This is a genomic window from Aliiruegeria haliotis (assembly GCF_003003255.1).
Taxonomy (GTDB): Bacteria; Pseudomonadota; Alphaproteobacteria; order Rhodobacterales; family Rhodobacteraceae; genus Tropicimonas; species Tropicimonas haliotis.
This window is the reverse complement of sequence record NZ_PVTD01000001.1, coordinates 631685-687141: the sequence shown is the minus strand read 5'-3', so window position 1 is coordinate 687141 and position 55457 is coordinate 631685. Positions and strand designations below refer to the sequence as shown.

Below are 55457 nucleotides of genomic sequence, written 5' to 3'. Positions count from 1 at the left end.
GGCGTGCTCTGGCGGGCTGACGATCACCGCATGGACAGCCTGCCAGAAACGGAGATCATGCAGCGCTGGTGGGCGCATATGGCAGACATCATGGAAACCCAGGCCGACAACAAACCCGTCGTGGTCGAGCTTGAAACGGTATTTCACCTGCCATGAGCACGTATCGCCACGTCGCCGTCATCGACATCGGCAAGACCAACGCCAAGCTTGCCATGGTCGATATGGACACGCTCGCGGAGATCGATGTCCGGACCACGCCCAACACGGTCCTTGACGCCGCGCCCTACCCGCATTTCGACACCAATCACCTCTGGGCCTTCATCCTTGAGGGCCTCGCGGTGTTTCAGCAGGTACACGGGATAGACGCGATCAGCGTGACCACCCACGGCGCGTCGATCGTGTTGCTTGACAGGCACGGCGGACTGGCAGCGCCGGTACTGGATTACGAACACCCCGGACCGGACGCACTGGCGGGCGAGTACGATGCCATTCGGCCGGGGTTTGCCCAAACCGGCGCACCTCGATTGCCGATGGGATTGAACGTCGGTGCGCAATTGCACTGGCTGCTGGAAACACAACCCGGGTTGCGCCGGCGGGTGGCGAAGGTGGTCACCTACCCGCAGTTCTGGGTGGCGCGGCTCACCGGGGTCGCCTGCACCGAGGTGACGTCACTCGGCTGCCACACCGACCTGTGGCAGCCAGAGGCCGGGCGCTTCAGCGCGCTGCCCGACCGGCTCGGGATCGCCGACAGGATCGCGCCTGTCCGACGTGCTACCGACACCGTTGGCACCTTGCTGCCGATGCTGGCGCGAGCGACCGGCCTGCCTGACACGACACCCGTTTTCTGCGGCATCCACGATTCAAACGCCTCGCTCTATCCGCATCTGCTGGCGCTCTCGGCGCCCTTCTCCGTCCTGTCGACCGGCACATGGGTCATTGCCATGGCGCTCGGCGCCGAAGGGCAGGCGCTCGATCCCGAACGGGACACGCTGGTGAACGTCAATGCCCTCGGCAGCCCGGTACCATCGGCCCGGTTCATGGGTGGGCGAGAATACGCGCTGCTGATGGGCGAGGACCGCATCGACCCAACGCCGCAGGACGTCACTTTCGTGCTGGCTCGAAACGCCATGCTGCTGCCGGCAGTGGTTCCGGAATCCGGGCCGTTTCAGGGGCGCAGGCCGGAATGGACCATCGACGAGGCCGATCTGACACCCGGCCAACGGGCCGCCGTCGTCTCTCTCTACCTGGCGATGATGGCCGAGACCTGCCTGTCGATGATCAGTGCCCGCGGGCCGACGCTCACCGAAGGCCCCTTTGCCCGCAACCGGCTGTTCCTCGACATGCTGGCCGAAGCAACCGGACGGCCCGTGCTCCTCCCCGGCGGGTCGGCCACCGGAACAAGCATCGGCGCCGCGCTGCTGACACGGGGGGACGGCGCGACCCTCTCCGAAAAGCCGACACCCCATCCGCCGCTTGAAGCGGAGCTGGCGCAAGCCTTCCGAACCTATGCTGCCACCTGGCGCAACGCCTGCCTGCCACGGCACGCGGCAACTGCCTGAAGACAAGGATACTGACATGACCCGTCCCGACTACACCGCCGCTCAGGAAGCATTCGCGCAGTGGGGCGTCGATACCGAGGCCGCGCTTGATCGTCTGGCCACAATTCCGATCTCGGTACATTGCTGGCAGGGCGACGACGTCGTGGGCTTCGAGGGGGTGACCGCGGGCAGCGGCGGCGGCATCCAGGCCACGGGCAACCACCCCGGCCGGGCCCGCACGCCGGACGAGCTGCGCGCCGATCTGGAGTTTGCCTATGCCAATATCCCCGGCAATCATCGGCTGAACCTCCATGCGAGCTACCTCGACAGTGACGAAACCCCGGAGCGGGACGCGCTGGAATACAAGCATTTCGCACCCTGGGTGGACTGGGCGAAGGAAAACGGGCTCGGGCTCGACTTCAACCCGACCTTCTTTGCCCACCCGAAGGCCGACGACAACCTGACGCTCGCGCATCCCGACAAGGGCATTCGCGACTTCTGGATCCGCCACGGCCAGATCTGCCGCGAGATTGCCGTGCGGATCGGACAGGAACAGGGGTCAGCCTGCGTCAACAATATCTGGGTGCCGGATGGCTTCAAGGATATCCCGGTCGACCGCATGACGGCACGGGCGCGGCTGGAGGCGTCGCTGGACGAGATGCTGGCACAGCGGTTCGACAAGACGCAGCTTCTCGACGCGGTGGAGAGCAAGCTTTTCGGGCTGGGCGTGGAGGCCTGCACCGTCGGCAGCCACGAGTTCTACCTCGGCTACGCAATCCGCAAGGGAACCCTTCTGTGCCTCGACATGGGCCATTTCCACCCCACGGAGAACATCGCCGACAAGCTCTCCTCCGTTGCGTTGTCCGTCGACGAGATCCTGCTCCATGTCAGCCGCCCGATGCGCTGGGACAGCGACCACGTGATCCTGCTCAACGATGACATCCTCGCAATGGCACAGGAACTGGTCTTTGCCGACCTGCTCGGGCGCACCCACATCGGGCTCGACTTCTTCGACGCCACGATCAGCCGCACCGCCGCCTGGGTTGTCGGCACGCGCAACATGCAGAAGGCGCTGCTGCGCGCGCTGTTGCAACCCATGGAGATGCTGCAGTCCCGGGAAGCCGAATTGAACTTCACCGACAGGTTCATCCTGACCGAGGAGCTCAAGGACCTGCCCTATGGCGCGGTCTGGGATGCCTTCTGCGAGCGCCAGTCGGTGCCCACCGGCCTGACGCTGCTCAACACGCTCAACACCTATCAGGCCTCCGTGGCCGACCGTTCATAAGGAGGGCACCATGCCCGCATTCACCCACGCCATCTCTTTCGTCGAAGAGGCTGCCCCCTTTGTCCGGCTTTGCTGGGACATGGGCTGGAACGAGGCCAATGGCGGCAATTTCAGCTGGCGCCTGCCGACCGAGGAAATCGAGGCCATCCTGAGGCGCCGTTTCCCGAATGCCAAGCGCCACCCGAGCGTCCGGTTGCAGCAGCCCCAGCCGGAGCTGGACGGCGACTATTTCCTTGTCACCGGCTCCGGACAGTTCTTCCGCCATGCGCTGGAGCACCCGGACGAAGTGTTCGGGATCGTGCAGATCGTCGACAATGGAACCGCCTATCGTCGGGTGTGGGGCTATGCGATGGGCGGGCAACCCACGTCGGAGTTCGCCACCCACCTCGTCGGCCATGCCATCCGCAAGGAAATCTCCGGCGGACGCGAGCGGGTCATCCTGCATTGCCACGTGCCCGAGTTCATCGCGCTCAGCTTCCTGATGCCGCTCGACTCGCGAGAGCTGACGATGGCGCTCTGGCAGAAGATGCCCGAATGCATCGTGATCTTCCCCGACGGGGTGCGCGTGGTGCCGCCGCTGCTGCCCGGCACGGTCAAGATCGCGGAGGCCTCGGCAATCGAGCTGAAGAACAGCCGCGTGATTTCCTGGAGCCATCACGGGATCTTTGCGTCGGAAGAAAGCCCGGAGAAGGTCTTCGCGCTTGTCGAAACCGTCGAGAAGGCCAGCGCGATTCAGCGCCGCGTCCTGTCGGCGGGCGGCCCGCAGCGCGGCATCGAAGAGGGCCTCCTTCAGGAGCTCTGCGACAAGTTCGGCCATATCATGGTCTGCGAACCGGCGTTCCTTGACCCGGGCGACGGACAGGGCAATCCTTGACGCCTGACGACGAGGCGCATGCGCGCCAGAGGCAAGACAGGATCACCACATGACAGGCAGCAAACCCCGCGTGGGGGAACATATCGGCGATTTCAGTTTCGAGGTCGCCGACAGGCCGGACACCATCACGATCGGGCAGACAAAAGACCGCTGGACCATGCTGTTTGTCTATCGCGGCAGGCATTGCCCGCGGTGCAAGCAGTTCCTCAACAAGCTAAACGCGGTCCTGCCCGCATGGACCGAAACCATGGACGTTGTGGTCATATCGGCGGACAGTCGGGAGAAGGCACTCGCGGACAAGGAGGAATTCGGATGGGATTTCGACCTCTGCTACGGGCTGACCGAAGCCCAGATGCGGGCGCTCGGCCTCTACGTTTCCGCCCCGCTGGATGATGCGGAAACGACGGATCTGTTCGCCGAACCCGGCGCGTTCGCCTTCCGCCCGAATGGCGAGTTAATGCTGGTTGATATCTCCAACGGACCCGCCGCACGCCCGGATCTGGACGAGTTGCTGGACGGGATGAAGTTCAACATCGCGAAGGACCGTCCGGTCAGGGGAACTGCCTGACCTCCTCGCTCGCGCAAGTCTGAAGCGAATGGCCCCGTGCAGCGTGCTGCACGGGGCCATTTCATTCGGGACAGGTCAGCGCGCGAGCCAGCCACCGTCCACGTTGAACACTGCTCCGGTGATGTAGTCCGCCGCGGGCGACGCGAGGAACACCGCCGTGCCGGCGATATCGTCGGGCTCGCCCCAGCGGCCTGCGGGAATGCGATCGAGGATCGCCTTGTTCCGCTCGGGATCGTTGCGCAGGGCCTCGGTGTTGTTGGTGGCGATGTAGCCCGGTGCGATGGCATTCACCGTGATGCCCTTCCCCGCCCACTCGTTGGCAAGGATCTTTGTCAGCCCCGCAACCCCGTGCTTGGATGCGGTGTAGGAGGGCACGCGAATGCCACCCTGGAAGCTGAGCAGCGAGGCAATGCTGACGATCTTGCCCGGAGTTTCCCGCGCCAGCGCCGCACGTGCGAACGCCTGGCTGGTGAAGAACAGTGCCTTCAGGTTGACGTCCATGACGTCATCCCAGTCTTCCTCCGAGAAATCCACGGAATCGGCCCGGCGGATGATGCCTGCGTTGTTGATCAGGATGTCGATCTGCCGATCCGCGAAAACCTCTTTGGCGGCCATCGGATCGGAGAAGTCCAGCGCCATGGTTTCGGCGCTGTCGATCATGCCTGCAGTCTCCGAGCAATCCGACCGGCCAGCGCAGATGACATGTGCCCCTGCGCCGCCCATCGCCACGGCAATGGCCTGGCCGATCCCCGTGTTGCTCCCCGTGACAAGCGCGGTTTTGCCCTCAAGCGAGAAAGAGATCATTTGAGGTCCTCGATTGCGACCATGTCCATGTCGGTAAAGCTCATGTTGTCGCCGGCCATCACCCAGCAGAAGGTGTAGGACCCGGTGCCGGCGCCGGAGTGGATCGACCACGGCGGCGAGACGGCGATCTGCTCGTTGGCAACCACGAGGTGACGGGTTTCATCCGGCTTCCCCATGAAGTGGAAGACGCGCTGTCCCTCGGCGACATCGAAATAGAGGTAGGCCTCCATGCGGCGGTCATGCAGGTGCGCAGGCATGGTGTTCCAGACCGACCCGCCGTGCAGTTGGGTATAGCCCATCATCAGCTGGCAGGATTTCACGCCATCGGGGTGGATCGACTTGCAGATGGAGCGGTGGTTGGAGGTTTCCTGCGCGCCGAGGGTCACCTGCTCTGCGTCTTCGGGGCGGATCAGCGTCGCCGGGTAAGTCGTGTGCGCGGGGGCGGAGGCAATATAGAAGCGGCCCTCACCTGCAAAGGTGATCGGGCCCATTCCCATCCCGAGATAGAGCATGTCACCCTTGTTCAGCGACCAGCTTTCGCCGCCTGCCGAGACCGTGCCGGTGCCACCGATGTTCAGGATGCCGACTTCGCGGCGATCCAGGAAGCCGTCGGTTCCGGTTTCGTCCACGTGATCGAGAACGAGGTCCGTTCCGGCCGGGACGGCTCCACCGACGATCAGACGGTCGTAATGGGTATAGGTCAGGCGAATCTCGCCTTCGACAAAGGCGCTTTCGACAAGGAAGTTCTCGCGCAGCGCGGCGGTGTCGAACGACTTTGCGGTTGTGGGATCAACGGCATAGATGGATTTGACGGTCAGCATGTGGGGTCCTTTCAGAGAAAATCGTCGCGGCGCGGCGTGAAGCAGTCGACCAGCAGGCCGGCTTCGACACAGACGCAGCCATGTTCGGTGTTGGAGGGGATGACGAAGCAGTCGCCGGCCGAAATCCGGCGGGTGTTTCCGTCCATGGTGAAGTCGAACACACCGGAGGCGACATAGGTCGACTGGGTGTGTGGATGGCTGTGCAACGCGCCGACCCCGCCCGCGGCAAAGCGGAACTCGACGACCATCAGCTCCGGGGTCTCGGCACGCACCCTGCGTTCCGCACCATCGCCGCAGTCGATCCAGACACCGACCTTCGAACTGACGTCGTTCATTCTTTCTTCCTCACGGGAGGTACCAAGGGTGGGTCGGAACTTCCGCGTTGACCCGGACAGTGCAACTGCCATACTAATTTAGGAACTGACGTGTCAATTGGAAGTCCAGGATGACCCAAAAAGAATCCGATCCGCGGACCGCCGTGCCGATGCGGCAGCGAGTCCATGACACGATCCGCGATCACATCATCTCGCTCGACTGGGAACCGGGGCTGCGCGTTTCCGAAAAAGACGTCGCCGAGCAACTGGGCGTGTCGCGATCCCCGGTCCGGGAGGCCTTCATCCGGCTGTCGGAAGAAGGGCTGATGGAGATCCGGCCGCAAAGCGGCAGCTACGTCTCCGAGATCAGCTTCGACAAGGTCTACGAGAGCCTGATGCTTCGCCGCGCGCTTGAAATGGCGGTTGCGGCGGAAGCGGCCGAAAAACGCACGGCATTCGACCTTGTACGGCTGAATGACCTTGTCGCGGACCAGGTTGCCGCATCGGAAGCGGGCGATCGCGCACGGTTTTTTGAGCTCGACCAGCAATTCCACCGCGCACTCACGGAGATTGCGCGGATGCCCTCTGCGGTTCGGTTGATCCGGATGATCCGAGGCGCGGTGGACCGGGTTCAACGGATGAGGATTTCCCGTGGCGAAAGCCGCCACGTACAGGTCATCGAAGCGCACCGCGCCATCGTCGACGCAATCGAGGCTCGCGATGCGGCGGCGGCCTCTGCGGCGATGGATGCCCACCTGAACTGCGTCGAACTCTTTGCACAGATCATCCGTAGCCCGGAGGTGCGGGAATACGTGACGCCCCGGGCATCCTGAAACGGAGCCACACGGGCGGCGCGCCGGTTGTCTGCACTTCGACCGAAGTGACCCCCCCCCGCCCGCTGATCGCTGTCCTCGCGCTCGCGGGCCACGCAGACGATCGAGCCCCCAAATGCCGCGCCACCGGGCAACTGCGAGCCTGCTGGTGCGCAGCGCGGGATACTGACTGGGCGGCTGGCTGTTTCGGAAGTGGCCACGGGATAGCGCAGATGCACAACGCGACATCGGCACCACCTGCCAGATGGAAAAAAATGGCGATCCCGGAAGGATTCGAACCCTCGGCCTACTGATTAGAAGTCAGTTGCTCTATCCAGCTGAGCTACGGGACCGCACGGCGCCTGCCTAGCGCATCGGGAAATCCGGTTCAATCGGAGCGTCGGCCCGGCGCCCGAAAAACGGGCGCGGGTCACCGGGACGCAACGGGTCCGGCCCCCGCCTCAGTACAAGCCGCCGGAACTCAGCGAGCCGAAACTGGCCTTGGGCGCGATCTTCACCTTCTTGCCTGTCGAGGTTGTCACCGTCTTGGATTCAGCGCCATCGTCGGACTCGCCGCGTCCGAACATCGGCACGTTCGCTCCCATCACGAAGCCGCCATCGATCACCGCAGCGACACCGAAGATCGGGTCCTCGCCCTCGCGGAAATACTCGGCAACAACGTGATCGCCGCTGGCATCATTGGCAAGGCGCGAGCCGCTGTAGCGGTCGATCTTCACGAAGTAGCCCCCCGGCGGAACCGCGAATTGCCCGCCACCGTACTTGGCAACCGCTTCCTTCATGAAACGGCTGAAGACAGGGCCGCACATGCCGCCGCCCGAGGCGCCGCGCCCGAGGGCACGAGGCTGGTCGTAGCCGATGTAGCAACCGGCAGCGATGTTCGAAGTGAAACCGATGAACCAGACGTCCTTGGCATCGTTGGTGGTGCCGGTCTTGCCCGCAACCGGCACGCCGAGGCCGGCACCGCCGACGGTCCGCGCCGCGGTGCCGCGCTCCACCACGCCCCGCATCATCGAGGTCAACTGGTAGGCGGTGATCGCATCGATGGCCTGCTGCCGTTTGGAGACGATCCGTGGCCCCTGCCCCGGGTCCAGCGAGACGACGCGGCAGTCCGGGCAGGTCCGGTCTTCGTGGCGATAGATGGTGCTGCCCCAGCGGTCCTGCACCCTGTCGACCATCGACGGCTCCACCCGTTCGCCGCCATTGGCGAACATCGAATAGGCCGCGACCATCTTGTAGAGCGTCGTCTCCTGCGAGCCGAGCGCGTTGGCAAGGTAGTGCCCAAGATGGTCATAGACACCGAAATCCTCCGCATAGCGCGCGACCGTGTCCATGCCGACCTCCTGCGCCAGGCGGATCGTCATCAGGTTCCGCGACCGTTCGATCCCGGTGCGCAACGGCGTCGGCCCGTAGAACTTGTTGGAGGCGTTCTTGGGCCGCCAGACCCCGCCCGGGGTGTTGATCTCGATGGGCGCGTCTACAACGATCGTCGCCGGTGTATAGCCGGAATCCAGCGCTGCGGCGTAGACGAAGGGCTTGAAGGCCGACCCCGGCTGTCGTTTCGCCTGCGTGGCCCGGTTCAGCTCCGAATCCTGGTAGGAAAAGCCGCCCTGCATGGCCAGCACACGCCCCGTGTGCACGTCCATTGCCACGAAAGCGCCCTGAACCTTGGGGATCTGGCGCAGCGTCCAGCGGATGAAGCTACCATCGCTGTCGGCGGTCATCCGGCGCACATGCACCACGTCACCGCGTTCGAAGTTGGCGGCGAAATCGCCCCGCATCCAACTGATATCCTCGCGCGGGACAGACACCTCTCCTTCGATATCCTCGACGCCGAGCCGCATCGACTGATCGCCCACAGCCAACACCACGGCCGGGAACCACTGGCCATCCAGATCGACGTCACGGGCCACGGAGACGTTCGCGAGCGCCTCCCGCCAACCGGCCTCGTCTTCCAGCGTCTCCGGTGGCAGTGTCTTGCCGGTGCCGTTCCAGCGACCGAGGCCGCGGTCGTAGTCCTCCAGCGCCTTGCGCAAGGAGTTGGCGGCCTTGGGCTGCAATTCCGGATCGACGGATGCACGGATCGCCAGACCACCGCCGAAGAACTCTTCCTCGCCGAAATCGTCCGACAATTGGCGGCGGATCTCGTCGGTGAAGTAGTCGCGGGGCGGCAGATCCCGACGGAAGGACGGCAAGTCACCGTTCTGCACGGTCAGGAGCGGCTTCTCGCGCTCCTCCTCGTAGGTCACGCTGTTGATGTAGCCGTTCTGGTACATCTCCCGCAGCACATAGTTCCGACGGCCGATGGCCTCGTCGTATTCGCGCACCGGGTGGTAGTTCGACGGCGCCTTGGGCAGCGCGGCAAGATAGGCGGCCTCGCCCGTCTCCAACTCATTCAGGGTCTTGTTGAAGTAGGTCTGCGCGGCAGCGGCCACGCCATAGGAATTCTGCCCAAGGAAGATCTCGTTCAGGTAGAGCTCCAGGATCTTTTCCTTGTCGAGCGCCTGTTCGACCCGCGCGGCCAGCAGGATCTCTTTCATTTTCCGCTCGATGGAGCGGTCGGAGGACAGAAGGAAGTTTTTCATCACCTGCTGGGTGATGGTCGAGGCCCCCCGGAGCCGCCCGCCCTGTGCGGCGTCGACCACCGCCGAGGCGATGCCCATCGGGTCATAGCCCTTGTGGGTATAGAAATGCTTGTCCTCGGCAGAGATGAAGGCCTCCTTGACGAGGTCCGGAATGTCTTCGGCCGGGATGAACAACCGCCGCTCGGCGGCGAACTCGTCGATGATGTTGCCCTCGGTCGAATAGACCCGGCTGATCGTCTTGGGCGTGTACCGGGCGAGTTCCTCGTGGTCGGGCAGATCACGGGAATACATCCAGATCACGCCGCCGGCGATCAACGCGACGAGCAGCGCGCCCGTGACGATCAGGGTAAAGATGCCGCCCAGAAAGCGGAGGATAGCACGGATCATGAGGAGTCCTGTCTCGACAGTTGTCTGCGCTTATACGCAAGCCGGATGGGGCGGTCAAAACGAACCGGCGGTCATTCGGCGGCGGCTTGCCGTCATTGGGTGCCGGAGGTGGTCACGTCTGCGTGTACAGCGCCCCGTGACCACTTTCAGCAGAGACCGCACCCCGGAACGCCGCCCTGTTTCCATTGCCCTCCTGCCAACGCCAGCAGCGCTTCCAACCCTGGCCGCAAACCCGCTTCCCATCCCGGTCGAAATCCCCCAGTTTGCCCGCATGACCGACCGACCCGGCCCCGAGGGCATCCTTCCCACCTACCACCGCGTTGCCCGGGAATGGGCACGGGACCGCAACAGGTCGCTGTTCGAGCAGATCTGGTTGCGCCGGTTGCTGGACGCGGCGTCCGGGCCGAGTGTGCTCGACCTCGGCTGCGGCTCGGGCGAGCCGATCGCTTCCTGGCTGGTGGAACAGGGGGCGGTGGTCACCGGTGTCGACGGCGCCGAAGGGATGTGTGCGGAGTTCCGGGCCCGGCTGCCCGGGGTGAGCTGCATCCATGCCGACATGCGGACACTCGCCCTTGGTCGGCGCTTCAACGCGATTGTCGCCTGGAACAGCTTCTTTCACCTGTCCCCGGACAGCCAGCGCGCCATGTTCCCGATTTTTGCAGAACATGCCGCCCCCGGAGCATCGCTGATGTTCACCTCAGGGCCCTCAGCCAGCGAAGCCTATGGCACCGTGGCCGACGAGCCGGTGTACCACGCCAGCCTCGACCCTTCGGAATACCGGGACCTGCTGCGCGCCAACGGTTTCGAGGAGATCGCCTTTGCACCCGAGGATCCTGAGTGCCACCGCCACACGATCTGGCTGGCGCGCCGGGTCACTTCCGCTTGAGTTCATCCCTCGCCCGGTCCTCCGCCGCCCAGGCGGCAAGCCCGGTCGAGAGCGCTTCGGCCGTGCTCTTGCGCCAATCTGGATTTTGCAGCTTTTCCAGCTCCTTGGGGTTGGACATGAACCCAAGCTCCACGAGGACGGACGGCACGTCAGGGGTCTTCAGAACCGAGAACCCGGCGGATTCCTTGGGGCGTTTGTGCAGTCGAACGCCGGCCGCGCGCAGCCCTTGAACAAGCGCACCGGCAAGGGCCTCGGTGCGCGGGGTGGTCTCGTTGCGGGCAATCGACATGAGGACGCGGGCCACCTCGTCGTCCTGATCCGACAGGTCCACACCGGCCAGCAGATCGCCGCGGTCATGCCGCTCCGCCAGCTTCCGCGTCGCAGCCGAAGTGGCCCGGTCCGACAACGTGTACACCTGCGCCCCGCGCGCAATGCCCTCGCTGACAGCATCCGCATGCAGTGAGATAAAAACCTCGGCCCCGGCACGGCGGGCAATGGCAATCCGTGCCTCCAGCGAAACGAAACTGTCGTCGGTGCGGGTCAACACCACGTCGAAGCCCTCGTTGCGCAGGAGGGTTTCGCGCAGCTCCTGCGCGAATGTCAGGACAAGGTCGGCTTCGTGCACACCATCGTAGATCGCCCCGGGATCGATGCCCCCGTGACCGGGATCGAGCACGACCTTGAGCACCTCGTCACTTTGCGGAACCGGATGGGAGGTCGCGGCCTCCTCGCTCTCTGATCCGTCGCTTCCCCCGGCCTGCGCCCCGGACCGCGCGTTGAACGTCGCCTCGTCCGTCTCCCGCATTGCCACCTCGATCCGGGCCGAGCCATCTTCCATTCCCGTCTGCATCACGGCCGTCTCCACGGCGAACGGACCTTTCAGATCGACCACCAGCCGCGACCACCCCGCGGTGATCGCGCCATGTCTCATGCCGGAAATTGCCGGAACATACCCGAGCCCACCCGGCCCCATGCGGCTGAAATCCACCTCCCGGAAATCGAGCACGAGCCGCGGCGGATTGGTGAGCGTCGCGACGCGATATGGTACCGGTTGGCTGATCTTGAGCACCAGGTCGAAACCGTCGGCATGTTCCACCAGGCCCGACGCCTCCAGGTCGAGCTGGGCCAATGCGAACAGCTCCTCCTCTGCCCTGCCGGGGAGCGGGACCGCCGAGACGACGAGAAGGGCCAGAAGGCCCAGTATGCGAAGGATCATGGTGAACTGCCCGGACTGACGCCGTTTGCCCGGAATGTACCCCATGGGATCGCCGACCGAAACCCGCGAACGGTCCTGATGCGACGGGAAGTTTCGGGAATCCCACCGCAGGTTGCCTTGCCCGAACTACCGGACGTTCATGAAATCTCGCAGCCGTACCAGACCCTCTGCGATATCGGCCGTTGCCCGGGCATAGGAGAAACGCAGCGTGCCATGCCCGCGCCGCGGGTCGAAATCGAGCCCCGGTGTCACCGCGACCCCGGCCCGGTCGAGGATTTCCCGGCTGAAAGCGAGGCTGTCGGAGGTGAATTCCGAGACATCGGCATAGATGTAGAACGCCCCGTCTGGCGGCGCGATGCGGGTGAACCCGGCTTCCGGCAACCCCTCCAGCATCAGGCGCCGGTTCTCGGCATAGACGGCCATGTTGGCCTGCAACTCCGCCTCGCATTCCATGGCCCCAAGGGCTGCGACCTGGCTTGCGTGTGGCGCACAGATGAACATGTTCTGCGCCAATCGCTCGTAGCGGCGCACATCGCTCCCGGGCACGACCATCCAGCCGACGCGCCAGCCCGTCATCGAGAAATACTTGGAGAACGAGTTGATCACGCAAACCTCGTCGCTGATTTCCAGCGCGGAAATCGCCCGGCCTTCGTACTGGATCCCGTGATAGATCTCGTCGGAGACGAAGGCGGCGCCGATCTCCTCTGCCCGTGCGATCAGGGCAGCCAGTGCCTCGCGGCTCAACATGGTGCCCGACGGGTTGGCAGGCGAGGCAACGATCAGCCCGGACAGCCCTTCCGGCACATCCTCGGGGACCGGCTGGAGGCGGTTCTCCAACGCCGTTGGCAAGCCCACCGGCTCAAGGCTCAACGCCTTCAGGATCTGCCGGTACGACGGGTAGCCCGGCTCGCCCAACCCAACTTTTTCCCCGGCATCGAACAGGGCGCTGAAGGCAAGCAGGAAGGCGCCCGACGAGCCGGGCGTCACGATCACGCGGTCGGGGTTCAGATCGAGCCCGTACCAGTCGCGATAGAGCCGCGCGATCCGCTGACGCAAGGCCGGCACGCCGAGTGCGACCGTGTAGCCGAGCGCGTCCGTCGCCATCTCCCGCGCCAGTGCCTCCCGCGCGCCGACCGGTGCCGGCGTGCCGGGCTGGCCCACCTCCATGTGAATGATGTGCCGTCCGGCAGCCTCCGCCCGACGGGCCGCCTCCATCACATCCATCACGATGAAGGGATCGACGTCGCTTCGCCTTGATGCCCGCATGACTTCCTCCATAGACTGCGCCTCCAGGGGCGTATCTCAATCACGGCGCGGGGCGTCAACGGGGACCGGCGATGGCAGCATTTCGGACATTGCGGACGGCCGGGCTTGCGCTTGGGGTGGTCCTCGTCATGGCCGGGGCCACGCGCGCACAGACCATCCTGCGCGATGCGGAGGTGGAAAGGGCGCTGTCGGAGCTCGCCCGTCCCCTGCTGAATGCCGCCGGCCTCTCGCCGCGGTCGGTCAGGATCCTCGTGGTCAAGGACAGCAGCCTGAACGCCTTCGTGCTGAACCAGCAGACGATCATGATTCACTCCGGCCTGATGCTGAAGATGAACCGGCCGGAAATGCTGCAAGGGGTGATCGCCCACGAGATCGCGCATATCGCCAACGGTCACCTCACCCGGCGGATGCAGAACATGCAGAACGCCCAGACCGCGGCGATGATCGGACTTGCGCTCTCCGCGGCCGTTGCCTCGAAATACCCCGGTGCCGCGGCCGGACTTGCCATGGGTACGCAGGGATCCGCCCAGCGGGTCTTTCTCGGCCACACACGGGCGGAGGAAGCCTCCGCCGACCGTGCCGGAATGCGCTACATGGCGCGCGCGGGCATCGATCCCGGCGGCATGGTCGGCGTGATGGAGAAGTTCGAGGGACAGGAGGTGCTGAACGTCGGGCGCCAGGATCCCTACGTGCGCTCCCACCCCCTCACCCGCGACCGGCTCCGCGCGGCGCGCAACCTGGCGGCCACCTTCAAACAGATCAAGGGAACGGACCCGAACTCGGCCTATTGGTACGACCGCTCCCGCGCCAAGCTTGCAGCCTACTTGCAAAACCCAAGCCAGACGCTGCGCCGACTGAACGCGTCGGATAAGTCCGATGCCGCGCTGGTGGCCCGGGCGACGGCCTATTCACAATCCCACCAGATCGCACCTGCACTGGCCGCCGCCGAACAGCTGATCGCCAGACGCCCCGAAGATGCCTATGCCCATGAACTCAAGGCGTGGATCCACATGGAAGCGCGGCAGTTCAACGCCTCCGTGGCGGCCTATGCCCGCGCCGTGGACCTGGCGCCGAACCAACCCCTGCTCCTTGCCGGGTACGGGCGAGCATTGCTGGCACAAAATACATCGACTTCGAACGTCAAGGCGCTGGAAGTGCTTGAGAAATCAAGGATTCGGGACAAGATCAACCCGGGCATGCTCCGGGATCTCGGCCTCGCCTATGCGCGCGCCGGAAACGACGGCATGGCCTCGCTGTCGGCGGCGGAACGCTACGCATTGTCGGGCCGGTTGAAGGACGCCTCCATTCATGCCAAACGCGCATCGGGGCTGCTGCCCCGCGGTTCCACCGGGTGGCGCCGGGCACAGGACATCGTGCATGCCGCAGACGCCCAGAAGAAAAGGAAGAAACGCTGATGAAAGCCCTTACACTCGCCGCCACCCTCGCCGCAGGACTGGCGCTGCCGGCCCATGCGCTGGACCTCGGCGCGATGACCGACGCCGAACGGGAGGCATTCCGGGACGAAGTGCGCGCCTACCTTCTGGAAAACCCGGAGGTGCTGATGGAAGCCTTCGGCGTGCTCGAAGCGCGACAGGCCGACGAGCAGGCCGGAAGTGACCTCGCCATGGTCGAAGCCAATGCCGCCGACCTCTTCGAGAGCGAGACGAGCTGGGTTGGGGGCAACCCCGATGGCGACATCACCATCGTCGAGTTCGTCGACTACCGCTGCGGATACTGCCGCAAGGCCTTCCCAGAAGTCAGCCAGCTGGTCGCCGACGACGGCAATATCAAGCTGATCCTGAAGGAGTTCCCGATCCTTGGCGAGCAATCGACAGCCTCCTCTCGGATGGCACTGGCCACAAAACTCGCTCTGGGGGACGAGGCATACAAGAAGGTGCACGATTCGCTGATCGCCTTTCGCGGAGAGGTGAACGCGGATTCGGTGAAGGCACTGGCCTCCGACCTCGACCTCGACGGGGCGGCGATCCTGGAGAAGATGAACTCGAACGAGGTGGACGCGATCATCGCGGAGAACCGGGCGCTCGCGCAGCGGTTGCAGATTTCGGGCACGCCGACCTTCGTCGTCGGTGGCACGATGCTGCGCGGCTACCTGCCCTATGACGGGATGAAGAACGTTGTGGAGCAGGAACGCGAGGGCGGCTGACTCCGCCCGAGGCTGGCCCGGGACAAAGGATCCGGGTCGCCAGCATGACAAGGCTGGCGTTTGCCGTCGTCGCGCCCTGTCGGACGGCAGGCGGAGGCCCTACTCCGCCGCTTCCGCCGCAGCGGCCGCATCGATCTCTGCGGCTTTCCGCTCGACCTGTTCCACGATGTGATCGACCATCTGATCGTTCGACATCTTGTGGCTCTGCTTACCCGCGAGATAGACCATCCCGCTGCCCGCACCGCCGCCGGTAAAACCGACATCGGTCATCAGCGCCTCGCCGGGGCCGTTCACGACACAGCCGATGATGGACAGGCTCATTGGTGTCTTGATGTGCTCCAGCCGCTTCTCCAGCATCTCGACCGTCTTGATCACGTCAAAGCCCTGCCTGGCGCAGGACGGACAGGATATGATGTTCACGCCACGGTGGCGCAGGCCGAGCGACTTCAGGATCTCGAAGCCCATCTTGACCTCTTCCACCGGATCAGCCGACAGGCTGACACGCAGCGTGTCCCCAATGCCCATCCAGAGCAGGTTGCCAAGGCCAATGGCGGACTTCACCGTGCCCGACATCAGCCCACCGGCTTCGGTGATCCCGAGGTGAATCGGCGCATCGGTCTGTTCGGCCAGTTGCTGATAAGCGGCCGCAGCCATGAAGACGTCGGAGGCCTTCACGGAGATCTTGAACTCGTGGAAATCATGGTCCTGAAGGATCCGGATGTGATCCATGCCACTTTCGACCATCGCGTCGGGGCACGGCTCACCGTATTTCTCCAGCAGGTGTTTCTCCAGCGATCCGGCATTCACGCCGATCCTGATCGAACAGCCATGGTCACGCGCGGCGTTGATGACCTCCTTCACCCGGGTCTCGTCGCCGATGTTCCCGGGATTGATACGCAGGCAGGCCGCACCGCTCTCGGCGGCCTCGATGGCGCGTTTGTAGTGGAAATGGATGTCGGCAACGATGGGAACGGGGCTCACCGCCACGATTTCCTTCAGGGCCAGCGCACTGTCACGATCCGGCGCCGAGACCCGAACGATATCGGCCCCCGCATCCGCGGCCGCCTGAACCTGCGCGATGGTGGCCTTCACATCCGTCGTGATGGTGTTGGTCATTGTCTGGACGGAAATCGGTGCGCCACCGCCGACCTTTACCGATCCGACCGAAATCTGCCGGCTGTCCCGGCGGTATATGTTCCGCCACGGGCGAACATGGTTGATCGACATCGCTGGCCTCCGGTCGTGCTCCACGCGCCCTATCTAGTCCGCCCCGCTGGGCGGAGCAACGGCGCAAGTCCCATGAATGTGGTGGTGTCAGTCGAGCGGCGGTTCGACAATCGGCGCAGGTTCCGGGAACAGCACCGCCTCGGCGTATTCCACGGCCTTGCGCGCATCGCCATTCACCGCCGGATCGACGAGGGCGTAGCTCTCCGTCAATCCGCCGGGGTTGAGCGCAATGCCGTCCACGACCGCACCATTGCTGCCCGCAGGGCCGTAGGTTTTCCCGTTCACGGCGAAGAACAGGGCACCGGCCGCGCCGGTTCTGAGCGTCGCCGGTTCGTCGGTCTGGGGAACCTCGTAAGTATCGCCGGCGTTCAGTGTCTTTTCGAACAGGACCGACCCATCGCCGGCACGCACCCGGATCCAGGCCGGTCGTACCGCGACAAGAACCACCTCGGGCGTGTCCTCGGTCACACGTGGGGTCAACGCCTCTTCGCTGGCGGCGAGATCGACGGCAGCGGCGATCGCCGGGCTCTCGTCGAAACGCTCCAGACCGTAGGTCGAGGGCGAGACGCCGGCAAAGCGACCGGACCCGCTCGCGTCCAGCCCCTCGTTGCCCGACGGCGATGTCGGCGCAAGCCGGGCAAGCGCACCCACGGAGCCGGGATCAAGTGCTGCGATCGGCCCGTCCCGGGCGATCATAACGGGCGTGTCCAGCGCCTGCGGCCGATACAGGCGATCCAGCGAATCTGACGGGACATCTCCGGTCCCGGCAACATCCAGCGGCGCGTCTTCTTCCGGGCGGACAACGGTCGACAACGGATCCACGGCGGCAATGGCGGCCGGAGCGCGTTCGACCGGGGTGACCTGAACGCGCTGAATCTCCTGAAGGACGGACCATCCACCGTATCCCACCGCTCCGATCAGGGCCAACAAGACGAATGTCGACCCAATGGCACGCGGTTCAAGCGCGCTGAGGGGACTTGCCCCTTTCGGCGCAAACGTGACACGCGGGTCGGCAAAGGGATCATACCCCTCCGGCTTGGCGGTGGGCTGCTTTCGGAACACCGGCTTGTTGGAACTCGGCGCCGATCCCAGCTTGTCGGAGGTCGACGCGGAGACGAACTCTGCCTCCCGGCAGAAAGTCTCGAACGCCCATTCCGGATCCAGTCCAAGATATCGGGAATAGGATCGCACGTAGCCGGCAACGAATCCCGGCGTTTCGAATGCCGAGGCATCCGCGTTTTCGATCGCTGCAATAAAGGAGGCCTTGATCTTCAGTTCGCGCTGTACGTCGAGAAGCGACTTGCCCATGGTCGCCCGCTCACCGCGCATTACATCGCCAAGGCGAAGGTCAAAGTCGTCAAAGCCCTTTGGAGGAGCGTCCTGCTCCACTTCCGCCTTGGGCGGCTCACGACGCCCAATCATCTGCCCACCTCGTTCGCGTCAAATTTTTGTCCCCAAGATGTGGCGATTCGACGACTCACCACTCCTTGAAGTCAGCGTAACACAGGCTTGTTAACGTTGCACTTGCAGAAAAGTCAGGCGGTCAATTCTGCGCGGATGAGCGCGCAATGCGACCACAGGCTGTCCATCGCCCGAACCAGCCCGTCAAGCATTTCCGGCTCGTGGACCGGAGACGGGGTGAAGCGCAGCCGCTCCGTGCCGCGCGGGACGGTGGGGAAATTGATCGGCTGGACATAGATGCCGAAGTCCTCCAGCAACATGTCTGAAAGCTGCTTGCAGTGCACGGGATCGCCCACGATCACTGGCACGATATGGGACCCGTGGTCGATGATCGGCAACCCCATCCCTTTCAGGCGCATCTTCAGGATCTTCGCGTGCAACTGCTGCTTGTCGCGCCGCGCCTGGTCGGTCTTGAGGTGGCGAACCGACGCAGCGGCGCCGGCGGCCACCGCCGGTGGAAGCGACGTCGTGAAGATGAAGCCCGGTGCATAAGAGCGGATCGCATCACACATTTTTGCGCTGGCGGCGATATAACCACCCATCACGCCATAGGCCTTCGCCAACGTACCGTTGATGATGTCGAGACGGCCCATCAGGCCATCGCGCTCCGCGACACCTGCGCCACGCGGACCATACATGCCGACCGCGTGTACCTCGTCGATGTAGGTCAGCGCGTCGAATTCGTCCGCGAGATCGCAAATCGCTTCGATCGGACCGAAATCGCCATCCATCGAGTAGATCGACTCGAAGGCGATGAGCTTCGGCGCATCCGGATCGTCCGCCGCCAGCAACTCCCTGAGGTGCTCGACGTCGTTGTGCCGGAAGATCCGCTTTGCCCCGCCATTGCGGCGCACCCCTTCGATCATTGAGGCGTGGTTCAACTCGTCGGAATAGATGATCAGCCCGGGCAGCAGTTTCGGAAGCGTCGAAAGCGTCGCATCATTGGCAATATAGGCGGAGGTGAACACCAGGGCCGCTTCTTTCTGGTGAAGGTCCGCCAGTTCGGCTTCCAGCCGCTTGTGATAAACCGTCGTCCCCGAAATGTTGCGTGTCCCGCCCGATCCCGCGCCGGTCGCTTCGAGCGCCTCATGCATCGCCGCCAGTACGACGGGGTGTTGCCCCATGCCGAGGTAGTCGTTGCCGCACCAGACAGTAATGTCCTTCCGCGTCCCGTCGGGCTTGCGCCAGACGGCATGGGGGAAGTTGCCCTGTTCCCGCTCGATGTCGATGAAGGTCCGATAGCGGCCTTCCTCGTGCAGCTTGTCGATCGCGGTCTCGACGGCAACGGCATAGCGGGTCTTGTTTGTCACCTGGGATGTCCTCGGTCTTGTTCTTGGCGCGTTCACGATTGGTTGGATCACATTAACGAGGCATATCTACTTTGATATGGCGCAAATTGACGCTCACTTTCCAAAACATGAATGTGATTTCACACTCACTGATCGGAAATGACAAGCCTGCAATCCTGCGCGCCCTTGGCGGCGGCGGCGGCATTGCATCGGGACACGGCCCGGCCGCCATCCCCCCGATCATAACCGAAAACGCCGGTGCTGGGCGAGATCGCCATACCTTTCGGAGACTTGAGCCTCCTGTAGTCCTTGCCAAATGCCTTGGTGGCTTCCACGGACATGGTCAGTCCCCTGGGTTTGAATCTCTTCGGGGTGATCGTGGCGATCACCACGCAGGGTTTTCCGACGGTACGCCGTGAATTGCAGTTCGCAAGCGCCGCTTGCTGCGCGGCCTCGGCGGAATGGTAGTTCGCCATGGTCGACATGAGATTGGACGACACAGGCTCTCCGGGCGACACAGCGATCGCACCATAGTAGGGAATCTGGGAGGCGGCTTTCTTGATTGCCTTGGCCACGGCATCATCAACGAAACCAGCCTGCCCCATCTGCGCGCTGGAGCCGCTTGTGCCGAACAGCATTTTCTTGGCCGACCGGCTGTCCACGGTCTGGGCCGTGGCCATCGGGGCTGTCAGGGCCAGGGCTACGGCCAGGGCGATGATGCGCATAGTGGGATCTCCGGTCGTTTCGCGGCGCAACCTAGCTTGATGCGCGGGCGGCTGCTACCCCATGCCCCCGCGAGCCGCCAGTGAAATCGCCCCCTGCGCGCGCCTGTCTGCCACAAAGGTTTCCGATACTGTGCGCCGGCAGCCGGCACCTTCCAGTTGCGGCATGCTTCACCGCCCCGCCGCGATCCACTAGGGTCGCCCCGACTCAAGATCAGGAGCCCTCCATGACCGACGCCCGCCTCTCCCCGGTGCTCGACAAGATCGATGCCGACCTTCCCGACGCCCTCGACCGGTTGATGACGCTGTTGCGCATCCAGTCGATCTCCACCGACCCGGCCTACAAGGAATCTTGCGACAGCGCGGCCGACTGGCTGGTTTCGGACCTTGAATCGATCGGCTTCGATGCCTCCAAGCGGCCGACCCCGGGGCACCCGATGGTCGTAGGTCACGGTGGCGAGGGCGACGGACCGCACGTCACCTTCTATGGCCATTATGACGTGCAACCAGTTGATCCTGTTGACCTTTGGAACACGCCACCCTTTGAGCCGGTGCTGGAAGACACCGCCGAGCACGGGCAAGTGATTCGCGGTCGCGGCGCTTCTGACGACAAGGGGCAGCTCATGACGTTCGTGGAAGCCTGCCGCGCCTGGAAAGCCGTTCACGGCTCCCTGCCCACGAAGATCTCCTTCTTCTTCGAGGGCGAGGAGGAGTCGGGCTCGCCGTCGCTCATTCCCTTCATGGAGGAAAACGCCGAGGAGCTCAAAAGCGACCTCGTGCTGATTTGCGACACCGGCATGGTTGCACCCGGTGTGCCCTCCATCGCCTCGCAATTGCGCGGCATGCTGAAGGACGAGTTCACCATCACTGGCCCACGCATCGACCTCCATTCCGGTCACTACGGCGGCCCGGGCCTCAATCCGCTGAGGGAAATCGCGCGGATCATTGCCTCCTTCCATGATGACACCGGCCGTGTCGCCGTGGACGGGTTCTACGAGGGCGTGCACGAGGTGTCTGCGGAACAGAAGGCGCAATGGGAAGGCTGTGGCTTCGACGAGAAAGCCTACCTTGAAGGTGTGGGCTACACCCAACCCCACGGCGAAGCGGGCTACACCACTCTGGAACAGCAATGGGCCCGCCCGACGCTGGAGGTCAACGGCCTCTGGGGCGGCTACATGGGCGCCGGAACGAAGACGGTGATCCCCTCGAAGGCGCATTGCAAGATCACCTGCCGCCTTGTGGGCGACATGGATCCGGACAAGCTGCGGGAGAAAATCCGCAAACATGTCGAAGATCGCCTCTCCCCGGACGCCACGGTGACCTGGGACCAGGATCTCGACGGCTCGCCCGCCGCGGTGATGAACACGTCGCGGCCGGAGTTCGAGGCCGCCCGCAAGGCGCTGACCGACGAATGGGACCGGGAGGCCGTGTTCGTCGGTATGGGCGGCTCGATCCCGATTGCAGGATTTTTCAAGGAAATCCTCGGAATGGATGCGATGCTGATCGGTTTCGCCAACGAGGATGACCAGATCCACTCGCCCAACGAAAAGTACAATGTGGAGAGCTTCCACAAGGGAATCCGAAGCTGGGCCCGGGTTCTGGCCGAACTGTCGGACTAAAGCACATTTCCTACGGGTTCAGACCCGTCCCCGAGCGTTGCCACCACTGGTCTGCATATCCGCCCGGAACCCATTGGTTTCGGGCGGTTTCAGTGTCGGGTACCGGTCGCTACTTTCTGAACAGGCTCAGAACGAAAAGCAGCACCACAGCACCGATGGTGGAATTGATGATGGCCCCGATGAGCGGCCCGCCGATACTCAGACCGAGCGTCGGGAACAGCCAACCGGCGATGATGCCGCCGACAATTCCGACAACGATGTTGCCGATCAACCCGGCGCCGCCCCCTTTCACGATGTTTCCGGCCAGCCAGCCGGCCACGGCGCCGATCAACACCGCAATGATCAATGACTGCATGAGTTCCTCCCTCAAGTGCGTCCATGGGCCCGCGCACCTGATACAGGCACTGCCCCATTTCCAAAGATAGCACGATTTCAGTCCGTTGCGGGCGGCGATATTGCAATCCGCCCCAAACCGACTCGGGCGGCAGCGTGCCCGGCGCGGCAGCGGGCGAATTTGATCGACATCAATCGGGGCGGGCCGGGCGCCAGAATGACCAGAGGCGTCGGCCACGGCAATCCCGGCCCGAAACCGCTCCAACGCCCAACCAAAGCGCCAATCTCGCCCGGTATTCGCTGAATCGCCACCATTCTGCCCGCGCCGGCCGGGGGCTGACGGCCATGCGCCAGTCCCCCTGCAACCCGGCTACCCGCTTGACCAATGTCAATGCCCGCACCTTTGCCAGTGCTAGACCGGACGAATGGAAGACACCACTCATCCCCACCCGTCGGCGGGGCATTCGGCGCTTTCTGGCAGGTTTGACCTTTCAGGTCTCCGCGTGCCGCTGTTGCCGCTACAGCCCGTCCTCTACCGGATCGTGCGACGTGTCGCGCGGCTCCATCCCGAGCTCTTCGAACGCCTCGGCCCGCACCAGCGCACGGATTTCGTGATCGACCTCACGGACCTGCCGCTGGCCCTGCACCTGCGCCCCTACCCGCCCGCACTTGTCATGCGCGCCGTGAGGAAGGACCGCCTGCCGAAGCACCAGGCCCGTATTGCCGGCGATACGCTGACGCTTCTGCGCCTGCTGGATGCGGAGGTCGACGGCGACGCGATCTTCTTCTCCCGCGATCTGGTGATTTCCGGCGACACCGAGGCTGTCGTCACGTTGCGCAATGCCCTTGACGACGTCGAGGGATCCATCGCCGAGGACGTGGCCAGTATATTCGGCGCACCGGGGCGCAAGGCGTTGCAGAAACTGCGAAACATGGCCGATGAGCCGAGCAACTGAGAAAGCACAGGACATGATCACAGGCGAACTCGTCTGCCCGGCAGGCACGCCCGCATCGTTGCGAACTGCCGTCGATGCCGGAGCGGATTCGGTGTATTGCGGCTTTCAGAATGCCACCAATGCCCGCAATTTTCCGGGATTGAACTTCACACCGCAAGAACTTGAAAAGGCCGTAAAATACGCACACGACAAGGGATCCTGGGTGCTGCTGGCCCTCAACACCTATCCTCCCGCCGGCAAGTTCCAGCTCTGGAAGGAAGCCGCCGATCTCGGGGCGAAGCTGGGCGTCGATGCCTTCATCGTCGCGGACATGGGCGTAGCGGAGTACATCGCGCAGACCCATCCCCAGGTCCGGCTGCATCTCTCGGTTCAGGCCGCCGCCGCAAGCCCCGACGCGATCTGCTACTACGTCCGCGAGTTCAGTGTGAAGCGCATCGTGTTGCCCCGGATCCTGACAATCCCGGAGATCCGTGAGATCAAGAAGGAAATCCCCTGCGAGATCGAGACCTTCATCTTCGGCAACCACGGGCTGATGGTGGAGGGGCGCTGCTCTCTCACCAACTACGCGACGGGGCTGTCCACCAACATGGACGGTGTCTGCTCTCCGGCCCATCTGGTGGAATATGTTCGCGACGCCGAGGACAACCTGTCGACCCGGCTCGGCGACTACACGATCGACCGTTTCGGCCCGCAGGAGAGTGCCGGCTATCCGACCATCTGCAAGGGACGGTACTGCAACTCCGCCCAGCCGGACGGGTACTATGCCTTCGAAGAACCGATCAGCCTCAACCTGTCGCGGCTGTTGCCAGAGTTGATCGACGCCGGCGTGACCGCCTTCAAGATCGAGGGCCGGCAGCGCTCCCGGGCCTATGTGAAGAAGGTCGTCAGGTCCTTCCGCAAGGCGGTCGATGACATCCGGGCCGGGCGTGACCCCAGTCTCGCCGACCTCGTGGCCCTGACCGAGGGCCAGAAACAGAGCGAAGGCGCCTTCCAGACCAAGAAATGGCGGTGAGTACCATGACCCCGAGACTGACCATCGGCCCGAACCAGTATTTCTGGTCCGCCAAGAAGAAGATCGACTTCTACAACCGCATCGCCGACGAAGCACCGGTCGACACTGTCTACTTGGGCGAAGTGGTCTGCTCCAAGCGCCAGCCCTTCTTCGACGATCACCTGCCGGAGGTGGCGGAACGACTCCAGCGAGGCGGAAAGACCGTTGTCGTTTGCGGTCTGGCCGAAGTGATGCTGAAGCGGGAACGCAAGGCAAGCGAGGCGCTTGTGGAAACAGCCGACCTCTGGGAGATCGAGGTGAACAACGCCGCCGCGTTGCTGCACATGGGCGGCAAGGCGCATCGCGTGGGCCAGTTCATGAATGTCTACAACCCGGAGACGATGCGCCATCTCTCGGCACGCGGTGCCACGCATTTCTGCGTTCCGGCCGAACTGCCGGGCGAGTCTGTGGCGCTCATGGCCGACGAGGCCGCGAAGCTCGGGGTTGGTCTGGAGGTACAGGTGTTCGGACGGGCATCGCTTGCGACCTCCGCCCGCTGCTACCATGCCCGCGCCCATGGGCGGACCAAGGACAATTGCCAGTTCGTCTGCGAAGAGGACGCCGACGGCATGCCGCTCGACACGCGCGACGGGCAGTCTTTCCTGCGCGTGAACGGCATCCAGACGCTTTCGCACAGCTACGTGAACCTCGTCGCAGAGGCACCCGACATGGCACGGATGGGGGTCAGCGACCTGCGCCTGATGCCGCAGGACGTGGACATGGTGGCTGTCGCGCGGTGCTTTGCCGATGTTGCCAAGGGCGCGATCGATGGCACGGAGGCAGAGGCGCGGCTGGACGCGATGTCGCTTGAGCCGCCGTTCTCGAACGGGTTCTGGTACGGGGAAGCCGGGCACCGGCGCATCGCGGCCAAGGCGGCAGCCCTTCACTGACCGGCATGCGCCATCTTTGGCTTGCCGCCCTGCCGCCTGCGTGGCAGCAATGCCGCGAGAGGACGCCATGATCATACGCGACGCCCGGCCGAGCGACCTGCCCGCCCTGCTTGAACTCCAGATAGCCAGTTGGCGCAGCGCCTACGCCGGGATCCTGCCAGAGGCCTATCTGGGCTCGCCGGTGGCGCGGGATCTGACCCGGAAGTGGCAGGCGCTCCCGGAGGAACCGGATTTCACTCTTGTCGCCGTTGAGGACGACCGTCCACTGGGCCTGCTCGTCATGCGGATGGCTGGCCGGGAACGCCCCTATCTCGACAATCTTCACGTCGCTCCTGCGGCGAAGGGACAGGGGTGCGGCCGCCTGATGATGACCTCTGCGGCCCGCCGCCTGCTGCACCTCGGGCAGGATCGCATGGAACTGACGGTACTGGAGGAGAACGCCGCCGCCCGTGGTGTTTACGCCCGCCTCGGCGGTTTCGAGGGGACGCCGTTCGCCGACATCCTCTTTGGCCTGGCCGTGACAAGCGTCCCTGTGATCTGGACCGATTTGCCCGCCCTCGCCGCGCGGGTCGCTGTCCCCTGCCCGGGCCCTCACGGAGAAAAACCCTCCGCGACCGAAAAAACCTGAAAGGCCGCTTGACGCCGCTCGCGCCGCAGCCTAGAAGGCCGCTCACGCCAGATGATGTACGCACCATTCGGCGGGCAGCGAGCGGTTGTAGCTCAGTTGGTTAGAGTGCCGGCCTGTCACGCCGGAGGTCGCGGGTTCGAGCCCCGTCAACCGCGCCACTGCTGTCATTTCTCCCGGCCCGGGAGGCTCGAAAGAGTACAGGGCATCCCGCTTTTGCGGACCGAGACAGGGCCATCCCGGCCCAGATGCGCGGTTGTAGCTCAGTTGGTTAGAGTGCCGGCCTGTCACGCCGGAGGTCGCGGGTTCGAGCCCCGTCAACCGCGCCACGTCTCCCTTGCCCGTCCGAACATCCCGATACTGGTGCCGCCAACCGGTATGAGAGCGCTCGCATTCAGCGTTTCTTCAGGAGTTGTGCCTACCCTCGCTCGCGGCAAGAGAGGTACCAGATGTCCCCACAACTCAAACTCCTTCAGGATTTCTACAACCGCGTCTGGGTCGATGGCGACATGGCCGCCGCGGGAGAGTTCTTCATGCCGGAGGCGGAGGCCACCGGCCTGCTGTCAGATCTGGCAGTGGGCGCGGAGGAATTCCACGAATTCGTCGCCGCGCTGCTTGAGATGCTCGACGTCCACTCGGTCAACTTCCAGAAGGCCGTTGAACAGGATGACTGGATCTCCGCAATGGCAAGCTTCGATGCCACGGTCCTGACCACCGGGCAGAGTATCTCGGGCAGTGGCATGGTTATGGTCCGCATTCGCGATGGCAAGATCGTCGAAGCCTACAATTGCTTCGATTTCCTCAGCTTCCTGGAGAAACTGGGCCTGGTACCGGAACACGCCCTGGCGCTTTGCATGACCGGACAGAGGCTGACCTGACTGACCATTGCCGCAATTGCCCCGGCCCGTAGCCTGCTCGTAACAGGTGTCGTCGCCCCATGGCACAATGCTGCGGCAGTGGATGTCCGCGGTTCCTTGCGGCGTCGTTTGCGACCGACAGATATGGTGGCAAGCCCGCCATGTTCGGCCATTCGAACCGACCTTTCTTGCTGCGGGAGGCATCGTGCATGCGCCCTCCCGCTTCCCCCCAGAATGGTCCTCGGCCACGCTTTCGGGGCCTTTCATTCGCCTTCGAATCCCCTATGCTGGGCGCGACGCAACAGGAGGATCATCGGCCCAATGTCGCAGACCATCGACTATGGCAAGCTCATGCACAGGGCCATGCGCAGCCTGATCCAACAGGTTCTGAGCGATGTTGCGCGTGACGGTCTTCCGGGACAGCACCACTTCTTCATCACCTTCGAAACAGGTCACGAAGAGGTGCAGATCGCCGACTGGCTGCATGACCGCTATCCAGAAGAGATGACGGTCGTGCTGCAGCACTGGTTCGACAATCTGGAGGTAACGGACGAGGGGTTCTCGGTAACGCTTAACTTCGGCGAATCGCCGGAGCCGCTCTACATCCCCTATGACGCGATCTCGACCTTCGTCGACCCATCGGTCGAGTTCGGTCTGCGGTTCGAGACCAGCCCGTCCGATGCGGACGAGGATGTTGCGGAGGACGAGGAGGAAATTCCCCCGGCCCCAATCGCGGAAGATGTTGAACCGGAAACCGACCAGCCCGACGCCGAAATCGTCAGCCTGGACAGCTTCCGCAAGTAGGGAGCAGGCGCCGCAGTGAAGCGCCTGCCTGCGGGATCAGCTGCTGCGACGTTTCCGCAACACTACCAGCCCACCGAGGCCTCCAAGAAGGAGAAAAGCCGGAACCGGCAGCGGAACCGGCGGAAGGTCGGCAACCTGGATCTGGAATCGTGTCCGCTCGGAATCACTCGGGTTGATGGTCCCGCCGAACAGGATATTCCCGGTTACACTCAGAACCGGCGCCAGCGCAAAGTCGGAAACGGTCCATTGCTGGAAGCCGGCTGTGGAGAAACCGCCGACAGACTCGCCGTTCACGAACATGTCCGTCACGCTGATCGTCGCGCCGTCCTTGCCCCCGTTCCGCATCGACAGAACCAGCCCGTCACCGCCCAATCCGGGCGCTGTCGTAAAGGCTGCGCCGGGCGTACCACTTCCTATCGTGGCAAGAACTTCACCGTTCAAGCTATTGTAAGAAAAGGTAAACGGCGTGGACGCTCCGGATGTCCAGTTGAACCCGACCTCGTTCCGGTAGGTCCCGCTGTTCAGGGGTTCCACCCCGTAGTACAGCTCGTTCCCGGAATTCTGGCCACGCCACTTGGCGGCCGGAAGATCTGAATCGGTGGTTCCAACCGGCACGCCGGGCGAAACGGTCGCCGCCAGCGCGGATGTCGCCCCCGCCAGTGCAAACGCGGCCACCAATGACAACAGCTTGTTCATGTTTGTGCCCCCCCTTCGGGCATCGCTACATATTCAAATTGCACAGTATTCCTGCAATGCGAGCTTCGCAAGCCGCCCCATCAACACAGACCCATCCCGCGGCGTCTGCAAAGGCTCCAACTGAGGCAACCCGTTCCGTTGCCTCCGACCTCCCCCGGGGGTAAACGGCTTTCGAGACTGACCCGGAAGGATTTTGCCATGTCCCAGACCCGTACCGAAACCGACAGCTTCGGCCCTCTTGAGGTTCCCGCCGACAAGTACTGGGGCGCACAGACCCAGCGGTCGATCATGAACTTCCCCATCGGCTGGGAAAAGCAGCCCATCCCGGTTGTCCGGGCCCTTGGCGTGATCAAGAAAGCCTGCGCAATGGCCAACATGGCCAGCGGCAAACTCGATGCGAAGCTCGGCGATGCGATCCAGGCCGCCGCGCAGGAAGTCATCGACGGCAAGCTCGATGACAATTTCCCGCTGGTCGTCTGGCAGACGGGGTCCGGAACCCAGTCGAACATGAACTCCAACGAGGTGATCGCCAACCGCGCAATCGAGATGCTGGGCGGCGTGATCGGCTCCAAGGATCCGATCCATCCGAACGACCATTGCAACATGGGGCAGTCTTCCAACGACGTCTTCCCCACTGCCATGCACATCTCCACCGCCATGCAGGCCCGTGACGTCCTGCTGCCGGGCCTGAAGAAGCTGCACGACGCGCTGCAAGCGAAGGTCGAGGAGTTCGACGGCATCATCAAGATCGGCCGGACGCACACCCAGGACGCCACGCCAATCAAGCTGAGCCAGGAGTTCTCCGGCTACGTACATCAAGTGAAGAAATCCATCGAACGCGTTGAAACGGCTCTGAAAGATATCTACGAGCTGGCCCAGGGCGGCACTGCGGTCGGCACCGGTTTGAACACGGTTGAAGGCTGGGACGAAGAGGTCGCGGCGAACATGGCCTCGATCACCGGCCTGCCCTTCGTAACCGCTCCCAACAAGATGGAGGCGCTTGCCGCACACGACGCCATGGTGGAGATGTCGGGCACGCTCAAGACCGTTGCGGCAAGCCTTTTCAAGATCGCATCCGACATCCGCCTGCTCGGTTCCGGCCCGCGCTGTGGTCTGGGCGAGTTGCTGCTGCCCGAGAACGAGCCCGGCTCTTCGATCATGCCCGGAAAGGTCAACCCGACCCAGTGCGAGGCGATGACGCAGGTCTGCTGCCATGTCATGGGCAACGACATGGCCGTCGGCATGGCTGGTTCGCAGGGTCACTTCGAACTGAACGTCTACAAGCCGATGATGGCCTACAACGTGCTTCAGTCGATGCAATTGCTGGGCGATGTCTGCTCTGCCTTCACCGACAACCTGGTCGTGGGGCTGAAAGCCGATCGCGAGCGGATCGAGAAACTGCGCGACGAGTCGCTGATGCTGGTCACCGCGCTGGCGCCGACAATCGGCTACGACAATGCCACCAAGGTCGCCAAGACGGCACACAAGAACCGCACCACGCTCAAGGAAGAGGCCATCGCGCTTGGTTTCGTGGACGAGGCGACCTTCGACGCGGTCGTGCGCCCTGAAAACATGGTCGGCCCCAAGCCGAAGCAGTAGCCCCGGTGTGACAACGGAACAGGCGCCCCGCGGGCGCCTGTTTCACGACTGGATCAACCGGCCTCCGAGGTGCAGACCGGGTCCAACGAAGCGTCGATCCAGCCCAGGATCTCCTTTCCGCCGTTGCCGCCTTTTGCCACGATGACGGGACTCCAGCCGCCCTCTCCCAGAAACCCAAAGAAGACATTGTCGCCCGGATCGATCGAACCGATGACCCGGCGCCCCGACGAATACCCGTCGTGGATGGGCGCGGCACGCCCGGCCCAACCGAGACAGCCCCACCCGCCATCGGCCGGAAGCGGCATGTCCCGCAGCCTGAGGAGATTTGATTTCATCGGCACATCGAGACTTGTCCCGCCGGTATTGACCTTGCAGCCAATCCTGGTTTCCAACGCCTTGATCTTCTTCACCTGCCGGCTCTCGTCGCCGCTGAGGTGCACCTGCTTTCCGGTGCAATCGCCATTGTCATAAAGGCTCTTGCCCAGATTGGTGCCGAAGCAATACCCGGCGCGATCCATGATCAGGTTGCGCATGAACCAAAGTTGATTGCAGTCCGACTGTCCGTATTGCCAAACCTCCGCCGCACCGGGAGCCGCCGGGACGGTCAGGGCTGCGGCCACGATCCATCCTACGAAACGCATATGCAAAGCCTCCAATTCACTGGTTTCAAATTCACCGAAATGGTCCCAAGCTCCGACTTTTCTGTCAATACGCTGGGTCGGCAAGCATCGCGCACGAGGATCTTGGTCCGGAGGTGCCGGGTGGGTATAGTGCCGCCACCATGAGCAAACCGATCAACCTCAATCGCGTTCGCAAGCAGCGCGCGCGCGACGACGCCCGCAGACAGGCCGACCGAAACGCCGTACTGCACGGCCTTCCCGGTGCCGAGAAGGCCCGCGCGAAAGCCGAGGCCGAGCGGGAAGCCCGCGCCCACGAGGCCGGACGCCGCGCGGGCGACGAGGAACCCGCCGACTAGGGCAATTCCGCCACAAACCCATTCCGCCGCCGCCCCGGGGATTGCCTCGCAGCCCCCTCCGTCCGATTCTTCGTGCAAAACCGGTGCGCAAGATGCCGGCACGCCCAACGTGGCACGAGGCAGGACTGGAACCTTTCGGGTATGGAAAATCTCCCGAGGCAGGCATTTGGCCGGGCACGCCCGGTGCTATCGCCGCGGCAAACGCCGCGCCCTTTCGTATTGGCCCCGGATCTTCTGGAGGAACAGCCCCCCGCGCTTGTTCAGGACGGCGCATGGCTGGTTTCCGCTGTTGCGGCGGAAACCCGGATCATGACCCCGGACGGTCCGCGATCCGCCGGTCTGCTTGCGCCGGGTGATCAGGTTCTGACGCTGGACCACGGCGCCTTGCCCCTTCTCTGGGTGGGGCACCGGACCGCCACCCCAGCCCAAATCGCGGAGCGCCCCGATATCGGCGCGATCGAGATCCCGGCCCATGCGATTGCCGGTGGTGAGCCGAGGCTCCCCCTTCGGGTATCGCCGCAGGCGGGTATCCTTCTCGATCTGGCGGGCGGCCCGGATGACGGTTTGCTTCTGCGCGCCGAGGATCTCGTGGGCCATGCCGGCATTCGCCGGGCGCCGGCCGCTCAGGTGACCTACGTGCAGTTCCTGTTCCGCCACCACGCGATCGTCGCCGCCAACGGCCTGTTGCTTGAGAGCTTTCACCCGGCCTGGCTGCGTCCCGTCCGTGGCGATTGCCGCCAACGGGCCGAGATCCTCAGCATTTTGCCCGAACTTGACCATGGCACGGATTTCTACGGACCAGAGGTCCGCCAGCGCGCGGCACGCCAGCGATGAGCCGCCCGGTCAAGCATTCGCTCACCCTCTCGGGCCACCGCACCAGCGTCTCGCTGGAGGACGAATTCTGGCGCGCCTTTCGCGATATAGCGAAGGAACGCGGCCAGACCATCAATGCCCTTGCCGCGGATATCGACCGGCAGCGCGGGTTGGAAATGGGCCTGGCCTCTGCGATCCGCCTCTTTGTACTGAAGGAATACCAGCGGCGCCTGGACGACATGTAACCCGGTCGCGGACTGGCTGCGGGAGCGCCCTGATCTCAGGCGACGCTTCGGTGGCGTGAGACGGGATCGGCCTTGACGCTCCGTGACGACCTGCGATGGCCAAATCGTTCCGCCAGCGTCTGCGGCCCGGCCGTAATCCGAAAATAGTCGTAGTCCCCGGGTCTGTCGAAGGCGCAGAGGTACTGAAAGTGCAGCCGGAAGAACCTCCAGCGCAGTGCTCTCCACCGTTCGGCGCTCAAGGTCTGCGTGAAGGCCGCCGAGAGCACGAGGGGGCCGCGTTGCCCGTCCGGCGCGACGCCGCTCACCCCAACGGGATCACAGAGCGCGAAGGCGCAGCCGTCGCCGGGCGCGGTCACGTCCACCCAATCCACCTCCGGACTTGCAGCGACATAGGCCAGATCGGCACGCAGCCGTTTCGCGTCCGGCAGGAAGGATGCCATCGGGATAACCTGGCCGAGCGTCAGGAAGGACAGGACAGGTCGACCGTCAGGCCCATCGCCAGCGCGCAGCAGGTCCGCGAGCATGGAGACGGCCAGATGCGCACCGGAGGAATGCCCGACCACCAGAACCTCGTCCACATCGGAGCGCACGGCCATTCTCAGGACATCCGTAAACACCTCGATCCGGGCCTCCAGTGCGGCTGGGTTCGCGCCGTTGTCACGGGCGGAGAAAGCGTAATTGTGCATGAGGTAGCGGGCGAGGATCTTGTTGTCGTGCCGGGCAAACCAGCGGAGCACCGGGGGCACGGCAAGCAGCCCCGCCACCCCCATCCACGCCGGAGCGACAAGCGCGATCGTCCAGCCAATCCCCCACGCGACCAGTAGCGCGGCCAGCAATTGCAGGACGAGGAAAACGAGCGGGTAGATGGCGGCAATCACCGGCCCCTTGCGCAGCCGCACCAGCCCGCCGAGTGCGCCCGAACCAAGATAGATCCAGAGCGTGCGCCACGCGTTTCGGTAGGTCTCCCACAGGCCCTTGTCCATCGACTCCTTGACGATGTCCGACCAGCCCAGCACGGAGATCTCTGCCCGGACGTCCTGCCCCTCGATCCGTGCATCGGCAAACCAACTGTAGGGATCCTGCCCGCCGTCGGACGAAACCGTGATCTCGTAGCCGGAGATCTCGGCCTGTGCCCGCGCCTCCTTCCGATAGAGTTCGCGATACCGGCGGGCGTGAAAGGGGTCGTAACCGGGGACATAGATCACCCGGCGGCGGCGCACGGCCCCCTCTTTGGTCTCTGCGGCGGCAATCGGGTCAACCATGCCTCTTCATGGGTCACAAAGAGCTGAATTCCAAGGGAAACCAATGCGCGTTGCGGAAACACTGCGGTCACGAAGCGAAGTCCGCCACGGCTCTCCCGGGCTCCGCATTCCTCACCATGTTGACAGGTCCGGCGCTCCGGCCTCACAGGTGGCGCGAGACCGCGGTTCAGCCGAGGTTGGCCAGCGCCGGGAAGGTTTCCAGCAGCCACCATGAGAACTGCGAGAATCCCCCTGTGAGCATCAGCAACCCAATGGTCCAGAGCAGCAACCCCATGACCCGTTCGATGCGATCCATGTGGCGCTTCATCCAGTTCATCAGCCCCGTGAGGCTCGGGAAGAAAGCCGCGACCACCAGGAAGGGAATGCCCAGTCCCGCCGCGTAGATGCCCAGCAGGAGCGTCCCGCGTGTCAGGCTCGCCTCCGAGGCCGCAAGCGACAGGATCGCGCCAAGCTGCGGGCCGATGCAGGGCGTCCAGCCAAAGGCAAAGGCAAGGCCCAGAACATAGGCTCCGAAGGCCGATCCGCCCCGGTCCCCGGCATCGATCCGGGCCTCCCGCTCAAGGAAGGGAATGCGGTAGATGCCGAGAAAGTGCATCCCGAACACCATCACCAGGATACCGGCAAGGGCGTTGAAGACCCCCTGGTTTTGCAGGAAGAACGCCCCGAAGGCCGAAGCGGTGAAGCCCAGGAACAGGAACACAGTGGACAGGCCGAGCACGAAGAACAGCGCCGTCAGGATGACCTTCCGCCGCCCGGTGCCCTCTCCGCTCGACATGTCGGACATCGACACGCCCCCCATGTAGGCAAGGTAGGGCGGCACGATCGGCAGCACGCAAGGGCTCAGGAACGAGATCAGCCCGGCGAAGAGCGCGATGGCCATGGCCGGCAGAAGGGCGGCGTCGATGATATCCAGTCCGGGCATTGGCTCTCCTTTGCCGTTCCGCCTTATCGGATGCGGCGGTCAAGGTCACGGGGGTCCGGCGTCACATTCCCGTGGCGGATCGCCCCGTTTGAGTGGACGCCCGCGAGCGGCTGACCTACACCTTTGTCATGGAAGAGATCACGACACTCGATGCGCGCGGGCTGCTGTGCCCCCTGCCCGTTCTCAAAGCCCGCAAAGCCTTGAAACCCCTGCCAGATGGCGCGGCCTTGCGTGTACTGACGGACGACCCCGCCGCACTTATCGACATGCCGCATTTCTGCAACGAGGCCGGGCATACCCTGCTCGGGCAGGACGAACAGGACGACGGTCACGCTTTCACGATACGGAAGGGCGGTTGACCGCTTTCCGGTGACTGCAAGCCCACCGGAACCGATGTTCCGAGGTTTCTTGCGCCAAAGGCCGGGAGCCGTGCTCCTTCTGGAAACAGCCACTCGGACGCCCGCGGTCTGAACAGGGCGCGCTGGAGCGCTCCATAGAACCATTCGGGGTCACGAGCAGAGCCTTTACCTCGGCCAGGGCCGAGATCCGCTTGCGATGCTCCGGTGACTGCCTCATCGGGCAACGTCAAACCATGAGCGCTTGGGCAGTCCGGGCAAGAAAAAAGGGCGACCCGAAGGCCGCCCCTTTCAATCACTGGTCTCAGCTCACTTGCCGACAGACCACCAGCCGCGCCGCTTCGGCTTCGGCGGGCTCTCTGGCTCCGGCTCCGGCGCAACCTCGGCCACGGCAACCTCTGCCTCAACGATGTCCTCGGGCTCCGCTTCCGTGTCTTCGGATACCGGCGCTTCTGCCTCCGGCGTATCGGCCGCCACGGGCTCATGGTCTTCCGTGACCTCCTCGGCGACCGTCTCCTCGACGGGCGCTTCGATCTCGGCTTCAGGCGCGGCTGTCGCGTCCGGGCTGGACGGTTCGGGCGTTTCATCAGCGGCTTCCGGCGCGCTCGGCTCTTCTGCCGGTGCCTCCGCAGTCACATCGGCACCCTGATCGGCATCGGCAGCCACGGGCTCGCCCGCATCCGGGGTTGCCTCTGCATCCGCTGCCTCTGCGGCGGCGGGAACCTCCCCATCGGGCGTGTCGTTCCCGTCCTGCTTCTCGCCACCGGCCTCATCGGACTGGTTGGACCGCCGCGACCGGCGACGACGGCGGCGGGACTTCGATTTGCCACCCTCTTCGTCGGATCCGTTCTCTGCTGGCTGTGCTTCCGCCTCGGCGGCATCACCGTCGCCAGAATTCTCCGTTGTCGAGTTGTCCTGCGCTTCAGCACCATCCTCACCAGATCCGCCACCACGCCGGCGCCGGCGCCGGCGGCGTTTCTTCTTCGACCCGCCGTCGTCAGAGCTTTCCTGCGTTTCCGGTTCGGCAACCTCGGCTTCCGCCACCTCTTCCTCTTCCACATCCGGCATATCGGACGTGTCGATGGAGATCACCGGAGCCGAAGGTTCCGGCACCCAGCGGGTCGCGGTCTTGAACTTCTCGATGGAGAAATCGGGCGGCACCAGCGCCGGATCGGCCTCGATCCGGACCGAAAGGCCGTATTGCGCCTCGATCTGCGCCACGTGTTCCCGCTTCTGGTTCATCAGGAAGTTGCAGATACCGACCGGCGCCTTCACCAGCACTTCCTTGGACCGGGCGCGACCGCCCTCCTCTTCCAACTGGCGCAGGATCTGAAGGCCGATGCTGTCATCCGAGCGCAGCAGGCCAGTGCCATGACAGGCCGGGCAAGGCTGTGTCGTCGCCTCCAGCATGCCCGGGCGCAGACGCTGGCGGGACATTTCCAGGAGACCGAAACCGGAGATCCGTCCGACCTGGATGCGGGCGCGGTCGGTCTTCAGCTTGTCCTTGAAACGCTTCTCGACGGCGGAATTGTTCTTGCGCTCTTCCATGTCAATGAAGTCGATCACGATCAGGCCGGCAAGGTCACGCAGACGCAATTGGCGAGCAACCTCTTCGGCCGCCTCCAGGTTGGTCTTGAGCGCCGTGTCCTCGATCGAGCCTTCCTTGGTGGCACGGCCGGAGTTCACGTCGATGGCGACCAGCGCCTCGGTCACGCCGATGACGATGTAGCCGCCCGACTTCAACTGCACCGTCGGGTTGAACATCCCCGCCAGGTAGCTTTCCACCTGGTAGCGCGCAAAGAGCGGCATCGAATCCTGGTAGTGTTTCACGTTCTTGGCGTGGGACGGCATGATCATCTTCATGAAGTCCTTGGCCACGCGGTAGCCGGCATCGCCCTCGACGAAGACCTCGTCGATCTCACGGTTGTAGAGGTCGCGGATCGAACGCTTGATGAGGTTGCCTTCCTCATAGATCGGCGCGGGCGCGATGCTCTTGAGCGTCAGCTCCCGGATCTGTTCCCAGAGCCGCTTGAGGTATTCGTAGTCGCGCTTGATCTCCGACTTGGTGCGCTTGGCTCCTGCCGTGCGCACGATCAGGCCGGCGCCCTCGGGCACGTCCATCTCGCCGGCGATTTCCTTGAGCTTCTTGCGGTCGGAGGCATTGGTGATCTTGCGGGAAATGCCGCCGCCCCGGGCAGTGTTCGGCATCAGGACGCAGTAGCGCCCCGCAAGGCTGAGATAGGTCGTCAGCGCGGCACCCTTGTTGCCTCGCTCTTCCTTGACCACCTGCACCAGCATGATCTGGCGGACCTTGATGACCTCCTGGATCTTGTAGCGGCGCATGCGTGGCTTGCGCGGACGGCGGATTTCTTCCGCGACATCCTCTTCGGCGACGGATTCGATGTGACGGCCGGGGTGGTCGTCATCGTCGCTTTCATCCTCTCCGCCGTCTTCGGATCCGGCGGCGGGAGAGTCGTCTGCTTCGGCGGCTTCGCTGTCGCTGGACTCGTCGTCCGAGGGTGTCTCTTCGTCTGTCTCGGGGGATGCTTCGGCCCGAGCCGCCTCGGCAGCGGTTTCGGCGGAGTCTTCGGTCCCGTCCGCTTCGGCCACGGCGTCGGCGTCGGCTTCCGGAGCGACCTCTGCCTCGGCTGCCGCTTCGGGCGCTTCGACCTCGTGTGCAGCTTCCGCGACATCTTCGGCAGCGGGGGCAACCTCAGCCGTATCGTCGGTCGCTGTGTCAGGCGTGGCGTCTGTTTCTGTTTCCGCCTTGGCGGGGGCCTCGCCCTCTTCCGGTGCGTCGTCGACTTCCGACGTCACAACCGCATCTTCATCGTCTTCAACACGGGCAGCAATGGTGCCCTTGCGCGGCTCGTCCTCACCGTCCTCGGATGCATCCGCAGTCGTGTCGGCGTCCACATCCTCGACGGGAGTGTCCTCGGGCTGCGTCTCCGGTTCCGGCGCCGGGCCGTCTTCGGCAGCGTCCGTCGGGGTTTCCTCTTCCGGGGTTGCGCCGTCGGCTTCAGCAACCTCTTCGGCTGTGGCTTCGACCGGGGCGTCTTCGGACCCGTCGGCGGCTGTTTCCGCCGCAGGGGCGAACTCGGCCGCAGCCTCGGAGGCGGTGTCATCGACGTCCGCAACGGCGACAGCTTCTTCGCCTTTGCTCTCCTCGATGGAAGCGTCACCACCATTCCCGGTGTCCGCCGGATTAGCAGCGGTGGCATCGTCTACGAGCAGATCCGGTGCGGACGCTTCATCGCTCTCCCCCAGATCGACCACGCTCATTGCCTCGATGTCACCTGTCGGCGTCTCGGAGGTCTTGCTTGTCGTCTTTTCCGAATTGTCCTGCTTGTCCTTGTCCCGGGAACGCGACCGGCGGCGGGAGCGCGAGCGGCTCTTCTTGGGTTCTTCCGGCTCGTCCTCTTCTTCGGCCGCCATGGCCCGTTCCTCGGCCAGCAAGGCTTCGCGATCGGCGACCGGAATCTGATAATAGTCGGGATGGATTTCCGAGAACGCCAGGAATCCGTGACGATTGCCGCCATAGTCGACGAACGCCGCCTGAAGCGAGGGCTCCACGCGGGTCACTTTGGCGAGGTAGATATTTCCAGCTAGCTGGCGGCGGTTGACGGTCTCGAAATCGAACTCGTCAACCTTGTTTCCGTCGACCACGACAACGCGGGTCTCTTCCGCGTGCGTGGCGTCGATGAGCATCTTCTTGGGCATGTAACTCTTTCAGACCCCGGTGGCGCCTGCGTCCGGTCAGGTGCAGGTGAATGGCCGGGGTGAATTGTTGAGGCGGGAACGGAGGGCACACGAATTGCGGCAGCGGCGGCCTGCGCCCTGCCTGCTCCGGTGTATCTCCTCACGCGTTCCATCGCGGTTCTTGTCTCCGATGCCGGCACGATTGCGCGCGAGGCACCTGTCTCTCAGTTGCGCCCGGGTTATGCCTCGGGCCTTGGTCTGAACTGACCGGTTACGCTGTTCCGTCATGGCGGCAATAGGCCGGCCCTAGGACGGTTCAGTGAATTCTTGCACGGTCGCAAGCGGGGTAAGGCACCCGATGGCCGGACCGTGCACGCGACTGTAGCGGCAGCGCCGGGGAAAAGACAATCGGAAAGTGCCGTTTCAGGTCACGTTTCAGCCAGTGCCGCCAGCGCAGCCGATGCCGGAAAGCCGCCGGAAAACGAGGTTCCGCCCACCGTCAGAGCACATTTGGGGTCACGAAAGAGCCTTTTCGGGAAACGCGGACGTCACACCTTGCGGCGCCTGCGCACCCCGGCAAACCCGATCAGGGCCGTGCCCAGAAGCAAGGCCCCGGCGGGAACCGGCACCACGGCAGTCGAGGAGAAGTTCAGGTCGAAATTGCCGGTCGCCCCGCCGAAACCGCTGACGAGGACCCAGTAATCCTGCCCGAAGGTGGTGGCGAAGGAGATTTCAGACCGCAATCCGACCGTGTCGTCATTGTCGTCGAGGATCGACAGGCTTGCCAGGTTCGATCCGTCATAGTCGGTGTATCCGTGCAGCTTGGTGTCAAAGTCGGTGCCAGGACCGTCAGTGTCGAAGGTAACCGTCCCGCCCGCCCCCTGGAATGTGTACCAGATCCCGGGAGAGGAAACGTACGTGGTTGTCCATGGCGCTCCGGAATCGGTGGTCGCCCCAACGGTCGTGCCCGTGATCCCGCCATCGAAGGGCGGAAGGGATAGCGCATCGCCGATCAGGTCGTTCACTGGCGCACCAAGGGCTGTCCCGGCATGTGCCGCCAGAACCACCGCAATCGAAATACCTTTGCGCATAAAAACCTCGAACAAGGAAATCCGTTGATGTCTGAGCGACCGTGGCACCCGGCGCGGCTGGTTGTCAACGGGTTTGGAGGCCATTGCATCGCGTAGGGCCTTGTGTGTGCCCGTTCTTTCGGCCTGACGCTAGTCCAGCAATCCAGCCGCCGTGACGGCCTCGGCAAGGGAGGGAAAGACCCCCTGTCCCAAGTTTGGCAAGGGCGCATCTGGCGGGCGCAGATCGGGGATCTGGCTGACGGCGCAGCCTGCGGCGGCGGCTGCCGCAACGCCCTTGTCGCTGTCCTCGAAGGCGTGGCAGGCCGTCGCCACGACGCCGCAACGCTCCGCGCCCAGTAGGTAGGGCGCCGGATCGGGTTTGTGCGCGGTCACGCAATCGCCGCCGACCACGTCCCGGAAATGCTCCAGCAGCCCCGCACGATCGAGAATTGCCCGCGCGGGCACTGTCGAGGAGGACGTCACCACACTCATGGTCCACCCTCGTCCCGCCAACTCTGCGAGTGTCTCGCGCACCCCGGATTTCACCGGCACATGCTGTTGCATCCGCTCATGGAAACCGCCGTCCCACCGTTGTGAGAAGACCGCAATGTCGACCGATGGCCCAAAGACTTCCGCGATCCGGGCACGGGTCTGGGCGCCACTCGATCCGACAAGTGTCAGGAAGATCCCCGCAGGATCGGGCAAGTCGAACGGTTCGGTCGCCTCGACAAAGGCTTCCATGGCCAGCCGCTCGGTGTCGAGCAGCAGGCCGTCCATGTCGAACAGCAGCGCCTGAGGCCTGTCAGAGGTAGTCCGAGCGCTGGAGTCCATACTTCGCCATCTTCTCGTTCAGGGTGCGTCTTGGCAGGCAAAGCTCGTCCATCACCGCCACGATCGATCCCTTGTGGCGCCGCATCGTGTTGTCGATCAGCATCCGTTCGAACGCCTCGACGTATTCCTTCAGCGGCTTGCCCTCGGTGGTCATGACCGGCTCGACCGTTTCGCTCTCCGCCATCAGCAGGGAGGCAATGGTGCCCGACCCCCGCCGGCTTTGCAGAACCGCGCGTTCGGCCACGTTGATCAGCTGCCGCACGTTGCCGGGCCAGGGTGCCTGAAGCAACTGCGCGGCCTCCTGGGCGCCGACCTCGGGCGCCTCGCAACCGTATTCGTCTGCGAACTGAACGGCGAAACGGTTGAAAAGCTGGAGGATATCCTCTCCGCGCTGGCGCAGCGGCGGCAAGGTGATCCGCATTGCGGCAAGGCGATAGAAAAGGTCGGGGCGCAGGGCATCCTCGCTCGTCTTTCCCTGCTCCTGCAGGTTGGAGACAGCGACGATCCGGGTTTCCGCGGGGGCCCCCTGATCGTTGATGAAGGTCAGCAGACGCGCCTGCACCGCGGGGCTCAGCGCCTCGATATCCTCCAGGCAGAGCGTTCCTCCACGGGCCTGCTCTACCAATGGCAGCACACCGGCGTCGGGATCACCCTCGAAAAGCTTGTCCCCCATCTCCTCGTCGGGATGGGCACCGCACTGGACCAGAACGAAGGGTTTGCTGGCGCGCGACCCGACCGCGTGCAAGGCGTGGGCGGCCAGCGTCTTGCCGGTGCCGGTTTCGCCATCAATCAGCACATGGCCATCGGCCTGTCCGAGGTCGAGGATATCCTCGCGCAGCCGCTCCATCGCCGGGCTGGCACCGATCAGCTTGTCCATGATCTGCGCCCCGCCCGACAGATCGCGCCGCAGTGCGCGGGCATCGAGCGCCAGGCGGCGCTTCTGCGTGGCCTTCTTGGCCAGCTCGGTCATCTGATCGGGGTTGAACGGTTTTTCCAGGAAATCGAAGGCGCCGACCCGCATCGCTTCCACCGCCATGGGCACGTCGCCGTGACCGGTGATGATGATCACGGGCAGCGCGGAATCCTGGCTCATCAACCGCTTCAGGAAGGCCATGCCATCCATGCCGGGCATCCTGACGTCCGATACCACCACGCCCGGGAAATCGGGGCCGATCCGCTTCAGCGCATCTTCCGCGGTGGCAAATGTCTCCGTGTCGAAGCCACTGAGCGCAAGCCACTGGCTGATCGACTGCCGCATGTCCTGTTCGTCATCGACGATGGCGATCTTCATTGCCTTGGCCATTCATCCCTCCATGGGCACGCGTTACCACTCATTCGGCGGCCTCCAGATCCTCGGCGAGGATTGGCAGTTGGACCTCGAAGACTGCGCCCCCCTCCGGCGCATTCCGGGCCGTCAGGCGTCCGCCGAAATCATTGATGATGCCCGAGGAAATGGCGAGACCGAGGCCCACACCGTCACCGGGCTGCTTGGTTGTGTAGAAAGGCTCGAAGAGGATGTCGAGGTCCGCAATCCCGTGCCCGTTGTCGCGGACCGTCAGGGTCGCGGTCTCGCCGGCGGACAGGATCAACTCGATTTTCGGGGTCTTGCTCTGCTTGGTGGCGTCCAGGGCGTTGCGGAACAGGTTGATCAGAACTTGTTCCAGCCGCAGCCGGTCGGCCTGCACCAGCACCGGCTCGGCGGGCATCGTGCGGGTGATTTCGACCCGGCGGCTCTTGAGTTGCGGCTCCATCATCGACAGCGCGCTGGATACGGCTTCGCGCACATCCATCGGTTCGAACGCCTCTCCACCCTTGCGGGCATAGGATTTCAGCTGCCGGGTGATTGCCCCCATGCGGTCGATCAGGTCGTCGATGCGCTGGAAGGAACTCAGCGCCTCCTCCGGCCGCCGCCTTTGCAACAGCAGCCGCGCCCCGGCGAGATAGGTCTTCATCGCCGCGAGCGGCTGGTTCAACTCGTGGCTGACGGCAGCCGACATCTCGCCGAGGGCCGCGAGTTTCGAACTTTGCTCCAGCGTCTGCTCGGCCACCTCCAGGTTCTTCTCCGCCTTTTCACGCTCGGCAATTTCCCGCTGAAGGCGTTGGTTCAGCACCCGCAGCTCCGCCGATTCCCGCTGGAACAGGCGGGACCGGGACTGCGCCTTGCGGCTCATGAAATAGAAGGTCGCGGCGAGCAACAGGGCAAAGCCCATGATTTCCAGGGCCAGAACGCCGTTCACCTGCTCCCGAACCGACTCGTAGGTGGTGAAGGACACGATCCGCCAGCCCTGGAACGGAATGCGCGCGTCGGAGCGTATCACCGCCTCGCCAAGCAGGTAGGCATCCGGCATCGTCAGCGACCAGTCGGTGGTGGCCTGCAAGGCCCGTGCGATGGCCGACGGGGCGGATTGCGCCGCCAAGGCATCTTCCACCGTGCGTCCGCGCCAGCGTGGTTCGGTCGCCAGGATGATGGTGCCTTCGCTGTCGGTGATCAGCACCGCGTCGGCGATGCCGGCCCAACTGTTCTCGAACTTCTGAAGATCGACCTCGACGACGATCACGCCGATGACCTCCCGATCGGAGGTGATCTTGCGCGAATAGGTAAAAACCTTGGCGTTGGTTTCCTGTTCCACGATGGAAAAGACGGTCTCGTTGGCGCGCAGGGCGTCCACGAAATATGGGGCGGTGCCGTGTTGTCCGCCCAACAGGCTGCGGTCGGTGGCCGCCACGACCCGGCCGTCGACGTCCAGCAGGACCAGCGCCGCGGCCCCGATCTCCTCTCGGAAGGAGATCAGCCGTTGCGAGGATTGCGTGAAATCCCCCGAGTTGAGCGCGCCAATGAGCGCAGGGTCCTGCGCCAGCAGCAGCGGCACTACCGAAGTTCGCTGTAACTCACTGACAACATTACCGGAATAGAGCGCAAGGCGGAGTTCTGCGCGGTTGCGCGTCGTCTCCGTGAACCGGTCGGTCAGGCCCAGATTGGTGACGTAGAGCGTCGCACTGGCCACACCCACGATGATGAGCGCCACGAGGCGGAGCATCCAGGGCGTGCCCTCTTCCGAGGGCGCGGGCGGGTTCGGGGTCACCGACATGGCCCCAAGGGTAGGCGATGCGGGCGGAAAACCCAAGAGGGCATAGGGCGTTGCCGCGCGCAAAGGCGTCGTGCCCGAAGGTGTGGACGACGTGGCGCGCGGGCACGATTCCGCGTGCTCACAATTGCCTCTTGCGTCATTTGCCGGAGCCGGGGAGGCCCTCGCGGCCATGAGTTCGTGCCCGGACACGACGCACTGGCCTGTCGGGACCATTCACGGATGACCGGGCCAGCGACACCAATGCTATCCGCGTGCCGTTGCCCGCCCGCGGCCCGCTTGCACCGGGCGTATCCGGGCAGGTTCCGGCAACACCGGCACGGGCGCCGCCTGCATGGCTTCGCCAGAGCGACGTATCATTTTCGCTTGGTGGAGTCCGATGCACAGACCGGGGACCGCAGCATGTGGCAATTCCCGCCCCGGGATCCGGTCTGGCCGTCCTGATCAAGATCATCGAGCAAGCCATTACCGGCGCGACCCGACGTTTAGCCATTTCCCTCCCAAGGCGCCTTTCGGCGTTCAAAGAAGGCCGCGATCCCCTCGGCCGCCTCCTTGCTTTCCCATCGTCGGACGAGCGCCTCGATCGTCTCGGCAATCACCCCTTCGTCGATCACGGGCCCGAGACGCCGTGCCAGTGCCTTGGCTTCTGCCACCGCGCCCGGGGCCACGTTGAGGTAGGGCACCAACTCGGCCTCGACCGCCGCATCAAGTCCGTCCGGCTCCACCGCCCGCGCCAACAGGTCGAGATCCACCGCTTCTTGAGCGCCAAAAACCCGGGCCGACATGAAGACGCGCCGCGCTTTCGCCTCTCCCATTCGCGCGATCACATAGGGGCCGATGGTCGCCGGGATCAGGCCGAGCCGGGTTTCGGTCAGACCGAGCTTCACCTCCCGGCTCGCAACCGCCACGTCACAGACCGAAATCAAGCCGACCCCACCGCCGAAAGCGTTGCCTTGCACCCGCCCGATGACGGGCCGTGGACAGGTATTGATCGCCTGTAGCATGCGGGCAAGCGCCGTCGCCTCGCGGGCCCGGGTGGCTGCGTCGGCGCGCATCTGCGCCTGCATCCAGCCCAGATCGCCGCCCGCACAGAAGGATCGCCCCTGCCCGGTCAGTACGATCACCCGAACGCCCGGATCCCGGCCGAGCCGGTCGGCCGCGGCGGTCAGTTCCGCGATCATTTGCGCCGACATCGCATTGTGTTTTGCCGGTCGCGCCAGGGCGAGCGTCGCCACGCCCCGCGCATCGACGTCGATCTGAAGGGTGGTCTCCGACTGCATATCTATCCCCATCTCCGCTGGTGATTGCCCCACGTCGCATTCCGCGGCGGGGTAGCTCCCGCCCCCGAGGCGCGCCGGCAAAGCCGCCGTCCCCGGCGTTGGGCCGGGCAGCGCCTGCGGCGCTGTGGACCGGCCTCGGGCGCCCGCCGGTTGCTGCCCCCGCGCCCGGTCATTCCGGCACCGGGGACGGGTCGCGCATCGATCGAGCCAGGGCGGCCGCCTCCGCCACGATCGCCGCATCGAGGTCGGTTTGCATTCCCTGGGACAGGAGCCAGGCGAGAACCTTTTCCGTCGCGACATTTCCCTGCGCGCCCGGTGCGTAGGGACAGCCGCCGAGCCCGCCGACAGCGGCGTCGAACACCCGGATCCCGAAGTCGAGCGACACAGCGATGTTGTCGACCGCTCGTCCGGCGGTATCGTGGAAATGCCCGGCGAGGTGCCTGGCCGGAACCTCTACGGTCACTGCATCCAGCATCTGCCGCACCTGCTCCGGTCGCGCCCGTCCGAGCGTATCCCCCAGCGAGACCTCATAGACACCCAGCGCAGCCAGACGGGCGGCGACCCGTGCCGGGGCGGCCGGCGCAACGGCACCGTCGAAGGGGCACTCCGTCACGCAGGAGACATAGCCTCGCACCGGCAAGCCCACCTCCCGCGCCAGATCCACCACCGGGGCGATGCGGGCAAAGCTCTCCTCGACCGAGCAGTTCAGGTTGGCCTGGCTGAACCCCTCCGAGGCGCTGACGAAAACCGCGATCTCGTCCGCCGCCGCCGCACGCGCCCGCTCCAACCCCTTCAGGTTCGGCGTCAACGCGGCGTAGGAGACCCCCGGCGCCCGCCGGATCCGCGCCATGACCTCGTCGGAGCCCGCCATCTGCGGCACCCACTTCGGGCTGACGAAACTCGCCACCTCGATGCGGCGGAAACCGGCGCGGCTCAGGGTGTCGATCAGCGCAACCTTTTCAGCGACGGGAATGGCCCGTGCTTCGTTCTGAAGCCCGTCCCGTGGCCCGACCTCAAAAATCTCGACGTGCTCGCCCATTCACCCCTCCCCATTACTGCCGAACAGATCCCCATTCAGCGCCCCGCCGCGTTGCCCTCGCCGCACCAGCCCGCCGCAGGCGCGCGCGGAACGCGCGCCCGGCCCAACGCTTTTTGTCCCGCAACGCGGGGCCAAAAGGGGCGGGAGCCCCTCCCCTGCCCGGCCGTAGCCTTGCCGACCGCCGCGACCTCGCCCCCAGCACTCAGGGCGCGCATGGCTGGTCCCGCAACGCAACCGACCGGATGCGCGCTCACACCTCCAGCGGGTCATAGAAATCCTGCTCATACAGCAGAGCCTGCCCCGGCTGTGGCAGCGCCGCTGCGAACCCCGGCCTTTCAGAGATCCGCGCGTACCATGCCGACAGTGCTTCGAACGGCTTGAGCCGTGCAAAATGGCGTGCCATGTAGATCGCCTGCCCCACCGAGATATCCGCCGCCGAGATCCCGCCTTTCAGCAGAGACGCGCGCCCGTCGGACAGCTGACGCTCCACCGCCGCGTAACATTTCGCCAACCGCTTCGCTTCGAGCCGCGTCAGGATTGGGCTGCGCATGTGGTCCTCGTAGAGCATCACATGCTGCTGCGTGAGCGTCGCCGAATGCGCGCTCACCGTTTCCGAAAAATGCAGCCAGATCAGCCATTCCGCCCGCTCCGGCGACTCCACCGGCCGCCCCAACCCGGCCTCCGGGAAACGCTCGCACAGTACCTGCGTGATCGCGCCGGTTTCCCAGATGACCTGGCCGTCGATCTCCAGCGCCGGAACCCGCCCCGCCGGGCTCAGCCCGAGGAACTCCGAGGTTCGGAGGTTCTTGCCGAACGGATGCACTTCGACCTCGAACGGGCAGCCGATCTCGTGCAGCAGCCACAGCGTCCGCATGGATCGCGTCTGTGGACAGTGATGCAGCCGGATCATTCCGCGTCCTCCGGCACCAGCCGGATCAGCGGATCATGGGCCGCGACCTGCGCGCCTTCGGCGACCAGGACCTCGGCTACGACGCCGGAGCGAGCTGCGGCCAGTCCATGCTCCATCTTCATCGCCTCCAGAACCGCAAGCCGGTCGCCCTCCGCGACGGCTTGCCCGGCCTGAACCAGAACCCGCCGGACGACGCCCGGCATCGGCGCCTCGACGACATTGCCGGCCTGCGTCGCGCTCCCACCGCGCTCCAGCGGATCGGGCAGGTCGAACGCCCAGGGCTGGCCGGCGAAAACCACCACTGCACCGTCGAGCAGACGTGCTGGCCCCGGCTCCCGCCGCTCCCCGATCAGCCAGCCGCTCGACCGTCGACGGCAGGGCAGATGCACGCCCTCGACCCGAAGGTCCACCCGCGCGCCATCCACCACCTCCATGACCACGGAATAGGCCTCCTCTCCCCGGCGCAACTCCACGCGTCGGGACGGCGGCTGCCAGAGGGAGAAGCCGAAAAACGCGTCCCTGTCCCCGTCCAGACCCGCCGCCGCCAGCGCAGCCCGCGCGACAATCTCGACTGACGGGGTGTCTTCGCGCACCAGATCGGCGAGATCCCGGCCGATCAGCCCGGTGTCCACGTCGCCCCGCGCAAACCCCGCGTGCCGCGACAGCGCCTCCAGGAAGGCGATGTTCGTGACCGTGCCGCCAACCTCTGTCTGCTCCAGCGCACGGGACAGACGCGCCAGCGCCACCGACCGGCTCGGCCCCTGTGTGATCACCTTGGCGATCATCGGATCGTACCACGGGCTGATCTCGTCGCCCTCCCGAACACCGCTGTCGTTGCGGGCGAGATCGGAGAACCGCAGGTGCTCCAGCCGCCCGGTGGCCGGAAGGAACCCCGCCGGCACATCCTCCGCATAGAGCCGCGCCTCGAACGCGTGTCCCTGCAACGGGATCTCCTCCTGCGACATTGGAAGCGGCTCGCCAGAGGCCACCCGCACCTGCCATTCCACGAGATCGATTCCGGTCACGGCCTCCGTCACAGGATGCTCGACCTGAAGGCGGGTGTTCATCTCCATGAACCAGAACCCGTCCGGGCGCAGCCCATCCGCCCCATCGACAATGAACTCCACCGTGCCCGCGCCGACATAGCCGATGGAGCGTGCCGCGCGCACCGCGGCTTCTCCCATCGCGGCGCGCACCTGCGCGGTCATGCCCGGCGCCGGGGCCTCTTCGATCACCTTTTGGTGGCGGCGCTGCAACGAGCAGTCGCGCTCAAAAAGATGCACCGCATTGCCATGCCGGTCACCGAAGACCTGCACCTCGATATGGCGCGGTTGCTCGATGTATTTCTCGATCAACACGGAGGGGTTTCCGAACGCGCCCTGCGCCTCTGCCTGTGCAGAGGCCAGCGCATCGGCAAACTCCCCTGCCCGCTCCACCAGCCGCATCCCCTTGCCGCCACCGCCGGCGACCGCCTTGACCAGCACGGGATATCCGATCCGCGCGGCCTCCTCGGCCAGCCTGTCTGCGTCCTGATCGGCGCCGTGGTAGCCCGGGACCACGGGCACACCGGCCTTCGACATCAGGTCCTTGGCGGCATCCTTCAGACCCATTTGCCGGATCGCGCTTGCCGGTGGCCCGACAAAGATCAGTCCCGCCGTCTCCACGTCCTGCACGAAATCCGGGTTCTCCGACAGGAAACCGTAGCCCGGATGCACCGCCTCCGCGCCGGTCTCCAGTGCCGCCGCAATCACGCGCGCACCATCGAGATAGCTCTCCGCCGGTGCCGACCCGCCAAGATGCACCGCTTCGTCGGCCATCTCGACATGCAACGCGCCGGAATCCGCGTCGGAATAGACCGCGACCGTGGACAGGCCCATCCCGCGCGCTGTCCGAATGATGCGGCAGGCGATTTCGCCCCTGTTTGCGATCAGCAGCTTGCGGATCATGACTGTCCCTTTCGCGCGGTGGTGACACGGCCACCGCGGATCCCGGTGCTTCCGATCTGCGTGAAACCGGCCGATTGCAATTCGTCCTCGATCGGCAACGGACCATCGAGTTCCTCGAACACCTCGCCGCCCGCAGCGATCCAGCCACCCGGCCGAAGCACACGGAACGCCTCGGCGAACGCGGCGGTGCGGTCGCTCCAATGGGCCACGGAATTCACCGCGAGCAAGCCATCGAAACAGGACGGCGCGAAGGGCAGCGCCTCGGCAGATGCAATATCGAAGACAATCCGGTCCGGGCTCAACCGACGCGCATGCATCACCATGCGTGCATGGGGGTCCACACCGGCCAAGCGCCCCGTCACGCCACACGCCGCCAGATAGCGGAGCGATGCGCCGGTTCCGCAACCGATGTCGAGAACGTCATCAGACATCGCGAAAGGGGCAGCATCGACAACCGCGCGGGTCGAAGCATCCTCGCCATGCGTTTCGGCATACCAGTCGATCGTGGCATCGTCCCATCCCGCCATCGCGATCACATCCGGAAGACGCCGAACCGCGTCTCCTCCACCGGGGCGTTCAGCGCCGCCCGGAGCGACAATCCAAGCACATCGCGGCTTCTGCGCGGGTCGATGACCCCATCGTCCCAGAGCCGCGCACTGGCGTAAAGAGGATGGGACTGGCGTTCGAACATCTCTTCCGTGGGACGCCGGAACGCGGCCTCCTCCTCGGCGGACCAGCTTCCGCCCGCCTTCTCGATCCCCGCGCGCCGGACCTGCGCCAGCACGCCGGCCGCCTGTGCGCCGCCCATGACCGAAATTCGGCTGTTCGGCCAGGTCCAGAGGAAACGAGGCTGGTAGGCCCTGCCGGCCATACCGTAGTTTCCAGCCCCGAACGACCCGCCGACCAGCATCGTGACTTTCGGCACGGAGGTCGTCGCCACCGCGGTCACCATCTTTGCGCCGTGGCGTGCGATCCCTTCGGTCTCGTATTTCCGACCGACCATGAAGCCGGTGATATTCTGAAGGAAAACAAGGGGGATCCTGCGCTGCGAGCACAGTTCCACGAAATGCGCCCCCTTCTGTGCAGCCTCCGAGAACAGCACGCCATTGTTGGCGACGATGCCCACCGGGCAGCCATGCACATGGGCAAAACCGGTCACCAGGGTGTCGCCGAACCGGGCCTTGAACTCGTCGAACCGCGACCCGTCGACCAGCCGGGCAATCACCTCCCGAATGTCATAGGGGGTCGACAGCGCCGCCGGAACGACGCTCAGGATCTCCTCCGGGTCATAGGCGGGCGGCTCAGGGGTCGCCCAATCCCTGCCGACGTCCGGCGCCGGCCCCAGCGACCCCACGGCGCGGCGCGCCAGTGCCAGCGCATGGGCATCGTCCTCGGCCAGGTAGTCGGCCACGCCGGACAGCCGCGTGTGCACATCGCCGCCGCCAAGCTCCTCCGCTGTGACCACTTCACCGGTCGCCGCCTTGACCAGCGGTGGCCCGGCCAGAAAGATCGTACCCTGTTCCTTCACGATGATGGTGACATCCGACATCGCGGGAACGTAGGCGCCACCGGCGGTGCAGGAGCCCATTACCACGGCGATCTGGGCGATCCCCCGGGCGCTCATCTGCGCCTGATTGTAGAAGATCCGCCCGAAATGGTCTCGATCGGGAAAGACCTCGTCCTGCTGCGGCAGGTTCGCGCCCCCGGAATCGACAAGGTAGATGCAGGGCAGATGGCATTCGGCCGCGATCTCCTGTGCCCGGAGGTGTTTCTTCACCGTCATCGGGTAGTAGGTGCCACCCTTCACCGTGGCGTCGTTGCACAGGACCATCACGTCCCGGCCCATCACCCGCCCGATGCCGGCGACCACCCCCGCGCAGGGCGCCGCGTCGTCATACATGCCATGTGCGGCGGTCGCTCCGATTTCCAGGAAGGGCGATCCCGCATCCAGCAGCGTCGCAACCCGTTCGCGCGGCAGCATCTTGCCACGGGACAGGTGCCGCTCCCGGGCGCGTTCACCGCCCCCCGCAGCCGCATGTTCGGCGGCCGCAGCAACCTCCGCGAGCGCCCTGAGATGGGCATCGCGATTGGCGCGGGCCTCGTCCGACCCCATCGCCACCTGGCTGTTCAGTTCCATCAGGTGTCCTCCCCTCCGGTGCCGTCCCGCACCGGGCCGTCATCCCCGTTCGCGTCGTCCTGTCCGGCGTCCGCCGTATCCGGCGGCGCGATCATCCTGCGTTCCATCAGCCAGCGCTGCCGGTAGGCGTAGCGCGCCGCCCGGGACACATCCGTCTGGAAACTCGCGTTCACGGCCGCGGCGACCGCGCCCCCCACCACCGGCACCACCTGTCCGGCTTTGCGCCCCACCAGCCCGAACCCAAGTTGCCGCGCGACGCGCTCGACCACTGTGTCCGTCACCCATTTGCCGCCCTTTTCCAACACCAGCCGCCCTTCCGGGCTGGCAAGAAAGGCCGCCATCTCATTGAGGGATTTCAGTGTTTCGCCACGCGCCCGGTCGGCGCCCGAGGTCGCCACCTGGAGCACAAGCAGCCGAAAGGCGCGCTCCTCCTCACTGTCGGTGTTGAAACCATAGGCCGCACCGGTCGCACGCACATTGGCGACCGCCATCGCGATCGTGGCCGGGATATCCACCGTCATGCCCGGCGCGCCAAAAAAACCGGCGGCGCCGCCGCTGGCCGCGTTTCCGCCAACAGCCCAGGCCTGCGCGCGCAGGGCGGCCGCCTCGCATGCGGCGAGCTCCTCCACGGCATGGCCCGAAACATTGTCGGGAATCGCCAGGCCGACAGCGCGGTCGGCCATCTCAAGCCCCTGCCGCACAACCCGTGGCGGCACGAGGCGGGACAGCAAACCGCTCACCGGGGCCGTCACCCGCTCCGCACCCCGACCCAGCCGGGTCGGACGTTGGTCCTCGAACTCCTCCTGCCGCTTCAAGGCCTCGCGAAGCACCTCCGCAGCCTGCGGCCTTGGATTGGGGACCTTGTCGGTCATGTCATACCCTCCGTCGCCCACCGGCGCAGTTCGCGGCGGATGATCTTGCCGCTGATCGTCATGGGCAGGCTCTCGACAAAATGCACGCGCCGCGGATATTCATGCGCGGCCAGACGCGTTTTCACGTGGTCCTGCAACGCCTTGCGGGTCGCATCGGACCCATCTTCACCGGGCTTCAGCACGACGAAAGCGGTGACCAGTTCCGTGCGCGCGGCATCCGGTGTGCCGACGACACCGACGCTTGCAACCGCCGGATGGGTCAACAGGCAATCCTCGACCTCGCCCGGGCCGATCCGATAGCCGGACGAGGTGATGACGTCGTCGTCCCGCCCCTTGAAGCGCAGGACGGCACCGTCCCGCTGCCCGCGATCCCCGGTCAGCATCCAGTCGCCACGGTATTTCGCGGCCGTCGCCTCGGGGTTGTTCCAGTACTCCAGCATCATGGAGGCGGATCCCCGGCGGACCGCGATATCGCCTTCCTGCAGCGTCGGGCGCCCGTCGTGGTCGATCACCTCGACCTCGTGGCCCGGAACCGGTCGCCCCATGGCTCCCGGCACCGGGTCGAACATGGCACCACAGGCGCTGACGATCATGTTGCATTCGGTCTGCCCGTAAAACTCGTTGATGGTCAGACCGAACGCACGGCGCCCCCAGTCCAGCATCTCGGCCCCGAGCGGCTCCCCGCCCGAAGCGACCGAGCGAAGCCCCGTGAGCCGAACATCGGCCGCCTTCAGGGCCCGCAGTGCGGTTGGCGGGAAAAATACATTTCGGACAGAGGCTTGCGTGACGATCCTGACGCATTCCTCCGGCGTGAACTTCGCCATCCGGGCCGCGACCACGGGAACTCCGTGCCAAAGGCCCGGCATCAGCACGTCAAACAGCCCCCCGATCCAGGCCCAATCTGCTGGCGTCCAGAGAACATCGCCTTCCAACGGCATGAGATCATGAGAGATTTCTACGCCCGGCAGGTGTCCCCGCAGCACCCGATGCGCATGCAAGGCGCCTTTCGGATTGCCCGTGGTCCCGGAGGTATAGATCAGGACGGCGGGATCCTCGGGCCCCGTTCGGCGCGTTTCGAAGGCCGGTCCGGGCTCAGTGTCCTCGGCAATCACGATCCGTGGCGGTTTCTGCAGCCCCTCCACAGAGCGCACAGCGTCGGAGCTGGTGCAGGCCTGAAGGCGGGCTACCCCGGCGGGATCGGTCACCACCACCTCCGCGCCACTGTCGGCCAACCGCACCGCCAGGGCCTCGGGCCCGAAAAGCGTGAACAACGGGATCGAGATCGCTCCGATCTTCCAGATCGCGATATGCGCCGCCGCGGTCCACGGTGACTGGCTGCGGAAGACGGCCACCCTGTCGCCCGGTCCCACGCCCTGCGCCACCAGCCTGTGCGCCAGACCATCGGCCATTTCGCGAAGCTGCGCATAGGTCGTTTGCCGCAGCCCCTCGCCCGCCACCTCGATAAGGGCGACACGTTCCGGCTCCGCCGCGGCCCAGCGGTCGCAGACCTCCTCCGCCATGTTGAGCCGGGCCGGGATGTCCCAGCCGTGGCCGTCCAGCAGGCGACGGTATGTGGGAGTGGAGATCACAGGATCGCCCGGGCAGCAGCCCGGCTGTCGGCATTTCTTGGACTGATCGCGCGAAACCTCTGGCCATCGGGGTCTGGCGCGCGGGACGGGCGCCGATTGCGGGGCCACCCCTTGACGATGGCCGCGCACCGGGTTCCAGGATGCGTCTGTCGGTTGGCGCCGATTGCCGGTGTCTGGAAGGCGACATCGTCGCCGAGCCCGAGTGGTGCTTGCACCGAGCGGCAGCCCGCAGGATCACACCGCCGAACCGCCCACCGGTGCGCCGCGCCACCGCGCGATGTAAGCCCCCACGCCCCGCCAAATGAACCTTCCGAGCGCAGCAGCGGCAATGCCGTCCCGGCCGCGACCTTGCGACGTGTCGCGGACATTCCCCGCAAGACGCACCAAATCCGTTGTCCGGGCGTAGCCCGCACCGCTGCGCACCATGCAGCGGCCATCGCGCGAGGATCTCCGATCCCGCGCAATCCCCCCGTGGCAGGCAGACCGGCACGGGGCTTCGCATGCGCCCGCCGCTGGGGACCATATAAGGGATGTGCCGTCCTCACGGCAGGAGGAACCTCGGGTCGAGGGACGCCCCCAACGCCCGCAACTTGGCCAGCCGCAGCGCCTGGGCACGGTAGCCACAGCTCACCGCCTGATCCTTCGGCACGTCCGCGCAATAGGCCACGGACCCGGCCTCTATCTCGCCCCTGATCTCAAGGTAGTTTTCCTTGGCAAACTCCGGCACCCCCTCCAATTCGGACGGGAGACGCCCGACCAAGGTATCGCCGCGCGCCGCGAGGGCCGTCGTCAACGCTTCTTCGCACGCCAGAACATCCGCGCCACAGCCCTGATGGGCCGCATTGAAACAGACGACGGAGGTGTTGAGCACATCGCGCTCCTCGATCCCGTCCAGCAGGCAGGCATCCATCTGTTCCAACATCTCCGGCGGCAATTGCTCTGCCTCGGCGGCGGTTGCACTCCACACCGGCGCCACGACGACAGCCACGGCAAGCCACGACATCATCCACTTTGCCTCAGCCATCGCTCAGGGCTCCTCTCGGGTTTGCTTTCCGCCTTCCCGACTGCCCGGAGGCAGCGGCTGGTTCAACCGGTTCACCAAACGCAGCGCCGTTCGGCCGCCCGGCGTTGACGTTGCACCTCGGGTCGATCGGGGCCGGTGCCCCGCGCCCCACCCCAAGAACACAACGGGCATTCCAACGCGCGTCGCGCAGGGTGCGGTCCCGACGCCAGCCATCACCTGTCGCGCCCGCGCTGCCGCTGCATCGCCGGAACCGTCCCGTCGAGAGCGTCCACGAGGGGCCAACCGCCGAGCCGCCCCGACGGGTTCCGCCGCGACAGGTGGCAATCATGGCCGGGTCGGGGTTCGCGCGCGGCCTAGCCATCGCCAAGAAACCCTTCGAGGTGCAGCACCTGTTCCGCCGTCATCCGCATGTGGCACCCGAGCACCGCTGGACCGCTCCCGGACCCACCGCCCCATTGCGCCTGTTCATACTCGCAGGCTGCGTCCCGATAGGGGATCCAGGCACGCTGCATCGCACGCAGCGCAGGTGCGAGGCGCGGCGCCGACGAGCCCAGCTTGTCCAGTTCCGCGTCGGATGCCTTCTCCTCTGCCATCAACGCCGTGTAGCGCGCGTTCAGGCGATCATCCCACCAGTCCAGTTCCTGATTGATGCAGGACATCATGCCGATCGTGGTGAAGCCCTCCGCGTCGCCCTCCATGCAGGCATTCGCACCCGCACCGATGCAGGCCCGACGGGCAGGCTCGTCCGCCGCGCGATCGAGGCAGCTTTGCGTGGCCTCGGGCGAAAACAGCATGTCGCCATCCGATTGTCCGACGACCGGCCCGCCAATTGCAGCGATGCCCACGGCCGCCAGAACAGCGCGAAGATACACAGAAATCATAGCTCCGGGTTCTCCTTAATCTGAAGGACCTCGCGGCCCAGAGAGTGGCTGACGGCGGCCCTGATGGCCACCAACAGCCCGAGAAACAGCAGGTCGCCCAGATCGAGGCTCAATGCCGTGTGCATGATATCGGAAACGATGAAAACCGTGAGACCCGCGAGGATATAGCGGGCCAGATCGATCCGTTGTTCGTTCACGATCCGCGCCCTGAGAGGTGAAGCGAGCTTTGTCTCCGACCGCACGAACCCCCATAGGAACCGGATAACGCCGACCAGCATGATCAGCATGGCAATGATGTCTATCCACGCCGCTACATGCTCCAGAACAAGGGTGATCGCTCCATACTCGGAGTACAGAAGGCTGGGCGTGCCTTGCCAGAATGGCCCGGTATCTTCCACGGTCTACCCCATCGATTGCATCAACTCCCGACCGATGAGCATGCGCCGAATCTCAGACGTGCCGGCACCGATCTCCATGAGTTTTGCATCGCGGAAGAGCCGGCTGACAGCGGAATCGTTGAGGAACCCTGCCCCTCCCATGGCTTGCACGGCCTGGTGGGCCTGGGTCATGGCGGCTTCGGAGGAGTAGAGCACGCAGGCGGCGGCATCCTGGCGGGTCACCTGGCCACGGTCGCAGGATCTTGCGACCTCGTAGACATAGGCGCGCGCGGTGTTCATCGCGGTGTACATGTCGGCAATCTTGGCCTGCATCAGCTGGAATGAGCCGATCGCCTGCCCGAACTGCTTGCGGTCCCGCATGTAAGGCATGATCTCGTCAAGGCACGCCGCAATGATCCCCGTGCCGATCCCGGCCAGCACGACCCGTTCGTAGTCGAGCCCGGACATCAGCACA

53 protein-coding genes and 3 tRNA genes (2 of these 56 running past the window's edge) are annotated in these 55457 nt (G+C 64.9%); 23 read left to right on the top strand and 33 right to left on the bottom strand.

What is annotated here, in order from left to right; all coding sequences use genetic code 11:
- The 5 genes in view from rhaM to CLV78_RS03075 are tightly spaced (at most 49 nt apart) and all read left to right on the top strand, a layout consistent with a single transcriptional unit that may run on beyond the window.
- Positions 1–156, top strand: partial view of an L-rhamnose mutarotase gene (rhaM, locus tag CLV78_RS03095; protein WP_106203280.1) — the 3' end only. 159 nt of this gene lie to the left of the window's left edge; 156 of the gene's 315 nt are visible here — the last part of the coding sequence; its start codon lies beyond the left edge, outside the window; the stop codon is at positions 154–156.
- Positions 153–1559, top strand: coding sequence for an FGGY-family carbohydrate kinase (locus CLV78_RS03090; RefSeq protein ID WP_106203279.1), 1407 nt, complete (start codon positions 153–155; stop codon positions 1557–1559). Before rhaM ends, CLV78_RS03090 begins: the two co-directional genes overlap by 4 nt.
- 16 nt (positions 1560–1575) lie before the next feature.
- The gene (locus CLV78_RS03085) at positions 1576–2823 is read left to right on the top strand and encodes an L-rhamnose isomerase (protein ID WP_106203278.1); all 1248 of its coding nucleotides are present in this window, start codon (positions 1576–1578) and stop codon (positions 2821–2823) included.
- A 10-nt stretch (positions 2824–2833) separates the two neighbouring features.
- Positions 2834–3697 carry a rhamnulose-1-phosphate aldolase gene (rhaD, locus tag CLV78_RS03080; protein WP_106203277.1) on the top strand — a complete coding sequence of 288 codons (864 nt, stop codon included), beginning with the start codon at positions 2834–2836 and terminating at the stop codon, positions 3695–3697.
- 49 nt (positions 3698–3746) lie between these two features.
- The gene (locus tag CLV78_RS03075; RefSeq protein WP_106203276.1) at positions 3747–4265 is read left to right on the top strand and encodes a redoxin domain-containing protein; all 519 of its coding nucleotides are present in this window, start codon (positions 3747–3749) and stop codon (positions 4263–4265) included.
- A 75-nt stretch (positions 4266–4340) separates the two neighbouring features.
- On the opposite strand, the gene kduD is transcribed toward CLV78_RS03075, so the two are convergent.
- The 3 genes from kduD to CLV78_RS03060 are packed head-to-tail and all read right to left on the bottom strand — an operon-like array spanning position 4341 to position 6225.
- Positions 4341–5069, bottom strand: coding sequence for a 2-dehydro-3-deoxy-D-gluconate 5-dehydrogenase KduD (gene kduD, locus CLV78_RS03070; protein ID WP_106203275.1), 729 nt, complete (start codon positions 5067–5069; stop codon positions 4341–4343).
- Positions 5066–5890, bottom strand: coding sequence for a 5-dehydro-4-deoxy-D-glucuronate isomerase (gene kduI / locus CLV78_RS03065; protein ID WP_106203274.1), 825 nt, complete (start codon positions 5888–5890; stop codon positions 5066–5068). The genes kduD and kduI overlap by 4 nt, the downstream gene beginning before the upstream one ends.
- 11 nt (positions 5891–5901) lie before the next feature.
- Positions 5902–6225 carry a cupin domain-containing protein gene (locus CLV78_RS03060; RefSeq protein WP_106203273.1) on the bottom strand — a complete coding sequence of 108 codons (324 nt, stop codon included), beginning with the start codon at positions 6223–6225 and terminating at the stop codon, positions 5902–5904.
- A gap of 110 nt (positions 6226–6335) precedes the next feature.
- On the opposite strand from CLV78_RS03060, the gene CLV78_RS03055 reads away from it, so the two are divergent.
- Positions 6336–7037, top strand: a complete 702-nt coding sequence (locus tag CLV78_RS03055; RefSeq protein ID WP_106203272.1) for a GntR family transcriptional regulator — start codon at positions 6336–6338, stop codon at positions 7035–7037.
- A gap of 255 nt (positions 7038–7292) precedes the next feature.
- Here CLV78_RS03055 and CLV78_RS03050 read toward each other — a convergent pair.
- Positions 7293–7369 (bottom strand) — tRNA-Arg (locus CLV78_RS03050).
- A 108-nt stretch (positions 7370–7477) separates the two neighbouring features.
- Positions 7478–10006, bottom strand: a complete 2529-nt coding sequence (locus CLV78_RS03045) for a penicillin-binding protein 1A (protein WP_106203271.1) — start codon at positions 10004–10006, stop codon at positions 7478–7480.
- Positions 10007–10277: 271 nt separating this feature from the next.
- On the opposite strand from CLV78_RS03045, the gene CLV78_RS03040 reads away from it, so the two are divergent.
- Positions 10278–10892 (top strand): class I SAM-dependent methyltransferase, encoded by a 615-nt coding sequence (locus tag CLV78_RS03040; protein ID WP_106203745.1) that lies wholly within the window; start codon positions 10278–10280, stop codon positions 10890–10892.
- On the opposite strand, the gene CLV78_RS03035 is transcribed toward CLV78_RS03040, so the two are convergent.
- Positions 10879–12108 (bottom strand): N-acetylmuramoyl-L-alanine amidase, encoded by a 1230-nt coding sequence (locus CLV78_RS03035; protein ID WP_106203746.1) that lies wholly within the window; start codon positions 12106–12108, stop codon positions 10879–10881. The genes CLV78_RS03040 and CLV78_RS03035 overlap by 14 nt on opposite strands.
- A 126-nt stretch (positions 12109–12234) precedes the next feature.
- Complete coding sequence (locus tag CLV78_RS03030; protein WP_106203744.1) at positions 12235–13374, bottom strand: pyridoxal phosphate-dependent aminotransferase; 1140 nt, start codon at positions 13372–13374, stop codon at positions 12235–12237.
- A 71-nt stretch (positions 13375–13445) separates the two neighbouring features.
- Between CLV78_RS03030 and CLV78_RS03025 the strand changes: the two genes are divergently transcribed.
- Both CLV78_RS03025 and CLV78_RS03020 read left to right on the top strand, forming a co-directional pair.
- A complete protein-coding gene (locus CLV78_RS03025) occupies positions 13446–14789 on the top strand; it encodes a M48 family metalloprotease (protein ID WP_106203270.1) in 1344 nt (447 codons plus the stop codon).
- Complete coding sequence (locus tag CLV78_RS03020) at positions 14789–15538, top strand: DsbA family protein (protein ID WP_106203269.1); 750 nt, start codon at positions 14789–14791, stop codon at positions 15536–15538. The genes CLV78_RS03025 and CLV78_RS03020 overlap by 1 nt, the downstream gene beginning before the upstream one ends.
- A 99-nt stretch (positions 15539–15637) precedes the next feature.
- Here the strand turns inward: CLV78_RS03020 and ispG are convergent, their stop codons facing one another.
- The 4 genes from ispG to CLV78_RS03000 all read right to left on the bottom strand — a co-directional run bounded on the left by ispG (position 15638) and on the right by CLV78_RS03000 (position 20240).
- The gene (gene ispG, locus CLV78_RS03015) at positions 15638–16765 is read right to left on the bottom strand and encodes a flavodoxin-dependent (E)-4-hydroxy-3-methylbut-2-enyl-diphosphate synthase (protein ID WP_106203268.1); all 1128 of its coding nucleotides are present in this window, start codon (positions 16763–16765) and stop codon (positions 15638–15640) included.
- 87 nt (positions 16766–16852) lie between these two features.
- Positions 16853–18187, bottom strand: coding sequence for a helix-turn-helix domain-containing protein (locus CLV78_RS03010; RefSeq protein ID WP_106203267.1), 1335 nt, complete (start codon positions 18185–18187; stop codon positions 16853–16855).
- Positions 18188–18300: 113 nt separating this feature from the next.
- Positions 18301–19536 carry a 5-aminolevulinate synthase gene (gene hemA / locus CLV78_RS03005; protein ID WP_106203266.1) on the bottom strand — a complete coding sequence of 412 codons (1236 nt, stop codon included), beginning with the start codon at positions 19534–19536 and terminating at the stop codon, positions 18301–18303.
- A 125-nt stretch (positions 19537–19661) separates the two neighbouring features.
- The gene (locus CLV78_RS03000) at positions 19662–20240 is read right to left on the bottom strand and encodes a hypothetical protein (RefSeq protein ID WP_106203265.1); all 579 of its coding nucleotides are present in this window, start codon (positions 20238–20240) and stop codon (positions 19662–19664) included.
- 224 nt (positions 20241–20464) lie between these two features.
- On the opposite strand from CLV78_RS03000, the gene CLV78_RS02995 reads away from it, so the two are divergent.
- A complete protein-coding gene (locus tag CLV78_RS02995) occupies positions 20465–21856 on the top strand; it encodes a dipeptidase (protein ID WP_106203264.1) in 1392 nt (463 codons plus the stop codon).
- A 109-nt stretch (positions 21857–21965) separates the two neighbouring features.
- Here the strand turns inward: CLV78_RS02995 and CLV78_RS02990 are convergent, their stop codons facing one another.
- A complete protein-coding gene (locus CLV78_RS02990) occupies positions 21966–22211 on the bottom strand; it encodes a GlsB/YeaQ/YmgE family stress response membrane protein (protein WP_106203263.1) in 246 nt (81 codons plus the stop codon).
- Between the two features lie 403 nt (positions 22212–22614).
- Here CLV78_RS02990 and ubiT point away from each other — a divergent pair, with 403 nt between their 5' ends.
- The 8 genes from ubiT (at position 22615) to CLV78_RS02950 (ending at position 27372) form a co-directional block, all read left to right on the top strand.
- On the top strand, positions 22615–23145 hold the full coding sequence (ubiT, locus tag CLV78_RS02985; protein WP_106203262.1) for a ubiquinone anaerobic biosynthesis accessory factor UbiT: 531 nt from the start codon (positions 22615–22617) through the stop codon (positions 23143–23145).
- A gap of 13 nt (positions 23146–23158) precedes the next feature.
- Positions 23159–24157, top strand: a complete 999-nt coding sequence (gene ubiU, locus CLV78_RS02980; RefSeq protein ID WP_106203261.1) for a ubiquinone anaerobic biosynthesis protein UbiU — start codon at positions 23159–23161, stop codon at positions 24155–24157.
- 5 nt (positions 24158–24162) lie between these two features.
- Positions 24163–25086, top strand: coding sequence for a ubiquinone anaerobic biosynthesis protein UbiV (gene ubiV, locus CLV78_RS02975; RefSeq protein ID WP_245924814.1), 924 nt, complete (start codon positions 24163–24165; stop codon positions 25084–25086).
- A 67-nt stretch (positions 25087–25153) separates the two neighbouring features.
- Positions 25154–25714 carry a GNAT family N-acetyltransferase gene (locus CLV78_RS02970; RefSeq protein WP_158263408.1) on the top strand — a complete coding sequence of 187 codons (561 nt, stop codon included), beginning with the start codon at positions 25154–25156 and terminating at the stop codon, positions 25712–25714.
- A gap of 81 nt (positions 25715–25795) precedes the next feature.
- A tRNA-Asp gene (locus CLV78_RS02965) sits at positions 25796–25872 on the top strand.
- 91 nt (positions 25873–25963) lie between these two features.
- Positions 25964–26040: transfer RNA gene (locus CLV78_RS02960), tRNA-Asp, on the top strand.
- Between the two features lie 120 nt (positions 26041–26160).
- Positions 26161–26589, top strand: a complete 429-nt coding sequence (locus tag CLV78_RS02955; protein ID WP_106203258.1) for an ester cyclase — start codon at positions 26161–26163, stop codon at positions 26587–26589.
- Between the two features lie 300 nt (positions 26590–26889).
- Entirely contained in the window at positions 26890–27372 is a 483-nt protein-coding gene (locus CLV78_RS02950) for an SspB family protein (RefSeq protein WP_106203257.1), read from the top strand.
- A 36-nt stretch (positions 27373–27408) separates the two neighbouring features.
- On the opposite strand, the gene CLV78_RS02945 is transcribed toward CLV78_RS02950, so the two are convergent.
- Positions 27409–28068, bottom strand: coding sequence for a hypothetical protein (locus tag CLV78_RS02945; RefSeq protein ID WP_106203256.1), 660 nt, complete (start codon positions 28066–28068; stop codon positions 27409–27411).
- 198 nt (positions 28069–28266) lie between these two features.
- On the opposite strand from CLV78_RS02945, the gene fumC reads away from it, so the two are divergent.
- Complete coding sequence (gene fumC, locus CLV78_RS02940; RefSeq protein WP_106203255.1) at positions 28267–29667, top strand: class II fumarate hydratase; 1401 nt, start codon at positions 28267–28269, stop codon at positions 29665–29667.
- Positions 29668–29720: 53 nt separating this feature from the next.
- Here the strand turns inward: fumC and CLV78_RS02935 are convergent, their stop codons facing one another.
- On the bottom strand, positions 29721–30308 hold the full coding sequence (locus CLV78_RS02935; protein WP_106203254.1) for a YARHG domain-containing protein: 588 nt from the start codon (positions 30306–30308) through the stop codon (positions 29721–29723).
- Between the two features lie 140 nt (positions 30309–30448).
- Here CLV78_RS02935 and CLV78_RS02930 point away from each other — a divergent pair, with 140 nt between their 5' ends.
- The 3 genes from CLV78_RS02930 (at position 30449) to CLV78_RS02920 (ending at position 31701) form a co-directional block, all read left to right on the top strand.
- Positions 30449–30643 carry a DUF4169 family protein gene (locus CLV78_RS02930; RefSeq protein ID WP_106203253.1) on the top strand — a complete coding sequence of 65 codons (195 nt, stop codon included), beginning with the start codon at positions 30449–30451 and terminating at the stop codon, positions 30641–30643.
- Positions 30644–30784: 141 nt separating this feature from the next.
- Positions 30785–31477, top strand: a complete 693-nt coding sequence (locus CLV78_RS02925; protein ID WP_106203252.1) for a Hint domain-containing protein — start codon at positions 30785–30787, stop codon at positions 31475–31477.
- Positions 31474–31701: a ribbon-helix-helix domain-containing protein gene (locus CLV78_RS02920; protein WP_106203251.1), complete on the top strand. Its 228-nt coding sequence runs from the start codon at positions 31474–31476 to the stop codon at positions 31699–31701. Before CLV78_RS02925 ends, CLV78_RS02920 begins: the two co-directional genes overlap by 4 nt.
- 35 nt (positions 31702–31736) lie before the next feature.
- Here the strand turns inward: CLV78_RS02920 and CLV78_RS02915 are convergent, their stop codons facing one another.
- Positions 31737–32963: a hypothetical protein gene (locus tag CLV78_RS02915; protein ID WP_106203250.1), complete on the bottom strand. Its 1227-nt coding sequence runs from the start codon at positions 32961–32963 to the stop codon at positions 31737–31739.
- 166 nt (positions 32964–33129) lie between these two features.
- On the bottom strand, positions 33130–33885 hold the full coding sequence (locus tag CLV78_RS02910) for a cytochrome c biogenesis CcdA family protein (protein WP_106203249.1): 756 nt from the start codon (positions 33883–33885) through the stop codon (positions 33130–33132).
- Positions 33886–34013: 128 nt separating this feature from the next.
- Here CLV78_RS02910 and CLV78_RS02905 point away from each other — a divergent pair, with 128 nt between their 5' ends.
- On the top strand, positions 34014–34244 hold the full coding sequence (locus tag CLV78_RS02905; RefSeq protein WP_106203743.1) for a sulfurtransferase TusA family protein: 231 nt from the start codon (positions 34014–34016) through the stop codon (positions 34242–34244).
- A gap of 306 nt (positions 34245–34550) precedes the next feature.
- On the opposite strand, the gene CLV78_RS02900 is transcribed toward CLV78_RS02905, so the two are convergent.
- The 17 genes from CLV78_RS02900 to CLV78_RS02815 form a co-directional block, all read right to left on the bottom strand.
- A complete protein-coding gene (locus CLV78_RS02900) occupies positions 34551–37961 on the bottom strand; it encodes an Rne/Rng family ribonuclease (protein WP_245924813.1) in 3411 nt (1136 codons plus the stop codon).
- A 527-nt stretch (positions 37962–38488) separates the two neighbouring features.
- Complete coding sequence (locus CLV78_RS02895; RefSeq protein WP_158263407.1) at positions 38489–39031, bottom strand: VPLPA-CTERM sorting domain-containing protein; 543 nt, start codon at positions 39029–39031, stop codon at positions 38489–38491.
- 129 nt (positions 39032–39160) lie between these two features.
- Positions 39161–39841: an HAD family hydrolase gene (locus tag CLV78_RS02890; RefSeq protein ID WP_106203247.1), complete on the bottom strand. Its 681-nt coding sequence runs from the start codon at positions 39839–39841 to the stop codon at positions 39161–39163.
- Positions 39813–41144: a sigma-54-dependent transcriptional regulator gene (locus CLV78_RS02885; protein WP_106203246.1), complete on the bottom strand. Its 1332-nt coding sequence runs from the start codon at positions 41142–41144 to the stop codon at positions 39813–39815. Before CLV78_RS02885 ends, CLV78_RS02890 begins: the two co-directional genes overlap by 29 nt.
- 28 nt (positions 41145–41172) lie before the next feature.
- Entirely contained in the window at positions 41173–42930 is a 1758-nt protein-coding gene (locus tag CLV78_RS02880; protein WP_106203245.1) for a sensor histidine kinase, read from the bottom strand.
- Between the two features lie 482 nt (positions 42931–43412).
- Positions 43413–44207 (bottom strand): crotonase/enoyl-CoA hydratase family protein, encoded by a 795-nt coding sequence (locus tag CLV78_RS02875; protein WP_106203244.1) that lies wholly within the window; start codon positions 44205–44207, stop codon positions 43413–43415.
- 169 nt (positions 44208–44376) lie between these two features.
- Entirely contained in the window at positions 44377–45246 is an 870-nt protein-coding gene (locus tag CLV78_RS02870; protein ID WP_106203243.1) for a hydroxymethylglutaryl-CoA lyase, read from the bottom strand.
- Between the two features lie 250 nt (positions 45247–45496).
- The gene (locus tag CLV78_RS02865) at positions 45497–46156 is read right to left on the bottom strand and encodes a glutathione S-transferase family protein (protein ID WP_106203242.1); all 660 of its coding nucleotides are present in this window, start codon (positions 46154–46156) and stop codon (positions 45497–45499) included.
- Positions 46153–48102, bottom strand: coding sequence for an acetyl-CoA carboxylase biotin carboxylase subunit (locus tag CLV78_RS02860; protein WP_106203241.1), 1950 nt, complete (start codon positions 48100–48102; stop codon positions 46153–46155). The genes CLV78_RS02865 and CLV78_RS02860 overlap by 4 nt, the downstream gene beginning before the upstream one ends.
- The gene (locus CLV78_RS02855) at positions 48099–48629 is read right to left on the bottom strand and encodes a class I SAM-dependent methyltransferase (protein ID WP_146136624.1); all 531 of its coding nucleotides are present in this window, start codon (positions 48627–48629) and stop codon (positions 48099–48101) included. The genes CLV78_RS02860 and CLV78_RS02855 overlap by 4 nt, the downstream gene beginning before the upstream one ends.
- Positions 48630–48634: 5 nt before the next feature.
- Positions 48635–50239, bottom strand: a complete 1605-nt coding sequence (locus CLV78_RS02850) for a carboxyl transferase domain-containing protein (RefSeq protein ID WP_106203239.1) — start codon at positions 50237–50239, stop codon at positions 48635–48637.
- On the bottom strand, positions 50239–51111 hold the full coding sequence (locus tag CLV78_RS02845; RefSeq protein ID WP_106203238.1) for an EcsC family protein: 873 nt from the start codon (positions 51109–51111) through the stop codon (positions 50239–50241). Before CLV78_RS02845 ends, CLV78_RS02850 begins: the two co-directional genes overlap by 1 nt.
- Complete coding sequence (locus tag CLV78_RS02840; protein WP_106203741.1) at positions 51108–52631, bottom strand: AMP-binding protein; 1524 nt, start codon at positions 52629–52631, stop codon at positions 51108–51110. The genes CLV78_RS02845 and CLV78_RS02840 overlap by 4 nt, the downstream gene beginning before the upstream one ends.
- Before the next feature lie 610 nt (positions 52632–53241).
- A complete protein-coding gene (locus CLV78_RS02830) occupies positions 53242–53724 on the bottom strand; it encodes a hypothetical protein (RefSeq protein WP_106203236.1) in 483 nt (160 codons plus the stop codon).
- Between the two features lie 353 nt (positions 53725–54077).
- Positions 54078–54605 carry a lysozyme inhibitor LprI family protein gene (locus tag CLV78_RS02825; protein WP_106203235.1) on the bottom strand — a complete coding sequence of 176 codons (528 nt, stop codon included), beginning with the start codon at positions 54603–54605 and terminating at the stop codon, positions 54078–54080.
- Positions 54602–55003 (bottom strand): DUF1622 domain-containing protein, encoded by a 402-nt coding sequence (locus CLV78_RS02820; RefSeq protein WP_245924812.1) that lies wholly within the window; start codon positions 55001–55003, stop codon positions 54602–54604. Before CLV78_RS02820 ends, CLV78_RS02825 begins: the two co-directional genes overlap by 4 nt.
- Before the next feature lie 3 nt (positions 55004–55006).
- On the bottom strand, positions 55007–55457 hold the 3' portion of the coding sequence (locus CLV78_RS02815) for an isovaleryl-CoA dehydrogenase (RefSeq protein WP_106203234.1). 713 nt of this gene lie beyond the right edge of the window; 451 of the gene's 1164 nt are visible here — the last part of the coding sequence; its start codon lies off the right edge, out of view; it ends in the stop codon at positions 55007–55009.

Bases quoted from the DNA above. Each gene is read 5' to 3' on its own strand.
- CLV78_RS02910 (WP_106203249.1), bottom strand. From the start codon at position 33,885: ATGCCCGGACTGGATATCATCGACGCCGCCCTTCTGCCGGCCATGGCC.
- CLV78_RS03090 (WP_106203279.1), top strand. From the start codon at position 153: ATGAGCACGTATCGCCACGTCGCCGTCATCGACATCGGCAAGACCAAC.
- CLV78_RS02945 (WP_106203256.1), bottom strand. From the start codon at position 28,068: ATGAACAAGCTGTTGTCATTGGTGGCCGCGTTTGCACTGGCGGGGGCG.
- CLV78_RS02860 (WP_106203241.1), bottom strand. From the start codon at position 48,102: ATGATCCGCAAGCTGCTGATCGCAAACAGGGGCGAAATCGCCTGCCGC.
- CLV78_RS03030 (WP_106203744.1), bottom strand. From the start codon at position 13,374: ATGCGGGCATCAAGGCGAAGCGACGTCGATCCCTTCATCGTGATGGAT.
- CLV78_RS02825 (WP_106203235.1), bottom strand. From the start codon at position 54,605: ATGATTTCTGTGTATCTTCGCGCTGTTCTGGCGGCCGTGGGCATCGCT.
- CLV78_RS02900 (WP_245924813.1), bottom strand. From the start codon at position 37,961: ATGCCCAAGAAGATGCTCATCGACGCCACGCACGCGGAAGAGACCCGC.
- CLV78_RS02870 (WP_106203243.1), bottom strand. From the start codon at position 45,246: ATGGGCGAGCACGTCGAGATTTTTGAGGTCGGGCCACGGGACGGGCTT.
- CLV78_RS02840 (WP_106203741.1), bottom strand. From the start codon at position 52,631: ATGGCGGAGGAGGTCTGCGACCGCTGGGCCGCGGCGGAGCCGGAACGT.
- ubiU (WP_106203261.1), top strand. From the start codon at position 23,159: ATGATCACAGGCGAACTCGTCTGCCCGGCAGGCACGCCCGCATCGTTG.
- CLV78_RS02885 (WP_106203246.1), bottom strand. From the start codon at position 41,144: ATGGCCAAGGCAATGAAGATCGCCATCGTCGATGACGAACAGGACATG.
- CLV78_RS03045 (WP_106203271.1), bottom strand. From the start codon at position 10,006: ATGATCCGTGCTATCCTCCGCTTTCTGGGCGGCATCTTTACCCTGATC.
- CLV78_RS02890 (WP_106203247.1), bottom strand. From the start codon at position 39,841: ATGGACTCCAGCGCTCGGACTACCTCTGACAGGCCTCAGGCGCTGCTG.
- ispG (WP_106203268.1), bottom strand. From the start codon at position 16,765: ATGTCGATCAACCATGTTCGCCCGTGGCGGAACATATACCGCCGGGAC.
- CLV78_RS02925 (WP_106203252.1), top strand. From the start codon at position 30,785: ATGGAAAATCTCCCGAGGCAGGCATTTGGCCGGGCACGCCCGGTGCTA.
- CLV78_RS02850 (WP_106203239.1), bottom strand. From the start codon at position 50,239: ATGGAACTGAACAGCCAGGTGGCGATGGGGTCGGACGAGGCCCGCGCC.
- CLV78_RS02895 (WP_158263407.1), bottom strand. From the start codon at position 39,031: ATGCGCAAAGGTATTTCGATTGCGGTGGTTCTGGCGGCACATGCCGGG.
- CLV78_RS02845 (WP_106203238.1), bottom strand. From the start codon at position 51,111: ATGACCGACAAGGTCCCCAATCCAAGGCCGCAGGCTGCGGAGGTGCTT.
- CLV78_RS03035 (WP_106203746.1), bottom strand. From the start codon at position 12,108: ATGATCCTTCGCATACTGGGCCTTCTGGCCCTTCTCGTCGTCTCGGCG.
- CLV78_RS03040 (WP_106203745.1), top strand. From the start codon at position 10,278: ATGACCGACCGACCCGGCCCCGAGGGCATCCTTCCCACCTACCACCGC.
- CLV78_RS02970 (WP_158263408.1), top strand. From the start codon at position 25,154: ATGATCATACGCGACGCCCGGCCGAGCGACCTGCCCGCCCTGCTTGAA.
- CLV78_RS03025 (WP_106203270.1), top strand. From the start codon at position 13,446: ATGGCAGCATTTCGGACATTGCGGACGGCCGGGCTTGCGCTTGGGGTG.
- CLV78_RS02995 (WP_106203264.1), top strand. From the start codon at position 20,465: ATGACCGACGCCCGCCTCTCCCCGGTGCTCGACAAGATCGATGCCGAC.
- kduD (WP_106203275.1), bottom strand. From the start codon at position 5,069: ATGATCTCTTTCTCGCTTGAGGGCAAAACCGCGCTTGTCACGGGGAGC.
- CLV78_RS02880 (WP_106203245.1), bottom strand. From the start codon at position 42,930: ATGTCGGTGACCCCGAACCCGCCCGCGCCCTCGGAAGAGGGCACGCCC.
- CLV78_RS02990 (WP_106203263.1), bottom strand. From the start codon at position 22,211: ATGCAGTCATTGATCATTGCGGTGTTGATCGGCGCCGTGGCCGGCTGG.
- CLV78_RS02865 (WP_106203242.1), bottom strand. From the start codon at position 46,156: ATGATCCGGCTGCATCACTGTCCACAGACGCGATCCATGCGGACGCTG.
- CLV78_RS03000 (WP_106203265.1), bottom strand. From the start codon at position 20,240: ATGCGCATCATCGCCCTGGCCGTAGCCCTGGCCCTGACAGCCCCGATG.
- CLV78_RS02950 (WP_106203257.1), top strand. From the start codon at position 26,890: ATGTCGCAGACCATCGACTATGGCAAGCTCATGCACAGGGCCATGCGC.
- CLV78_RS03010 (WP_106203267.1), bottom strand. From the start codon at position 18,187: ATGATTGGGCGTCGTGAGCCGCCCAAGGCGGAAGTGGAGCAGGACGCT.
- CLV78_RS02905 (WP_106203743.1), top strand. From the start codon at position 34,014: ATGGAAGAGATCACGACACTCGATGCGCGCGGGCTGCTGTGCCCCCTG.
- CLV78_RS02855 (WP_146136624.1), bottom strand. From the start codon at position 48,629: ATGGCGGGATGGGACGATGCCACGATCGACTGGTATGCCGAAACGCAT.
- CLV78_RS03060 (WP_106203273.1), bottom strand. From the start codon at position 6,225: ATGAACGACGTCAGTTCGAAGGTCGGTGTCTGGATCGACTGCGGCGAT.
- fumC (WP_106203255.1), top strand. From the start codon at position 28,267: ATGTCCCAGACCCGTACCGAAACCGACAGCTTCGGCCCTCTTGAGGTT.
- CLV78_RS03085 (WP_106203278.1), top strand. From the start codon at position 1,576: ATGACCCGTCCCGACTACACCGCCGCTCAGGAAGCATTCGCGCAGTGG.
- ubiV (WP_245924814.1), top strand. From the start codon at position 24,163: ATGACCCCGAGACTGACCATCGGCCCGAACCAGTATTTCTGGTCCGCC.
- CLV78_RS02935 (WP_106203254.1), bottom strand. From the start codon at position 30,308: ATGCGTTTCGTAGGATGGATCGTGGCCGCAGCCCTGACCGTCCCGGCG.
- CLV78_RS03020 (WP_106203269.1), top strand. From the start codon at position 14,789: ATGAAAGCCCTTACACTCGCCGCCACCCTCGCCGCAGGACTGGCGCTG.
- kduI (WP_106203274.1), bottom strand. From the start codon at position 5,890: ATGCTGACCGTCAAATCCATCTATGCCGTTGATCCCACAACCGCAAAG.
- rhaD (WP_106203277.1), top strand. From the start codon at position 2,834: ATGCCCGCATTCACCCACGCCATCTCTTTCGTCGAAGAGGCTGCCCCC.
- CLV78_RS02955 (WP_106203258.1), top strand. From the start codon at position 26,161: ATGTCCCCACAACTCAAACTCCTTCAGGATTTCTACAACCGCGTCTGG.
- CLV78_RS02920 (WP_106203251.1), top strand. From the start codon at position 31,474: ATGAGCCGCCCGGTCAAGCATTCGCTCACCCTCTCGGGCCACCGCACC.
- CLV78_RS02875 (WP_106203244.1), bottom strand. From the start codon at position 44,207: ATGCAGTCGGAGACCACCCTTCAGATCGACGTCGATGCGCGGGGCGTG.
- CLV78_RS03075 (WP_106203276.1), top strand. From the start codon at position 3,747: ATGACAGGCAGCAAACCCCGCGTGGGGGAACATATCGGCGATTTCAGT.
- CLV78_RS02830 (WP_106203236.1), bottom strand. From the start codon at position 53,724: ATGGCTGAGGCAAAGTGGATGATGTCGTGGCTTGCCGTGGCTGTCGTC.
- CLV78_RS02930 (WP_106203253.1), top strand. From the start codon at position 30,449: ATGAGCAAACCGATCAACCTCAATCGCGTTCGCAAGCAGCGCGCGCGC.
- CLV78_RS03055 (WP_106203272.1), top strand. From the start codon at position 6,336: ATGACCCAAAAAGAATCCGATCCGCGGACCGCCGTGCCGATGCGGCAG.
- CLV78_RS02915 (WP_106203250.1), bottom strand. From the start codon at position 32,963: ATGGTTGACCCGATTGCCGCCGCAGAGACCAAAGAGGGGGCCGTGCGC.
- ubiT (WP_106203262.1), top strand. From the start codon at position 22,615: ATGGAAGACACCACTCATCCCCACCCGTCGGCGGGGCATTCGGCGCTT.